Raw genomic sequence first — 57,671 nt, 5'->3', positions numbered from 1 at the left:
TACTCCGCCAAGGTTCCGTCACGGTACCAGTCGGCGAGGCCGAACACCCTTTGGCCCACAGACAGACCCGTCGTTCCGTAGCCGAGAGCGGTAACCACTCCGGCCAGCTCGTGGCCAGGGATCGACGGTTTTCGGTCATGGTCGCTGCGATCTGTCCAAGTCGAGGGCCATGCCATTTCAGTGGGGACGAACCCGGATGCCTGAATCCGAACAATAAGGTCATTTATCCCGGCCGTCGGCTCCGGCCGCTCGACAAGTTTCAATCCTGCCAATCCCGCCGTCTGATCGGTTGCCACAATCGCCTTCATGTGCATTCTCTCCATGTTGCGTGCTTCTTTACTGGAACCGTCGCAGTGACGGCCGTGTATCGCTCACGGACGAATTCTTATGATCGTTTTTCCGTTGGTCTTTTCGGTCGGGTTGAGCGCGCTAACTGCGTCCTCGAGGTTAGAGACTTTGCCGATATGCGTGCGTAACCGTCCCTCACGGACACGCTGGATGACTTCGCTCAGTTGCGTGCGATCGGATACGACAACGAAGTCGATCGCCAGTCCGTCTACAGGTCGCGCCTCGGCCGGCCCGGCGATTGTCACCAGCGTTCCTCCGGCTCGGACCACACCAGCGGATCGCTTCCCGATGTCGCCACCGAACACATCGAAAACCAAATCCACTGCACTGACATCTTTCAGGTCGTCGTTCTCAAGATCGATAAATTCGTGCGCGCCGAACTCGAGTGCCGCCCGACGGTGCCCAGCGCGTCCCGTGCCTATGACATAGGCGCCTGCCTCCCGTGCGAGCTGAGTTACGATCGAACCGACTGCACCGGCCGCGCCATGCACCAGAACGCTTTGGCCGGCCTCGATGCGACCGTGGTCGAACAATCCCTGCCACGCGGTCAACCCTGGCATCGCGACGCTCGCGCCGACCGCGAAGTCGACGTCGCCCGGCAGCGGCGCGAGGTTGCGTGCCTCAATCGCCACATACTCGGCCAAGGTACCGCTGCGATATGAGTCCGTAAGTCCGAACACGCGTTGTCCCACCGATAATCCCCTCGTGCCATAGCCGAGAGCGGTGACTACACCTGCCAACTCTTGCCCGGGAATCGATGGTGTCCGGTCACGGCCTTGACGATCGGTCCACGTCGAGGGCCACGTCAGCTCATCCCAAGTGAACCCCGACGCATGGACCTGAACGATGACATCGTTTATCGCTGCCTCCGGCTCAGGCCGGTCGGCGAGCTTCATGCCGGCCGTCCCGGCAGCCGGGTCCGTCACAATGATTGCCTTCATATGATTTACCTCCTCGGTATTTCGCCAAAATGTTGCATCGGTCGAACCGTTCAGCGCCTCTTGTCAGGCACCATGGGAAATTTTCGAAAGCGAAGGACAACCAGCACCTCACCGTGACCCTCGCTTCCCCAAAATGCTCGAACGAGAGCAGTGGCTCAACCGACACCTCATCGAGGCCGTGCGCGCTTTATCGACTCAGGGGCGGATAACCCGTTGTGTATATCCAGTCTGACGCTTGAGCCGGTATGTGACACGACTGGCAGTCCTTCTTATAGTCTGTGGATGTAGTTTTCTTCGGATCGGTTGCATCAAACCAGGACCAACCCCATCCGTCGCCCCAAAGCTTGTTTTCCGGAAAGCGTCCGACGTCATCTTTAACCATTACGAACCAGCCAGAAAGGGTGCCGGCACTACTTACCGTTCCGGTCGTCATTGGCTTCGTGTTCGTCTTGTACACTTCTTTCACGAGAACAGTGCCATCCGGGAAATGTCCGTCCTTGCGGTACGCGGCGATGGTCCCTGGAGATGCGTAGACCACGTGCAATTGCTTTGATCCCGCGCCATTGTCTGCGGCGACAGCCCAGCTCCCCAGCATCTGATAAGTTGTCCGGTAATCGGCGGGCACCTGCATATTTCCCTTGCCGTCGACAACAGTCGCGGTCGTCCCTTTGTAGGGCAAGCGCGTATCCGTCTGCCCGTATGCAGCAACGGCAATCGTCACGGACAATCCTGTCAGGGCGACGCCCAAGATACCGGCAATTCTCATGGCACTGCTCCTCGTGTGTAGGTGAACACATATAGTTTCCCGCCGGAAGACATAGAGGTGCAACGGCGCTTGAGTATGCAAGCAATATGCGTGAGTATGCCCCCGAGTTCACACTCACGTCGCATCGGGTCACGCGACGCCCTTGAGAAGTCAGATCACAGCCGAAGAATCAACGGACCCGATTACGACGCGCGGCGAACTCTTCAACGACAGCAGTGATGGTCTGAAAGTGAAACGTAGATCCCGCCTGCCAAGGTCTCGATCGGCGTCTATCGATGTCGAACCGAGCGTCGACGCAGCGTCCGTCTTTACGTCCCGCCGCCTGCGCCCGCTGACTTCGCGCTCGCGATACATCAATCATTCAAGGCTGGGAACGCCCTTGTCCCCAACGACTCGCGCGACCATGCCAAACATGCTCATGTATCAGTCATGTATACCGATGGATGCAGCGGTTCCGATTCCGCTTCATTTAAAATGACAGGAACTCGTCATCCACGTCGGAGCGCTAGCGTGTTCCCGCTGGTCATCGAGAGAAACGAAAAAACACAGATATATTTTTCGATCAGTTAATTCGCGGCAGCCTTAGGCGCGCCTGTGCACTCCGTCGACATATTTCGCCCCTTAGTTTTCACTCGGATATTTCCGTCGCGCTGACTTTGAGTGACGCAAGGACGGCCCGACAGGCCCGGCACGAACCGCCTCGTTAAGATAGAACTCCGGTACGGTCGCACACACGTCGTAGCGCCGGAAGCAACCTTTGCCGATCGAATTATCTCGGCGGATTACCTAGGAGTGTACGGTGCGCGTGTTGTTTTTGTTCTGGTTTGTGGCTAGCGCTTCCTACGTCGCAATGCGAGGCAGGGTACGCTTCGCGTTCTGGCGCCAATTATCCGATCATTCAACTTTTTTAGCGCCGATTAATGCCATCTTCTACATATTCTCGACGCTGAAACGAGGCGCGTATATCGACGCCCCTAGCTTTCCCGAACTTGCGCCCCTTAAAGCAAACTGGGAGACTATCCGCGATGAAGCCATGGCAGTCGACGCAGCACAGAAAATCGCGGCTGCAGCAAACTACGGCGATATAGGATTTAACTCATTCTTCAAAACCGGATGGCGCCGGTTCTATTTGAAGTGGTACGACAATCCTCATCCGTCTGCACTGGCGCTTTGTCCAGTGACGACACGTTTGCTACAGGAGATTCCGACCGTAAGAGCAGCGATGTTTGCCCAGTTACCACCTGGCGCGAGCCTCGTTAGACATCGCGATCCATACGCCGGATCCATTCGTTACCATCTCGGACTCGTCACCGCCTCCAGTCCCAGTTGCTATATCGAGGTTGATGGAGAGAAATATTACTGGCGCGATGGTGAGGAGGTCATGTTCGACGAAACCTATATCCATTACGCAAAAAACGAAACCGAAATTTCGCGCATCGTTCTCTTCTGCGATATTGAACGTCCGATGCGTTATCGCTGGGCTGCTGCATTTAACCGCGCTTTCTCGAACGCGGTGCTCCGCGCCGCCGCGTCTCCAAACGAAACCGGCGACCGTATCGGCTATCTGAATCGTGTGTTCAAATATATCTACGCAATCCGTCGATTGGGAAAGCGGATCAAGGTTTGGCATCGACCCACCTACTACGCAATCAAGTGGTTCCTGTTCGGATCGATCTTTGCGGGCATTATCTACGCACTTTAATCCTGAGTCCGCCACGCGTGCCGAAGCAGATTTCCGGCACATTCGCAGCGAGCCGACGTTCGACCCCGGGCAGCTTCGTCTGCAGACGCCTCAGCGCCAGGCCATTGCGATGTGTGGTGTGACGAAGCTTTGCCTCGCGTTGCGGATGCATGCGCAGCCGGTCAGCCTCCATCTCGACCAGGTGCGCGCCCGCCTGGCATCGAGCTGGCGCTGCTGGCGGCGTGTCGCCTTGAGCGAATCCTTGCGCTCGACATCCAGCAGCTTGCTTGTACCATCAAGCAGTCCCTGAAGTTCAACTGCGATTGCGTTGAACATACGGGCCGAAATGCCGGCTCCCGGCAGAATGCCGTCTTGTGCGACTTCGCCTTACCACCTTGGGCCGCAATCCGCGCGTACAGCTCGCGCTTCATCGTGCCGTACAACGTGGCCATCGCGTCGAGCGTCTGTAAGTCGCGCGCCGGCAGGTAAAGACTTGTCTGCGTCGTCGAGTGCATCAGACCGCCAGCACCCGCAGATTCTTGCGGCTACGTGATCCGTACAGAGGGGACGAAAAAACGGTCAGGATCTCGACGAGGTCTTCGGTGAGCTGCTGCTCGCGGCTGGCATCCGGCGCGCTCTCGAGAGCCACGACGTCGACGCGAAAGAATTCGCGTATGCGAAATAGCAGCTCGCTGCCAAAGCGCAGCAGCCGGTCCTTCGTGACCAGCCCGAGACGGGCGACGCGTCCCCGAAGGATTTCCTGCAGTAATCGCTGCAGTCCTTTCTTGCGATAATTTAATCCGCTTCCAAGGTCTGAAATGACTTCGACTCCGGCGGAACCGCTCTCAACGCAATGCTTCTGCAGCCGCGAAGCCTGCGTCTTCAGCTGTTCAGCCTGGTCGTGCGAGGAAACACGGGCGTCGCAGATTGTCTTTGCGGTTGAAGCAGGCACAGTGCCGGCCGCGGCCCGCACGGCATCGCGTTGGTAACGCCGATGCCCGCCGATAATCCGGCAAGCCGGCATCAATCGTCCCTGCCGATGCCAGCGTCGTAGTGTGCCTACCGCTACGCCCAGTTCAGCCGCAGTCTCGCCAATCGATAACATTCGCATGAGAAATCCCCCTTTGATCTCTCGTAAAGCGAACGTTTTCAAACGGGCGATGATCAGATTTGTACGCATTGGGCGCGTACTGCTGAAAACCCGTTCGGGATGGAAAGACATCGATCAAGAATCGCATGCTTCACACGCTCGAGCCCGAGGGATAGGTCGGCGGCATTGTGAACGCCGGTATCCGCCGCCTGCAACGGGACATCGACCGACAACGCCGCGAACAATCCCGGCAAACATCACCCGGACGGCCGCGGGAAGAAGGGCTGCCTAACGGGTTGCGCTCGCTCTGGCAGCTGCAAAGCGAACGACGATCTGCAGAGATGCATCGTTACGAGGCGGTCCTGCGCAGCCAGGCGCATGGACTTGACACGAATTTCCTGCTCAGCAAGGCCCTGACATGGCGCGACGAAGGCGTCTGTCAAAAATCCTTGCAAAGACGCTTCGGACGCTGCATCAGCGTCCGCGCGTCTGGACACTTCATGAGCGAGTCGCGGCGGCGCCGCATAACCCTCTTCGCGCAGACCGCCGGTTTAGAGGACGCCCCGTCGACCGCGAGTGCTTACGAAGGCGCACACCACTTTCACAGTTTCCCGTAGCTATGCAGACCCGAAAGAAACATATTTACGCCAATGAAGGCGAATGTCGTGACTACTAACCCCGTCAATGCCCACCATGCCGCGGGCCTGCCCCGAAGGCCCTTTAGCAGCCGCATATGCAACCATGCAGCGTAGTTCAGCCATACTATTAGCGCCCAGGTCTCCTTGGGGTCCCAACTCCAGTACCCGCCCCACGCTTCCGCCGCCCATAGCGCACCGAGAATCGTCGCGATGGTAAAAAATGTGAATCCGACAGAAATTGACTTGTACATCACATCGTCTAGTACTTCGAGCGCCGGGAGGCGATCACCCAAGATGCCCTTGTCTTTCATCAGGTAGGCGACGGCAACCATCGCGGATAGAGCGAAAGTGCCGTATCCGATGAAGTTCGCCGGCACGTGTATTTTCATCCACCAGCTCTGTAGCGCCGGGACAAGCGGCTGAATCTGTTGGGCATCTCGCGATATTGAATACCACATCATAAAGACGACCGCGGCGCTAATTACCAACAATACGAAAGCTCCGAGCGCATGCGTGTTGTAGTGCCTCTCGTAATAGAGATAGAAGAGCGCCGTGATAAGGTTGAACAGTACGAATACCTCATACAGGTTCGAAACGGGAATATGCCCAATGTCTGGTCCGATCAGATAGGACTCGTACCAGCGCACCATCATTCCGACAAAACCCATCAGAACAGCGCTCCATGTGAGCTTCGATGCGATTGCGCCCGCCGATGTCGAGCGAGCAAACATCGCGATCCAGTAGAACAGGGTTGCGAGGACAAATAGCGCGCTCATCCACAAAATTGCGGATTGACTCGATAGAAGGTACTTCAGGAAAAACGCGTGATCAGCTCGACCCAGAGCATCGCCATACAGGTTAATCGCGAACAGGGATAATCCAGCGATACCGACCATTAGCATGCGCGCCGGCTTCCAACGCCATCCCAGCGTGGTAAGGGCAGGAATCGCACATACAAGCACCAGTCTGTCGTAAAAATTCATGTGTGAGTGGTACTTGGCCAGCGCGAACGCTGCCCCACAGACCAAAGTCACTGCGAACAGCACGTCAAGAAGCAACGTCTTGGGCGGGATTCTCGGTTGCCAGACCGTAACGCGTGAAGAGGGCGCGATTACGACCTTCTCGTCACGCAATGATGGGCGATGCGGAGCATCTGATGTCACGTCCATTTTCGACCTCGATCCTGGAAATATGCCTCGTAGGCCTTGCGCCCTGATGTGGTGTGTATCGGAGACAGGCTTTCGGGCAGGCGACGTCCCGGGCGGCTGAGTGCCTCTTCGATTCGGCTCGACGCCGCCGGAGAACGGAAATGCGAACACGCAATTTGTTGCAGAACTAGCGATTCGCGCGCGGAAACCGGCGGTAAGTTACCCTCTTCTCGCGTACCCATTACACCAGCCAGCCCCTTCGACGGTCTTACCGGTGAACAGTGGGCAGGCAGCAGTCTTTGAAGATGCACTGCCTTGGTAGAATTGACAGTTCGCACAGTTCTGGCCGGCGGCGTACCTCGGGAACTTGGCTTTGTCCACCTTGGTCGCATCCACTCGATAGCCGAGTGCGACTGCGCTCGGGTCAGTCTCGGACAGTTCCTCCGCTGCATGAGCGACGAGCGGAAAGAAAGCGCTCGACACCAACCCTACAGCGCTTCGTACGATGAACTCACGGCGACACGACTTCATTTCAACCTCCTCGTTGGCTTGTTCGGCGATGTTGGCTATTCGGGAGACTTTCTTGGATGAGAATCTGGAACAGCCAAGACAATCTACTGCCCGTCGAGACGTATCCGTATCCACCGCCCGACAGGCAGCATGTCACGCTAGCGATTGATGGTATGGCGACGCGCCTTAAGCCGCAATGTCGCGTGGGTATCGAGCATATATACTGCCGCATAGGATTCCGGTCGTACTATCCACGCACGCCCTGAAACGAACGAAGAATGAGGCCGTATTTCTTCTTAGGCTACGAGTTCCATTTGCTTAACGAAAGACATAGGCAGCGTGGGACTGCTTATCCGACAATCAACAGCACGAAAGATTCTGGCAAAGACATGCTTACGATCTTTCAACGGCGTTCGCCGAATGAAACGGGACGACAACTTCACCACCTACGGGAGAAGCTTGTCGCAGAAGGAGTCGTCGATTGAAAAAATTGTGTTTGATGCGAGCGGAGACACTTCAGGATCTTCCTGCAACATACGAGCGATTGGGTCGCGTTTTCTCCGGTCAGCGCCGCAGCACAAAGTCAGACCGGACTTGTCAATCCGCCATCTGTTACCGCGTAACGAACCATCGCGAGGTCGTCTAAGTCGGTGATAAGCTCAATTTGACGACAACCCCTGTCGTCGGACTGGAAAGGAATTTGCCCGCCTATCGGCGGGCTCTTTTTTTGCAACGAGCCAATCAAAGAAGGACCGAAACGCTGGCAATAGAAGCAGAACCGAAAACGCGGAACTTCTCAAAAGTCGGCGTACTGGCGCTTGAGAAATGAGCATAGCGCATGCTCAGTGCAAAAAGCGATTGCGCGGAACTCAGATGCGTTCAGGTCGATCAGCGGATCGCAAACAGGCTTTACGGTTGATGAAAAGATCACCGTGGAATTGAGAGACTGGCGGGCGTAAATCCGCGCGAAATGGATTCTTCGGATCCGATGTGCACATCGTCACCGCGACATTGCTGCAGCGGCGCACCTGTTATGGCTTGACGCCGTGGTGTTGCGGAATGGACGGTCGTCCGTCCCGCGCCTCGCACAGTAAAGAACTCCTGGCCTGAATCCGGGGAGAACGACGAAGCTAAGGCACATTCAGTTTAGCGAGAATGTGGAACGACAAGAGGAAGGATCAGCGGTATCCCAAGCGCCATTACTTTAAGCAAAAGATCCACCACCAGCACACTGAACACCAGCGGAGACGATTCATATGCCATCGGCAGCGCCTGCGCAACAACTATCGAACTGACCGCACACAGGAAAAGAAATATAGCCCTGGCAAACCGGATCTTGCATATCGTCCCGAGGGCCAACACGACCCAAATTAGTCGCCCCGCTGCCGAAGCGAAACGCTCCGACGATGATTGTACGAGTATCAACTCGATTGGCAACTCCAGTATTGACCATACTGCAACAGAGAGCGCAAGCGCGCGCTGCGCGGTTCGTAGGATTACGGGCAACAAACTAGCGATGAACCCTAGCTCTTCGTTGCGGAAAGACTTGATTCGACTAGCTACGTTTTCTAGACGTTTCTCTATGCTGCTCGAACGAGTGGCCGACATGTTTGCTCCGGTGTTCTATGACCTGGGACGCCCGCGCCGGGCTTCCTAACTGGCTTATATAGCGGTGCCGAAGAACAGCGACCAGCTGTGCCGCAACTAGCGCAAAAGAAGACGCGTTGTCATTTTGATCAATGCCCCGCGATCACCATCGTGAGCTCGGTATGCGTACGCACGACGCAAGGATCATTCGATGACTGTTTGCCGGCGCGCGCGTCTCGCTCACCCATGGTCGAAAAACTGAATCGCCGATCTTGATCGGCATACCACTCAGCGCGCAGAATGACCGACCGTGTGCAAGACCGATCCTCCAGACCTGTTCGCCAAAATACCCCGTGGTCGAGTCGCTCCAGCAAATACTAAGCGTGACGGATGAAAGCCGTTCTATTATCGAAATCCTAGCGGGCGACCGTTCTTTCTTCGGAGTTTCCTTCGCCTCCTCGCAGAGCATGGTTTTCGTTCGACGAAATTTCTTCTTTTTAACAAGCGCTACTTTTGCAGCCGGTTGTGGCGCTAAAAGGCACAGCAACGCTCTCTCAATAATGTCTTCGCGGGCTTCTAGAGTCATTTGACACCTTCTTCGTTGGTCGACATCACAATTAGTGAACTTTCTCGATCCCGATCACACAAGCGCTGTGCCTCTTCGGAGAGGCGAGCTTGACTGTGGTCTCCATGCCCGGTGTGCGGCCCTAATAGAGCAACCCATGGTTGATTACCGCTCTGACGGCACTGGGAGGGAATGTTAGCGATGGAGACGGTACGCTACAATATTCACTGCGTATCGCCACCGCATCCGTCGGTATATTCGCTGCGCAATTCCGCCCTTAACCTTTCCTATCTCTTGCCTCGAAAGGATCCAGTGAACTTCCCGTATGTTGTGTCCGCATTGTGACGGCAGGCATCGCTTCTTCCTCGTGACAATTCTGAGGTTATTGCGCACAGCAAATGCAATGCAATACCTTGGTATAAAACAGCGATACCAAATATCTGCATGGCATACTTATGGAAGGCGGCTCGCACGACGTACACTCGCAGCATAAACTCCTGCGATTGTATTGCCAAAAAAGGGTAAATTTTGGATAAGGCATCAGAGTCACTTTCCCCTGAAACCAAACGCCTGCCTGTACGGGTGTGGGACCAGTCAGTGAGAATCTTTCACTGGTCGATTGTCTGTCTCGTCATCGCGGCGTATGTGACATCCCGGTACAACTGGATCACGTGGCACGTTCGTCTGGGGCAATTAACCCTTACCCTACTGATCTTCCGGATTCTGTTGGGTTTTTGGGGTAGCGACACGGCGCGTTTTAGGCGGTTTCTCGTACGCCCCTCGGGCGCGCTGGTCTACGTGCGTCGCTTCTTTTCCAACGCTGGCTCGACGTACGTCGGACACACGCCCGGCGGCGGATGGATGGTTATTGCGCTCATCCTAGTACTGTCTATGCAGGTATTGACCGGACTATATGCCTATAACGACGTGGCCCGGGTAGGACCGCTTTTCGGTATCTTCTCCGGCGATACCTCAAATATGTTCGTATCTTTGCATGGGTTACTGTTCAAGATTTTGATGACGTTTGTCACTATCCACATAGCAGTTATTGCCCTGTATCGGATCGTGAAGCGACAAGATCTGGTTCGACCGATGGCAACCGGGATACAGTATCTACCAGCCGGTCTTCGTAAGCCAACGATGATCTCCGCAAGTCGAGCACTGTCGCTATTTCTTTGCTCCGTCGTCATTGCGGCGCTGATCTCCCAGCTTTGACGCGCAATGGCACACGTCAGGCGCTGAGTATGAACCCGCCCCACTTCTCATGATGCGGATCGGACATGAATCTTGTCCACCGCTTCTCGCGTCGCCTCGTCAAGCAAGAGCGGTTCAAGGGCGAAGCCGGAAGCCCGCCATGCTTCGAGTCCTCCGGCGAGAGGAAACACTTGGCTGTACCCTTCCGTCTTCATTTGCTCCGCGACTAATGCCGCACTCACTTCGTTTGGACAGTCGCAGTAAACGACAAATTTCCTGCTCCTGTCCAATCCGTCAAGCTGCGCTACCGATGCACATTGGTCAAGCACAATCGCGCCTGGGATCCGCACAGGGTCGCTCTGTCGCCTCAGCCCCCGTCGCGCATCTATGATGCAAGGCGGAGGCTCTTGTGTCAGCAGCGCATCAAGCTGCACAGCGTCGACCCGAGGCATGCGCAAACGCCTGAGCAGGGTCGCTCGGTGTCGCCATCGGATACCTACGTAAATAACCAGAGAAATCGCGGCAATAATCGCGGTCCCAAAACCCAACCAGTCGAGGACGTTAAGAATCGGTTCTACGGTATCAGCAAACACCGAGCCGAGAGCTACCCCGACGGTCGCCCATAGTGCAGCCCCGACGGCATCGTAAAAGAGAAAATCGATGAGAGATACGCCCATCGCACCGGCCAACGGGACCGCGAGCGTAGAGAGGCCCGGAAAAAATTTGGTTACGACAAGCACACGAACGCCGAACTTTCCAAAAAGCTCGCCGCTCTTGCTCACACAACTGTCCCGCGATATCGACATGCTGCATAGGAATCCCAGTACGCGGCTCCCATAACGTCGCCCCAGCCAAAACCACAACAAGTCACCCACGAGAGCAGAACTCGTTGCAACGACCACCACATTAAACAGGGATAGCCTAATCGACCAAACGTTCTCATGGCCGCCTACCAACGAGGTGATTACGCCGGTTAGTAAAAGCGCCGGCATCGCCGGCACTGGCAAACCAAGCGACTCAAGCAGTACATTCAGAAAAACCAGCGGCAAACCGTACTCAGCGATCAGTTCTCGAAGCATCAATTCGACTCACGGAAGAAGACACATCACCCGCCAGCACCGCTTCGGCTCAAACGCCTGATGCTGCCCCTTACCTCTTACGGGCAGTCTGCCTGTAGAAGTCCGTCATATATTGCACCCATTTGCCGTCACCGGCGCTGCAATCAAGTCCCCTCCCTACGTCTGCGTCGTTCTCTGACGGTCACGACACCAGGTCGGAATGCTCGGCTGAATCAGCCGACCATCGCGCGAAGGTGGCGCCGGCTGTGCGAATCATACCGCCTAGGTCCAAAAGACCGGCCGGCTCTTCGCCCGTCGCGGTCCGTGACCGCGTCCAGCACGACGTCTTCGACGTGAAACAGTTCGCAGATACGCTACAGCAATTCGCTGCAGACGCGGAACGTTGCTCTTTCGTAATCAGCACCGGCGGTGCGATGCGGCTACGGAGAGAGCCCTCCCGCAGCAGGCGCCGCGCGCTCGCCACTTGATAATAGTCGCATGAGATATCGCCGTACGTTCCAAACTTTCGGGAAGACTCTCGCAGCTTGAATGGGATTCCCACATCGTTACAGCGTAACGATGTGATTCGACTAACTTGACTTGCATTACGCTCTACAATTCAGACTAGGACGAAACGTTTTATGGGCGCATTCCGCAAAGACGTCCAAGTCCAAGTAGAACATACCGAAGTATATCGGCACATACGTATGCGCCGACGCAACAAACTCAGAACTTGCTAATATCAACAGTGACCTTGCCCGGTGGGAAACTGATAGGCAGGGGCAGGAAGCGCCGAAGCTCATGTCGCAACGTCAAACTGTCAACAGACACGGCCCAGTGTGATGCATGGATGGTAAATGACCATACTGAGAAGTTCAGCGCAGTGCAATACGCGTGCCCCGACCGTCGAATAGATGATTCGCGGCACCCAGAATTAAGGCCCCCTCCGACTCAATTCAAAAGATTGCGTCATAGAAAGACCTATACGATAGGGCGACTGACCAAATACGGGCGTAGCGAGCCATTCCTCTTGAACGATATCCATACCGCGGCGCATAGCGATTATCAAGAGTTCCGCCAAAGAAGCAACGGAGGTCCGAACCAATCGAATTCGGCTCGCAAAAGAACGCTCGTCGGCAATGTTATCTTTATGCGGGCCCGGATCCGGGTTCCTAAACAGTTGAACTTGCGCAAAATCATGCCACGTCGACGAGAATTCAATGAGTTCGACGTCATCGACGCAGCCATCAGCTATTTTGGCGCAGACGACTTCCTGGACGCGTCGATGCGCAAGAATGCGCTCCGTGCGGACGTAAGTTGCGGAAGCCTCTACAACTCGTTCGGTGACAAGCGGTCATTGTTCCGCAGCGCACTCGTTCAGAGCGTCGAGCGAAGTTTCAGGCGCGCAATAGAAGCGGACCCGCCCCAGCTCTCCCCGTTCCGCAAAATCGAGCGCTTCTTCGTTCATCCGGCGAGGAGTGACGCGAGGCTGCTAATTAGGGCCGGTTTCGAAGCAGAAAACCTCGATACGGACTGTTCTGCGATCGTCTCGGAAACAATTGAGGCGATTGAGAAGTATCTGACAGAGTGCGTGTATGCGGGCCAACTGCAGGGAGAAATTATCCGCACTCAACCCTCGACGGAGCTCGGGAGCCTCCTCCTCACAACATTGCTCAGCATGAGCATCCTCTTCCGGTTAAGGCCGGAGCGCAGGCCCCTTGAAGAGGTCGTTCGTCCGACGCTTCACCAACTGAGGACCCCCAAGATCAGCTAGCCCGGCAGACCTAAACAGTTTAACTGCATGCAACACTCCAAGTGGGCAAGCGGCAGAATCAGGCCTCCCGTCACACACAGAAACCGAATTTGAGTACTAAAACAGGCATGATCGGTAATGGGCATCGCACGCAGCTACTGGCAATGGTCCAGGCTTCTCAACAACTTTCACGTGATACCAACGAAACGGAAGTCGTCGCGACTTTCCTGAAAAACGCCATATCGATGGCGAAGGCAAACCGGGTTCGGCTCATCAGGAACGACGGGGGGAATATGTTCGTCGAATGTGAGGCACGGCGCTCGCACAATGACGAAATCATCGTCAGCCATGGTAGGCGACCCGTCGAGTCGGAGGGACTGTTCAGGAACGTCTTCGATACGGTTTCGCTGACCTATATGCCGGTTTTCTTGGGGACTACCTCCTCTGAGCGGGCGCAAGTCTGGGTGGACCCACAACCCGACACCATTGATAGCCCCATGTTGTGTGTGCCCCTGCTCAATAGTGACGAGAGCAAGGAGATGCTCTGTCTCGACACACACCGCGATACCCTACCGTTCGATTGGTCCCTCATTTCCCACCTGAACATACTCTCAGCGCAAGCTGCGGTGAAACGAGAAAATTTGCGGCTTCGTGCACGCATCGCTCTCGAGAATAGAACGATTGAAGAGGTCGAAGTTGCGCTGTGTGCAAACAAAAAAGAGCTTGCCCACATGCAACGGATGAGTCAAACGGGCAGCTGGAGGTGGCGCGCGGGTACGGACCTGTTAGAAGCGTCCTCAGAATTTTTCCGGATATATGAAATTCCGCGTGAACGACGTATCCCGAGTGCAAAACTAGTAAACCTGACCCACCCTGACGACCTCCCACTTGTGCGAATCGCACTCGTGAAAGCCATTGCCGCTCGGCGCGTCTTCAAACTCGAATTCAGGATTGTGGTCGGCTTCGGGGAAATCAAATACGTGCAAGTGGAAGGTCACCCGCAGACTGACGACACAGAAGATCTGCAATACATCGGGGTAACCGTTGATGTCACGGAACGACGTAATGCGGAGAATGCGTTACAAGCGGCGCGCGCGGAACTCGCGCGTGCCCATCGCCTCTCCACGATGGGCGAGATGGCAGCATCAATTGTCCACGAGGTTTACCAGCCACTCACGGGAATCATTACGAACGCGGAGGCTTGTCTTAGGTGGCTGTCGAAATCACCCGCAGAAACAGCTCGGGCACGCGATTCCGCTCGACGAGTGGCTCGAGACGCCCGTCGGGCTGCTGACGTGTTCAGAGGGTTACGGGCTGTGGCGTCCAATTCGGGTATTACTAAGGTTCCTGTGGACCTCGACGATGCCATCAGGGAAGTCGCGTTTCTACTGCAGGGCGAGCTCGACCGCGCGAATATCCGATTACGCCTGCAAACCGCTGTAGCCAAACCGGTACTCGGTGATCGCACACAGATTCAACAGGTTCTGGAAAACCTGATACGTAATTCTATGGACGCTTTGCTACCCGTGGTCGGGACGCAAAAGTCTCTGATCGTGAACTCCACCTCGCATGATTCCGCGTTTGCGATGGTGACCGTCCAGGACAATGGGTGTGGGTTCGGCGAACACTCCGCAGAGGAGCTTTTCGACGCACTCTTTACAACTAAACCCAATGGTATGGGCATGGGACTGAAAGTGTGCCGTTCCATCGTAGAGGCGCACGGAGGACTACTTCAAGCCGAACGGTGCCAACAGGAAACCGTATTCCGGTTTACGTTGCCGTATTTAGACAGCACATCCGTGGATGATGTTCGGTCTTAATCCGAAACCAATAAACGAATATGTCTTTTTCAGAATCGGAGAATCATGATATGGAATCGTCTCCTTTAGTCTATGTTATCGATGACGATATCTCGGTCAGAGAATCTGTCGCGGATCTGTTGGCGACCGTGGGCCTGGAGGTAAGGCTCTTTAGCTCAGCCACGGAAATGATTGAGGTGTTGGCGAAGAACGCAGACAAGGCGGCCGCGTTGCCGAGCTGCCTCATCCTCGATATTCGGATGCCAGGGGTCGGCGGACTTGAGGCACAAGAGCGCCTCGCCAAGCTCCAGGTTTACATACCAATCGTCTTTATGACCGCGCACGGTGATATTGCGATGACTGTGAAGGCGATGAAGTCGGGCGCCCACAACTTTCTGAGCAAGCCTTTTCGTGACCAGGACATGCTTGACGCGGTCCGTTCTGCGATGATTCATGACCGCGCACGGCGCGAAAGCGAACGCGGCCGTCGAGAGTTGCGTGAACGATACGAGTCCTTGACTGCCCATGAGCGAAAGCTCCTGTCCATGGTCACAGGCGGTATGATGAACAAACAGATCGCGGCAAAGCTGAATCTGAGCGAGATAACCATAAAAGTGCATCGCGGGCAGCTCATGCGTAAGATGAAAGCGAACACGCTCGTTGAACTCGTCAAAATGGAAACACGCCTGCCAAAGTCGGATCGGTAAGTCATCTCTCGAGTCATAAATCGCCTCCCGCATCGACGCGTCTGTATCAATAATGGCGTTAACTACAATCTTATTTGCCGTCCTCGTTGGCTTTTAACCGGATAAACTAAATGACCCGTATCGCAATCCCCACGTGCGACGAAACGCCCCTCGCCTCGAAGCCGATGCTTGATGCGTTCAACAGACAATTTGGATTTACTCCGAACCAGTTCAGTATCATGTCTCTCAGCCCAGAAGCTTTAACTGGTTGGACGGGCCTACAGGGAGCACTCGCGAAGACATTAGATTCGAAGACAAGAGACGCGATCGCACTGGTTGTGTCGCAAGTAAATTCCTGCCGATACTGTCTATCTGCATACACCTTCTTGGCAGCTAATGCTGCTAATCTCAGCCTGGAGGAAATCTCGCTCAATCGGATGGGCACATCCAGTGATTCGAAGAGGGACGCTGCGGTCCACTTTGCGAAAAAAATACTGGAAACGCGCGGTAATGTAGCCGAATCAGATCTCGACATCATGCGACAAGCCGGGTTCACGGACGCCAACCTTGTCGAGATCATTGCGCTTAGCGTGCAATTCCTATTTACCAATTTCATAAACAACGTATTCGACACACCTATCGACTTCCCAGTCGTTATTTTGGACCCGAAATCGGCATAGTTAATTATCGTGACCTGAGCGCCGCGGTGTTCTCGGCTGACTCGCACATTTTTCACCGGTTTGTTATCGATGTCCGTGGATATACCGAGGTATCTCGTGATCAACCTGGAAGATGATTGACGAAGCCGCCGGGTTTTTGTTGAATCGCTGCATTGGGTCACATAGCGAGCGTGAGGAGTGTGATGTACGATCCGGCCGAGATGATGGAAATATTTGCTATCTGCGTAGCATTAGCGGGGATCGCTTACCTTCGTCAAATATTACTTACGTCGAGAGAGCGCACATCGGTACCGAGGGCGACGCTGGAATATTCAATTTACGGCGATCTAATTCTACCAACCAACTTCCATGAGTGGGTTCATATCCGTTTGACCAATGAACCAGTTCGTAACCTTGTCGAGCACTGCATAGTAATTCGCTATTCGGACGCCTACGTCGACCCCGTCGCCTATAAACATTTCCTCTGCAACAACGCACTTCCGCAAGGCATCATAGCCTTCAAGAAAACCGACGACAGTCGCACCATTATGAGCTCTGGGCTCGCGGATCGAAGCTGCAGACTGTGTTCTGACTCCTCCGCCATGGAATCTGCCAATGTGGCAGTCAAGGACAGTCTGCAATTCGGTGAGGATCCAGGATGGGGGTTTTTTCGCCTGAACCAGACCGAGCTCGCCGATTCGTCGCACAAACTTTCAATATAGGCCTGCGAAATCGACGAGGGAGACAGATCTGCGCCCGGGTGTGTGCTAGCACTCCAGCGGGCGCAAGAAACGTGTCGCTAGTTATCGTAGGAGGACGCTGAACGCTCGGCGCCGATTAAGTCTCCATGAACAGCTACACTCTAAAACTCCGGGAAATCAGGCTGAATGTCAAATACATTGGCTAGAAGGTTGGTCAAAAATACCTGCGCGCATAGCGCGATGATTTCCACAATCTGCGCATCAGAATACCCTGCAGCGCGTATGTCGTTCAGGTCCTCCGTCCTCACTTTTCCCCGCGATACTGAAACTTTCCGCGCGAACCTTATCGCTGATTCTGCATCGCGGTTCAGCGATCGGCCGACGCGGTTCAAGGCTATCTCTTGCGGGACGAGTTTAGCGAAATAGTGTGCGACGTACGAATGAGCACAAACACAATAGTCGCAGCCATTAACTTCAGACACAGCTATCGCGATCCTTTCGCGCGTACGCACATCCAATGTTCGTGAGAGCGCTGCCTGCATCTCCATCAACCCGGTCAGCGAGTGTGGACTGATGGACAGGATCCGATAAAGATCCGGGACGAATCCAAAACGCCTGCTAATGAAGTGAAATAGAGGTTGCAGACTGGACGCAGCGGTTTCTTGATGACCAGGAATATCGATACGGGACACGTTGTTCCTCCGATTGCGCCGACCAAGTGCAGCACCGGGTCCATCATAGGATTGCCTCAATACTCTGATAAGCCAGTGATTCTGAAAAGTGCAATTTCAAAACGTGAGAACTCCTCGGCGCTCTAGAAGCGCTAACCGGCAGCCCTCCCCTGGAGACGGTCCCCGCGCACGACCTAACAACATTTACGGTTAAGCGTTATATTTACCGAGCGTTGGCGAGGTGGAGAGGTGGAGAGGTGGTTGAGGGCGTGAGGTCGGAGTAGGAAAGGCGCCACCGGCAGCGGTCGAAATACCATGCTCTTGGCAGGACCACGGTTATGCCCTGCGCCCCAAACCTGTACCGACAGGTTTATGCTCATCAAGGCCAGCAGTCACGAGTCTTGTGGAGCAGACGAGATCACGGCATTAAGGAGTGCACTGGTAACCGATGTAACTGTCACACGGTTCATGCGTATGTTGCGCATCACGGCAATCCCACGCGTAGTTGCGACAACAAGCTTTGCCGCGTCGTCCGCCGACATGGACAATTCCATACCGTCTCGCTCTACGCTAAGGGCCTCGCATAACAAGTTCTCGAGCTTGACAAAGAACTCCGCCAACGAATCTCGTAACCTGTGTGACGGATCCCCTGATTCAGTGGTCAACCGGGTCGCGATGATGGCAACACACCGGGAAGTGTTACCACGAGGAACGATCAATTTAAAAAACGACTGCAGGCAAGCGCGCCTATCAGGTTTCGTAAGAGCACGCCGAACCTGCTCGTAAAACTTGCCAGCCAGGTAGTTGAATGCCCTAAGGAAGAACTCTTCTTTGCTTCCGTAAGCGTCGTAGAGTGCGCCACGTTGCACCCCCGTCGCCTCAGCCAACTCGACCATAGTGGCTTCCTTGTACCCTCGGCGCTCCAATACCTCCATTGCAACGTTGAAAACCGCTTGCTCATCAAATCGTCTCTTTCCAGCCATCTGAAATCCTTACCACAAAACTTCGATTTATCATACCGAGTAAGTTGGCCGGCTGGCTGTTCGCGCGCTGGCCATTGTCCATCGACGTGCAGGTCTGACTGCACTGACCGTGTCACCACGAACCCGCTTCGCCTGAGCACTGGCGACCTCATTCGCGACGCACATCAAGACTCGCCTACCTTACTACCGGCGGGTCTTCGAATCGTCGCGGTGTCGAACATTTAACGTCATGAACGATGTCGAAATCTGAGCACGCGCCACCCGCTCTGTTAGCGGCCTACCCAAAACGCAGGCGCCCGACCGCGCCCGCCACAGCACTTGAAGCATGATGCAAGTGGACAAAGATCAGCGACCCGACCTGCATCAGTCAACCGTCTCCGGTCCAGACGAATCGTTTGATATCCTTTGGCGTCGAACTTCTATACCGATGCATGTTTGTTTCGGGCACTAGCGCCGCGTACCATCTTTACATCGGTGCTGCCGCACTCATCCGTCACAGAACATCTGCGGTTGATAGATATCCATATCACCCACCTGTGCGATCGAGGGCCCTACAGCACGAATTCGCGCTCGAACTCCACCGCCATCTCACGTTATTCGCCGCCTAACCCCGAAGTTCCCGGAGACTAGACATGGAAGCATCGGCTACAACGGCCAAAGTCGCCGCATGGAAGAGCATCGTGCGATCGCTCGCTCAATCAGGTTCACAATCGCTGGAAAGACTTCTATCGACAGACCTGACGACACCAACGGGAACCTCAGTATCGGACGACATGCATTTGCGCCACGCGACAGTCAACATCCTCGAGCGGGCATCCCAATGCACCGTGATAGTATCTTGGCACGACCCAACACGATGCAGTTACAGTTTCCAGCTCTGGCGTCGTTTTGACGCGACCAGACCGGGAATTTGTTCTCTCAGCGGCATCGTAATCAACACCGGGGATAGCATATACAAACCTATCTCGAAGCCACGACCAATCAATGCGTCCGCAATGATGCTTGCGACCGAAGTCGAAAGCCGTCTCGCCCATGAATCTCTTGAAGATTGCTGAAAGATACACATCGAAGGCAAGCTCAGCCCTCTTCTCGTTATGGGCGTATCGCTGCAGAAGAACGCCTCGCTCTCGTTACGCAGTAACAAAAGGATTGACCTAAACCTTTGATGGCAATATAAACCTCGATTATTTTCGAGACCGGGTCGATCCTGACGATTGCGAATGGATCCGGGCGTTATGGAATCGGCCTTGATCTGTTTTTCGACTCATGATTTTGAAACGGTCACTATCCATCAAATTTCAAATTTCACAGTAGTGTCGCCGAGCATGCTGTTCGCAGAATATGGGAACAAAACGCAACTGTTTGCTGCAGCACTCAGCTGGTATATTGACAATCGTTTTGATTTGATGCTGAGACAATTGCGCAAAGCTTATTGTCCTATCGCCGTGAATCTGTGCTTCTTCCGGGTGATCAGCGAGCGATCGTTCGTCTTCGGAGGTAGCAGCGCGAGGCTGGTCTTCATCACCGCCATAAGCCTTGCTATCCGAAACTCGGCGTTCGAGCACATCAGCTCAAGTGCCATGCAGAAACTCGAGACTTTTTTTTGCGAATGCGTGACCGAGGGCCAAGGGACGATCAACAACATGACGCGGGAGCCCGCCGAACACGTCGCCAAGCTACTGATCGGATCTGTAGCTGCTCTTCCTGTACCATCGGGCGTCGATGGAAGACATGTGCCCGTAGATCGATTCGTCAAGTCTGTTGAGCTCTTGCTGCGAACGAGTCGGTGCTAACGATTCTTCGACTCAGTACTGGTGCTATCGTTAAGCTCTCCGTCATCAGCAACAGTGGGCCGCCCATGCGTACAGCAGGATGCCTGCTGCAGGACGATCGAGCCTTGTCTGCGATCCGACGTGCAGACGGCACGTGATCATCATCCTTTCACAGACGGGCGCCCGAGCATAAGCGACTTCTTCCTGCGACACCTCCGACCGCAGCCCTTCTTCGGATATTTGAAATGACCGAACGCATCGCCTCTTTGATTAGACTTGCACCTGCAAGCACAGATTTCTCACGCTTTAGTTCGTCCGATCTCGGTTCGCTGAAAGCGCTCCAGGTAACATTAGAGGCGAAGCGCAGGACGCCCTTAGCGAGTCAGGCCTGTAATCGGCGGGGCGGATGGGGTCGCCGCACGCGTCCCTGCTGCCGCCCAACGCCCGGACGCTCACGAAAGAGCGTCTGCACAGAACGGGTCACCGATTCAAAACGAGGAGCGCCGAACGGGCAATACCTTCTAGAAGAGCACGGTTGGGGCGAACGCGGGCCAGTACGCGGATCCCAAGTAAAGCGCCTAATAAGAGGCGTGCCAGGTCAGCCGCAGGGAGCCCAGTCGACACTTCACCTTGCTCCTGCCCACCTGCTATCGCTCGCCTGAAAAACGCTTCTATCTCAACGAAAACATCTGACACGACTCCTTTGAGTTCTGTGTCTTCGTCGCTGAGCTCGAGGGCTGAATTCACCAGTAGACAGCCTTTTCGGCTCTTGTCTTTTATGGAATAGTTGACGATATCTTTGAAAAATTCATCTATCGCATGTACGGTAGACTGACGTTCGCGAATGACGCGACCTTCGATACCTGTCTCAATGTAGCGTGCGAGCGCCATCTTGAAAAGGGCGCGCTTATCGCCGAACGCGTTGTAGAGACTGGCGCCCGTAATCCCCATCGCGGACGCCAATTCACGAACCGACGTAGACTGGTAACCATGGAGCCAAAAATGGTCCACTGCCGCGTCAAGCGCGGCTGCCTCATCGAATTCTCTGGGGCGCGCCATTCAAACTATCCTCTAGTGTTTTCTGCAGAAGGCAATGCGGTTTGCGATATTGCCCCATTATAAGTGCCTCTGCAGTGAGCCGGTCACCGAGCTAGCCAATCAACCGCACTGCCGCATGGGTAAAGCTGCGATAGTCTGACACAATTTGTCGGACTTCCATTCGTCCACGGTCCGTCCCATGGGTTAGCTATGCCCCACAGGTAGCAAGGGTTACGATGTCGTGTAATACTCCATTGCCAGAGAAGAGCCCATCCCCGGCGTCGGCAACCGTCCGCGTACCGTCAACTGTAATTCAAAGGAAGAAATGATGTTCGCCCGTTCCCATTCGCCCCAACGAACGCTTGCAGGCAGAACAGAGCCCGAACACGAGTCGATCGTATACGTCGTCGACGATGACGAGCCGACGAGGCAGTCTTTGAGCGCCCTTTTCCGTTCCGTGGGTCTGCGCGCGGAGACGTTCGGGTCAGCGGCTGAATTCCTGTTATTTTCCAGGCCGGAGTTACCTAGTTGTCTCATCCTCGACGTGAGGCTGCCCCACGAGAGCGGGCTGGAGCTTCAACAGCAGCTTGTAAAAATGGGACTATCAACTTCCATCATTTTCATCAGCGGGCACGGCGATATTCCGATGACTGTTCAAGCCATGAAGGCTGGCGCATTGGACTTCCTGGCTAAACCGTTTCGAGACCAGGATATTCTGGACGCCGTCGCATCAGCATTGCGCCACGACGCCGAGCGTCTGTCAAACGAACGCTCGATGGCAGACTTGCGCTATCGTTACGATTCAATGAACGCCAAAGAACGGGCGGTGATGGGCTATGTTGTCGCTGGGCTCATGAACAAACAGATCGCCGCCGAAATGAATCTAAGTGAAATCACAATAAAAACACACCGCGCTCATGCCATGAAAAAAATGGCGAGCCGCACGCTGGCGGAGTTCGTCCGCATAGGGGAGATTCTCGGTATCGAGCCGGACCGTCAGTTTCTATCGAAACGCGACTGATTGCTAAGGCCCGTGATTTCTGATACGCAGGTATGCTCCCTTTCATCGCGGCAATACTTTAAGTTGCCAGGATATCTTACGAATCGCGAAGTGGCATGTCGGGCAGGCGTTTTCTGCTGTTCTCCGTTGCCCGAGGATTGACGTTGCGCGAAACCCCGATTTCGGTCACCGACGTTGACGGATCCCTTAAACTGGCCACCGCGAGCCTGTGTCTCGCTAACGCCGGGACGTTCGCGTCAGTGCAGGTTTTGCTTTCATGCGGAGTACTTGAACAAAGCGAATGCGCCGCATCCGGCTTCAAGACGCCGCCCCTGAGGGGATCAACATGCCGTTGATGCTAAATCAGCAAGTTCACACAATCCCGGCATATTCATCGCCGCGTTCCGGAGCTACTCGGCTTGGAAGGCACGATCTCGAATCGTGCAAGTTGTTATCTTGAGAAGCCGGTTGATGCGCGGACGTTTGAAAACGTATTGAATCAAGTACCAAATCCAAGCTGGGCGGAAGCCCACCCTCCAGCTTCGGGCAGCCATACTTCGAACCGCGTTCCGTGAGGAGTCGACGGTTCGACGGCAAGGCGCCCTGCATGCGCCTCCACTATCGACCGGCATATCGGCAGGCCCATGCCCATGCCATGCGACTTCGTTGTGACAAATGGCGCAAAGATGTAATCAGCGGAACCCTCCTCGATGCCCACTCCAGTGTCCTCGATTACGAGTCTCACGAGCCCCTCGACGGTCGAACTCCCCAGCAGCAGGCGACGTTCGCGATCGGTGATCTCCTGCATTGCCTCAATCGCATTGACTACCAGATTGAGGACTACCTGCTGTATCTGGATCTTATCGCCCCACACGAGACTCGTACCGGGGACGGTATTCGTCTCGACTCGAATAGCGTGCTTTTCAAGCTGAGTCCTTGTGACCAACAACACTTCGACGACTGCATCGTGCATGTCGAACGCTGAAAAGGAAGGAGCAGATCGTTTGACCAGTGCTCGCAGGCTGCGCACCACGTCATGCGCGCGAGTACTGTCGGATTGAATCCTCTGCAACGCCTCCTCGACTTCGGAGAAGTCAGGCTCGTCGAGTCTCATGAATCTCAAAGCCGCGCCGGCACTCGTTGCTATTGATACTAGCGGTTGACTAACTTCGTGTGTAACAGACGCGACTAGCTGCCCCATCGTCGTAAGGCTTGCCACCCGCGCGAGTTCCTCCCTCGAATCCCGGAGCTCCTGTTCCGCAGCTTCGCGCAGCGCGTTGCTCTCCTGAGTCTCTGCGTAGAGTCGTGCGTTTTCGAGCGAGATTGCGGCTTGCGACGCAAACACTTCAAGCAGTGTCGTCTTTTCCTCGCTGAATGCGCCCGAGATGAGATTGTTCTCAACATACAGTATTCCGACGAGCTCAGACTGTTTCAGCAAGGGCAAGCACAGCACCGACCGCAGCCCTCGTTGGCTAACATAAGGATCCTCTGCAAAATCACCACAACGGGACGCGTCACCGAGCAGCACTCTCCGTCGAGTCCTTGCGACGCACATGAATATTCCGAGAGGGAGTTCAACGTCCTGGAGCTGACGCGATTCGATGACATGCACGATACCGTGCAAAGACGTTCGCGCTTCGGCTTCTATCCGGAATTCCCCTTTCCGGTGAAGCGCTACCGCGCACCTCTCCGCTCCAGCGTGCGCGAGCACATTTCCGATAAGGACTTCGAGGAGTCTGGAGAGTACGATTTCGCTAGAAAGCGCATGAGATGCCGTGATTATCGCTCTGGTATCCCGGTGCTCCCTCCACGTATCGTTCGCGGGTTTCTTCCGCTCAGGATGGGTAGTCCGCGTTAGGCGAGACTCGATCTCTTGCGCCTTCCCTTCCGCGCCCCAATGGAGGTAGGCATAGCGGGCATCTCTCAGCAATGTCTCGGCGACAACCGAAAGTTCCTGAGCTGAGTAAAAACTCGCCGCAGCTTCGAGTGCGACTGCCTCATTGTGAACGAACTCTTGCTTGCGGCTAAGCTCGATCGCCTTTTCATATAACGATTGCGCATCACTTGTCCGACCCTGTACCCTCGCCAGCTCCGCTGCCACCAATGCCGCGCGATCGGCAAAATTATCAGGACATGACTGCGCCAGCAACTCCAGGTAATCATTGTGCTCTTCCAGCGCGCGGAGGTGCGCTTCACGCACCCGTTCTTCCGTCGCCCTTGAGAACGCAGCCGCTCGACAGAGCGCGCCGTAATAAGAGACGTCTGCGGCCTCGACGTGTGCGAGGGTGGCGCTGAGCAATCCTTTCGCTTTTTGTTCAGCTTGCAGGGCGCCCTCCCAATCACGAAAAAGGACGCAATTCTGAAGGCGATGTACCCAGAATGCGAATGCGCCGGTGCTCGCGAACGCAGCGCCATCAATAAGATTCTCACTCCAGTCCGACTCTAGGCCGCTGGCCTCGAACGTCTGAATGTAGTTCATATGGTATGCAACCCAAGGAATATAGATCCGCACGTCAATCAACCGACCGGTTGATCGTCCCACTCAGTTCCGGCGCGCGATAACGCACAGACGTGCTCGAGAAGTCGCTAACTGAACCCTGACCCGCCCCGAACACCGTCGCGCTACCCCAAGCTGTGAGCCACGCCTTTAGCGCGCCAGTTGATGAGAGTATTTCGCGGTGCCAGATCACGATGCACGACGCGTCGCCCCAACCAGAAGGAGTCTCTCTCGCCGCTCCACTTTCGGTACAGTTCAATCTGACCTGTCCGAAGCAGAGTCGTATCGAGCATGGCAGATTCGTTCATGTTGGCTTGGCAGATATCAATTGCGGTCTCGTCTACCGCATCTTTCCTCTAGACGAGCAGCCATTTTATTCGATGCGTTCTAAAATGGTAGAAGCTTTTCTCTGTCACCATTTTTTTAGAAACCAAACGATTGCGTGAGAATCACCCGCGTCACTTTCTTACATTAGCATTACGCCAGGAGCACCGCGCCGACCGTCACGTCGCCGATACCTGACATCGCGTCTCCGACGCCATCGAACCAGCTTAATTGGAAGACCTTCTCCCGCTTCAATGAGGCGGTACCTACACGTCAACAAGCGCACGTTCGATATATTTTCGATACACCAACGTATGTTTGTAGGTAGCCGCACATGGTCATATGATCCCGTTGAGGAGAACAGCACCAGTAGACTCGGTGCTCAATCGCGTTTTCTCGATATGTGATCAATCGTCGAAAGCGCGGAGGCTTAACAGACGCTGCTTCGTTGCGTTAGGAGATGAACATGTTGGAAATGTCAAATCTGAACCGTCTTCAAAAGCTTGAAGAACATGCATGCGCAGGAATGGCGGCGTTCTGGGCGTTTGATAAAGCCGCCTTTGAGGAAGGCGCCCTGTCCGTTCAGACGAAGCAATTGATTGCGGTTGCTGTCGCACTAACCACACAGTGTCCGTATTGTATTGAGCTTCACACAACTGCCGCGCGGGACGCCGGTGCAACTAGCGCCCAGTTGGCTGAAACCGCGGTGGTGGCAGCCGCAATTCGCGCAGGCGGCGCGATCACCCACGCCACTCACCTGATGCGGGAGTAACGGGCGTTTCTCACCGGCACGCACTTTTTACGCCAGAAGATTCTGTTGTTGACCCGTATCCCGCAGCTATGCGTTACCTCCTTGCACACGAGAATCGCTAGGCTGCGTCATTCTCTGGATACGACGATCGCTCGTCATTGCTCGGATTCGTCCCTGCGGGTCCATCTGGACATCAAACGATACTTACGTATGTTTGTTAATCGTGAAGCGGGGGGATATCATTTTTCTATCTGATGCTCACTGAGCACTCCGACGTATAACAGGCACGGATCGATTTGGGCATCAGGATGACGTTCAGTTTGCTGGGTCGTCTCGCCAAGGGTCGATTTATCAACGCACGCCCGGCTTACAACAGAACCATAAGGCGTTGGCTCCTTCGGCCAAATTTTCAAACCAAATCTAATGGAGCGGAAGATATGCTTAAGAATGTACACGTCGCCGAGAAGTATGACACTTCGGTCTGGCCACTCGGGTTCCTTCGTTGGGCGTTGGTGGTCATATTCCTCTGGTTCGGTTGCATGAAGTTCACTAGTTACGAGGCTCACGGGATCTCTTCGTTTATCGTACATAGTCCGATCATGGGTTGGCTTAACACCCTATTCGGCGTCCAAGGTGCAAGCGATGTCATCGGCTTCCTCGAACTGTCGACGGCTGCCGCCCTGATCCTTGGCGCATTTGTCCCGATCTTTTCGGCCCTTGGCGCTGCGATGTCATGCGCGACTTATATCGTCACCTTGACGTTTATGTTTAGCACCCCTGGCGTAACCGCCGCCCCCTTGGGCGGCTTCCCGTGGCTATCAGGCGATGTCGGGCAATTCCTGCTTAAGGACCTTGTTCTTCTCGCGGCGTCTGCCTGCCTTCTGATGAAATCAATTCAATTGGCACCGAGCGGCGCTCCTGACGCGGCAGCAATGTCTCGATAGCTTAATAGACCAATGGCATCCCTTATGCCAGTTAGTCTGAAACAAATCTGGTGTCTATGCCAAGGAATGGCGTAGACACCAGACGCGCATGGGCGGGCGCCGCACCTCCAGAACGAACGCTGCTGCGAGTTCAGGATCGAAACCGGACGCGCGACCGCCTACGGGCGGCGAAATCGCCGCCGCGCGGAAGCCTTGGGGCGTTACGCATCAGGTGGATGAGGCAATATCGAACCCCGCACCACACGTGCGGTTGCGCTGAACTGCGTCGGCCAACCGGTGCCGACAAACAGTTCCATACCTGAGCAAAAGCCAATGTCTGAGATGACAGTGCGGAACTGACTCCCTTTCTCGACACCTTCAACGCGTCATCGAGGCAGATTACAGCACAAAAGTGTGTGTTGCCATGACGCGCACTTAAGAACCCATCAGGATTTTCAACCCCAGCTATAAGATAGCCCTGCGCGATATGTTCAATGCACACTCATTCGCGTGAGCATCGCGTGAATTTCCGACACGACCGCCGCACCCTCTCCGACCGCGGTCGAGACTCGTTTGATAGACGAGGAGCGCACGTCACCTATCGCGAAAACACCAGGCACATTGGTCTGAAATGTGAGACAACCAGTAGGATCGGACGACGCTGCAGCCTTCGTTAAAACAAATCCTCTATCGTCAACTTCTACTTCGCATTCGCGAAGCCACTTGGTATTTGGATCGGCACCGGTGAACAGAAAGAGATGCCTCGTCGCAATGGACGCATTACGCCCCTCCGCCTTCACCGCCAGGCTGCAGAGTCCGTCTTCATCGGTGGACGCTGATTCGATCGTCATGCGTGTGTGGATCGTCACATTGCGTAGCGCCATTACGCGATCGATCAGATATCGAGACATACTTTCTTCAAGCCCTTGGCGCCTCACGAGTACGTGGACATGGCTAGCATAGTTCGAGAGGTACACGATTGCCTGCCCGGCTGAATTTCCGCCTCCGACAAGTACAACTTCTGCCCCCTGACAAAGCTTCGCCTCGACCGATGAGGCCCAATAATAGACGCCTTTCGCGGTCTCCAAATCCAGACCACGGATGTCTGGACGACGATACGAGGCCCCGCTGGCAATCACGACTGAGTGTGCACGGACCAAACGGCCGCCGGTGAGATGCACTGCAAGCGGCGACGCCGCGCACTCCAGCTTCAAGATTTCTGATGGAATCGAAATCTCCGCACCGAACTTTACTGCCTGCATAAATGCCCGGTAGGCCAATGCCTGCCCCGAAATTCCAGCGGGAAAGCCCAGATAGTTCTCGATACGTGCGCTGGCCGCAGCCTGTCCGCCAGCGCCATGTGAGTCGAATACCATGACGGACAGGCCTTCTGATGCCGCATATACTGCGGCAGCCAATCCGGCTGGCCCCGCCCCGACTATCGCGACATCGAAAATCTTCGTCGGAGTCAACTCTGGCAAAAGCCCCAGCCTTTCAGCCAAGGTAGCCTCGTCAGGACAACGCAGTATGGTTCCGTCTGGGAGCACCACAATTGGCGTTGATTCCCGCCAATCCGGAAGCTTTGAAAGGACGCTGACGGTTTCCGCATCACTCTCGGTGTCGACCACCCGGTATGGATGATTTACCCGCCGAAAAAAACCCTCGAGCGCCAAGGTCTTGGTGTCTGTCGCCGGTCCGATGAGTACCGGGCCGCTGCCCTCCTGGACCAGCTCTGCGCGACGCAGTATGAGGGCGCGCATGATGATCTCCCCAAGCTGTGCTTCTTCAATCAACAGCATGCGCACCTGCGCAGGTGAGATCAGAATCGCGCAGACATCGTTGACCGCGTATCCATCTACAAGATGTGGCTTTCCCGTCAGCTGCGCTGTCTCCCCAACGAATTGTCCTTCGCCTAGCTCAGCCAAAAATTGTGATTGCCCCAGCCCATCTCGCCTGGTAAGCAAGACATTGCCACGCAATATAATTCCCATCCCGAGTCCCGGTTCGCCAGCGCGGAACATGGTGTCGCCCCCGTTCCAAGACTCCACCGTACCAAACCTACGTACCCGTTCGACGTCTGAATTGCTGAGTCGGGGAAACATCTGTGGGCGACGTTGCTTGAGTGCAGCCCCTCTTGCCCCGTGCCCTTCCTCGTGCGCGCGACTGCGGTTAAGGTAATAGCCATAATTTGCAGAGCGTCCCTCAGGCGCATTCCGCGATGTGACCGGTACATGATCCGTCGGTGCATTTGAGATGTAGCGACCATAATTTGCGGAAACACCGTGCTCGAGGACAGGGGGCTCCGAGGCGGTATCAGAAAAGTCGTTCGTCCCGCCAGGCGACTGTTCATTCGTAGCATTTTTCGAAGCCTTGGATTCCAGGTCGAACGGGGATTCCTCGTCTGCATTCATAGAGCCTCTGGTTGATGGACTTTCGCCCTTGAGACCGGGCCCGTAACGGAGAGCTAGTGGAAGTTGTCCCGGACCCACACCCCAAAAAGAGCCACTGTGACTCTCAATGCTGTGCCACGCAACGACGTGTCACAGCGTTGATCATCTCTTGAGCCGATCATTCTGCCTGACAGTGAAACCGCCGCGGTCGTCATGATCCGGATCGCTACAGTCTTGCGCATGCCGAAGATTCCGGCAAGGCCGTTGAGGTATCGGGTTCATATCCTCAGGTATGAGCCAACAATACGCTTGCTCTTTGTACACTGATCGGATACGCCACTCCGCCGAACAACGTCGACAGGTTCCAGATTGGGATCGGTCAGTTTTCCTGACAGCGCACCTTCTGTGCAACCTTCAGCATCCGATCGGGCCAGAAGTGAGCTCCTAAGCCATCTGGTGGCAATCCCACTTAATGGCCATATGTATGGCCAATGCTTCACGGCTATCAGCCAGACCGCTACTCATCGTGCGATTTGGTCTTTTTGGGATATCAGAACATGCACGAGAGTACTACGAATCTAACGACACTCATCGCCTCTATGTCTCCGGTCCTCAATCAGGAGCGCGTCGCGTTTGTAAGTCTTGCTTTGGGTGAAAGAGCTCCTGAAGGCATCCCGGGCAGCGCGATTATCGGGACTTTTCGGGAGCAAGAAGGACTAACTGTTTTTGTGGAACTGGGCGTAGCGGAGCGATTCAATTTAGAGATTACGTTTCGCGCAGCATGGATAACTTTGCTGCTTCGCTCGGACCTGACTTCCGCTGGGCTAACGGCTCTGTTTTCCGGTGCCCTAGGCGCTGTCGGGATCAGCTGCAATGTAGTCGCCGCAACCTATCACGATCACATCTTTGTTCCGCTCGAGGCAGCCGATGATGCGATGTGTGTCCTTGAGCAACTCCAGCGCGATGCCGCGAACCAGTCCGGTGCGACACTGCAATAAACCGTGACGCGCTGCTTGGGGCGGCCGTCCAGCAACTACAGACCACGTCAGGTGCAGCAGCGAAGTGCGTCGATATGCTTCACGCGCGAATCTTGCTAAGCAGGACCAGTCGCAACCGGGTCATCCATAGAGCAATCACCCGAAGCATAGGAGGAAACACCACGTCGAAACCTAATCAGGTGCCCCCACTGCGGAAGTACTGTTGCCCCCTCAACTTATAACCAACGGAACCACCATGACCAATGCCGTCATCGAATGTATCCTGAGCCGTAGCGCCGCCAAGTACTACGATCCCGCCGCCACCCTGAGCGACGATCAGATTCGCGAACTGGTGCGTATCGGCACCTCGGCGCCCACGTCCTTTCACTTGCAGAACTGGCGCTTCATCGCCGTCCGCACACCCGAAGCCAAGGTAAAGCTCAGTCCGATTGCCTGGAATCAGCCCGCGATCACCGATGCTGCCGTTACCTTCATCGTCTGCGGCCAACTGGCCGATTCCAGCGTGATACCCGATCGCCTGGCTCCTCTGGTGGAAGCCGGCGTCATGCCACCAGAGATGGTGCCGGAATGGGAAATCCCGGCGCGCGGCCTGTACATGGAATACCCGCAGCGCCAGCGAGACGAGGCCGTGCGCAGTGGCACCTTTGGGGCGGCAGCGATGATCTATGCGGCCCGCTCGCTAGGACTGGGTTCTACGCCGATGATCGGCTTCGATGCCGAAGCCGTGCACCGCGAGTTTGGTCTGGCCGACGATGAAGTGCCGGTCATGTTGTTGACCGTAGGTGCAGAGCGTCCCGGAAACTGGGCACAGAAGCCACGCCGTCCCGTGGCCCATGTGCTGCATCTCGTATAAGTTGAACAAGTCCCCGAAGGAATACCAAGATGCCGAGAACTACTGCTCTAACGCCGGAACAAGTGCCGGCCGATTCGAAAGCGACGCTCGATGCGTTCACAAAGAACATCGGGTTCACCCCGACGATGATGGCGACTTTCGCGCAGAGCCCCATCGCGTTCAACGCCTGGGCGACCCTGCTCGGCTCCTTGAGCAAGACCCTCGACGTTAAGACGCGCGACAGCATCGGCCTGGCTGTCTCTGAGGTGAATGCCTGCAACTACTGCCTGACAGTTCACAGTTTCACGGCCCAGCATATGGCGAAGCGCATCCATTGGGACGCATGGGCGACATGAGCGATATCGCTAACGCAATTCTCTTTCTTGATTCCGCACCATTTGTCACAGGCGAAATCCTGCACGTCGACGGCGGCCTGAGCGCCGGTCATTAGCCGTTTGCCGGGCACAGCAAGCCGGTCGACATCTACGCGCTTGCACCAGCAGGCGATGGGGCGAAAGAAAGCCTTCGGGCAAGCGGCGCGCCTACGAGAACTTCCGGATCAGCTGTTGCAAACGATCACACGCATTCGGAACTTGCCGTTCAATCGCAGTGGCTACGCCGAGGAGGAGTCCCGATCGCTGTGTGTCCTCGGAGCAATACCATCGTGATAAAGGCCCCGGCGCAAGCCCGTAGGCATATGCTTCCCGGACGATCCTCTTATCGTCCACGCCATCTGCGAGCCTGAGCACCACTGCAAGTCCGGATGGATAGACCTCCAACCCCTTGGCTTCCAGAGCCGCCAGAACCACGTTGCTTCGGCTCGCATAGATTCGCTTCATCCGGCGCAAATGGCGCATATAGTGTCCATCTCGCATGAATTCCGCGGTCGCAAATTGCACGGCCGGACCGGGAGCGGTGGCAAGACAGGCCACGACTTCTTCAAACCGCGACACGAGGGAAGCAGGCGCAACGATGAACCCGAGCCGAAGTGTCGGGCTGATGGTCTTACTGAAAGACCCTATATGAATCACCCGGCCCGCTCGATCCAGCGATGCAAGGGCTGGCGCCGCGCGCCGTCTCAGCTGAAGTTCACCCAGGTAATCGTCTTCAATGATCCAGGCATCGGCATTCCTTGCCCATTCCAGGAGTCGAACGCGTCGGGCAAGCGACAATGTCGGGCCTAAAGGCGCCTGCTGTCCGGGGGTTACGAGAGCGATCGCAGCGTCGGGTGCGTGCCGTTCGCCGTAGGCGACGTCGAGCCCCCCTTCGTCTACCGGAACGGGAACCGTCTCGAGCCGCGAAAGCTCCAATGCCATGCGACTGGGGAGAAATCCCGGGTTCTCGACCCATGCCTTTCGACCTTCCGGTTGTATCACTCGGAGTGCAACACCAAGCGCCCCTGTAAACCCTCCCGAGATGAAGATTTGCGAGGGCAAACATTCGATCCCACGCGACAAAGCCAGATGGGCCGCGATTTCTCGCCGCAGTTCATGTTCGCCGCGTGGGTCCGGATAGGACGCGAGCGCTTCGACCTCCTCACGTGCCGCACGAGCTCTGAGCCGAGCAAACAAGCTACGAGGGAAACAGTCCGACGCTGGTACCCCATTTTGAAAGATGGCAGACCCGGGCAGGAAGTGTTGATATAAGGCAGATGGTTGATTCGTCTCGATGGAACGCGCGGGTTCCGCGGAAGGACGCGCCATGCCCGTATGGTCGGAGACTCTGGTCCCGCCGGCGCGAGATGAAACGACCAACTGCGCATCGGTCAGCCGCTCATACGCTGTCCGGACAGTGCCGCGTGCCACTCCGAGCTGCGTAGCCAAGTCCACCCACGACGGCAGCCTGGCACCAGGAACGAGTATTCCATTTTCGATCGCACCAATGATGCCCAGTCGGATCTGCTCTGACAGCGAGGTCTTGGACGCACGGTCAAGCGTCAGATTCAGAATAGTCATCGCCCATGGTCCAATAAAAATTTACGTTCTTGGTTCTTTTCGGTGGACTTGTAACAGTTCATGATTCTAGTGTTAAGGAGCTGATCATGAAAGTTCATCGCATTCTTTCGTCTCTTGTCGTCGCCATGAGTTTGGGCTTTGCCGGTGCCGCCGCGGCTCACGACGTCAGCGAAACGGTCAAGCCGAATTTCTCAAGGGCGCTACCGAATATTCCCGGGAAATCTCTAACGGCCGTGGAAGTCGTCTACGCGCCCGGTGGCGCCTCACAGCCTCACACGCATGCCAAATCGGCATTCATTTACGCATACGTCGTTTCGGGCAGCGTGGTCAGCAAAGTGAACAACGAGCCTCAGCACGTCTACAAGGCAGGTGAGAGCTTCTTCGAGGAACCCGGTTCACTACACGCGGTGAGCCGCAATGCGAGCAAGACAAAGCCGGCGAAGTTACTCGCAGTCTTCGTTGTCGATTCGGATGATAAGCAACTGACGACCAACGTCAAGTAGGAGAGTGAAATGAGACTGGACTACATCAAAACATCGCCAGGCGGTGTGAACGCGTTCGGCGGCGTTTATGGCTATATTTTGGAGTCGGGGCTTGAAGACGTTCTCGTCGATCTCGTCTACCTGCGTGTGAGTCAGATCAATGGCTGCGCCTACTGCCTGGACATACATACCCGTGACCTGATCAAAAAGAATGTTACACCAGCGAAGCTAGCCCTCGTGCAAGCCTGGCGTGAGGCCGAACCTATGTTCACTGGCCGTGAACGAGCCGCGCTTGCGTGGGCGGAGTCAGTGACCCTTGTAGCCGATACCCATGTACCGGATGATGACTTTACTGCCGTCGCCGCAGTGTTCAGCAACAAAGAGCTCGCTGACCTCACAATGGCCATTAGTTTGATGAACGCCTATAACCGCCTCGCCATCAGCTTTCGTCGCACGCCTGACTCCGTGTTGTCAGCGAAAGGCTGACGCCGTCGCTATCGAATATCGAGCGGAAATTCCGAGAAACGCTTCTAATCGACGGGGCGTTTCTCCATTACGCTCCAAGGCCGCCTCACCATCACGGTTTTTTTGCATCTTCAGAGAGGATCAAGGGCGATAAAGAGGTACGGATGGCACCGGATCATCGCGTAAAGTATCTGAACGAGTCAATCGGCACCGGTTAAAAAGGCCGTTTTGACGGGAGCGAGAAGCTCATCCAGCCGACAGCGCAATACAGACGTATATATCGGTCGTGCACTACCCTACCGCGCAGTCAGACCGAACACCGAACGCAGAGAGTACGAGCATTGATTATCTTCACCGGTAGCAAATCTATACGCGGGTATCTGAAACAGAGACTTTGATTTCGTTGCGCTGGTGACGTATTCAAAGTTAAATCGAACCTAAGACAGCAGGTTCGTTGCGAAGCTGATTTGCGCGATCGTCGACCGAGAGATTGCGGAAAAAACAACGAGGCTGAGTTGGCCTGCCGTTGATCGAAATTCGTCTTGACGTAAATGAATACGCTTGGTCGATGGAGGAGTCGACATGTGCCGATTGCACCGACTAATGCATTCCGGGAATGCGTTCTCGCTCTGCAGCAGGCCGTCAACAGGATTCCGCGGACGGCGATCTCGACAGTGGGTCGCCAAACGATCATTGGCAAAAACCGGGAAACCATCCATGGCACTTTCAAATTCAGAACGACAAAGACAGTATCGGGAGAGGCGGCTTGGCGTTGGAGGAAAACATGAACGTATCAGTTGCCTCGTATCTATTGCTACGAAGCGAAGTCTAGAACGTCTCGCATTTCATTTCGATCGTACGATTACTGGCACGATTGAGATGCTGATTAACGAGAGGACAAATGAGGTGCTTAGTCAGCTTGACGAAGATGGACAGCACCGCTTCTTTTCACAAGGATTTGTGTCAGAGGATGCATAGAGAAACAATCGGGCGCGATGAAGCAGATTTCGTGAACCTACAACGTCTGTCGTTAAAAAACAAAGCAAGTAGATTCCCCGCAAGGCAGCGAAATGTGGTCGCCCCAATGAGATTCATCGCGCACTCTTCATTGCCGCTGGCAGGATGACCGATAAAGACTGCGATCGCGCCCAAATCGCGTCGTCGAATCAAGGCGACAGTCCGATCGGAGCGACCAGCCTAAGAAGCTGACCACGGACGACGCGACGCTTGTTGCGAGGCTCCACGAGCCCGGTGGGCTATAGCATCTAGTCAAAACTTGCAATGCCATCATTTTAAGCGCGCCGTTTCTTTCTGGGCGAGCAGCTTGCCAGGTTCAAGGCGAGACGCAAAACCCTGCGATGCGTTCGCCGCCGGCACGAAATGGAAGAACCAGATTGTCGCTGGCTATCAAAGCCCGCTGGCAGGATGTTAGAGCGTTTCAATTTCCGAGGTCCTATGTCACAAGTCGACTGGCTGAGCCATCTCCTGCAAATGATCACCATCGCCGGCCAGCTGGAAGTACGCTGCGCCTATGGCGCGCCCTGGCAGGTGGCCTGGGCCAAGTCCGCCGCCCACGAAATTCCGTACCACGTCGTGCTAAAGGGCCGGGCCATTATCGAGGATCCGGAGGCAGGAACCACCAGGGAACTGGTGGGCGGAGACATCGTGCTGTTGACTCGCGGGTCAGCGCACGTGCTTCACGATGGCAGCGGGCATGCACCAGGCCCTACCTACAATCGCCAAAGTTCTGCAGGATGGACGCTCAGCCAGAACGATGGTGATGGCGAGCATCTGGACATGTTATGCGGCCGATTTTTCATCGGACCGCCCCACGACCGGCTGATTCGAGATTACCTCCCGACAAATCTGGTGGTACGGGCGGCGGCCGGACCCGTTGAACAGGGGCTCACGTCTGCGTCGAACCACCTGGCCAGTCTCGTAGCGCTGATGCGCGAGGAATCCGCCAGCGACAAACCGGGCGGGCTCGCCATCCTCAACGCCCTTTCTTCAGCGCTGTTCACGCTCACGCTGCGCGCGGCGAGTGAATCCGAGCAGGCCCCCGTAGGCCTACTCGCGCTTGCTGGCCATCCACGACTGGCGCCCGCCATTTCCGCCATTTTCAGCGACCCAGCGCGGCCCTGGAACATACCTGATCTGGCCGACTTGTGCGGCATGTCACGCGCCACCTTCATGCGGCAGTTTCAGGACAAGCTCGGACGCTCGGCCAACGAAATGCTCACTGACATCCGCATGAGCCGGGCTGCCAATGAGCTCAAGAAGCCGGCGATGACCACCGAAGCCGTGGCTGACTCAGTCGGGTACCGATCCGTGGCGGCATTTCGGCGCGCATTCACCGACAAGATGGGCATGACGCCGGGGCAATGGCGCAGTCAGGCGCTCGACGGCCGGTAACGCGCGTCTCCTTCGATCTGGCACGGATGAGGCGCTAGCAAGGCTGTCGCCGCGATTCGTCCGCACAGCGCCCTCGCAAAGACGCATTCGTCTGCAAGTAAGGGCATTCGAATGAGACGACTGCATCGTGCCGAGACGCCCCACCATCAAGGAACGGATTGCGTCGTTGATTTGATCCTTTCTGGCATTTAATTGAGCAAATGCAGTCTCGAAATTGGTATCAGACAGGCTTACAGTGGAGGCTCCTAACCACTTGATGAAAGTGTCGCACAATGAGCCGTTTCCCTGTTTCAGTCATCGAGTCCGCCACCGGCGCGGCCGTTGATAGCTGTGCACGGGTCAACAACGTTGCCGGCGCTCGAGTCCCGAAAACGCTCACCGGTTACCTTCGTCCGGTCTCAATAGACCAGCTCAGTAACACCGAAGGCGTACAGCTTTGAATGACAACAGCTCTGCATGAAAGAAAACAATCTTGTAGCCGAACCTTTCGCTTAAACCATAGGAACCAGCATGACCAACGCAACCATTAAGACCAATGCCGTCATCGAATGTATTCTGAGCCGTAGCGCCGCCAAGTACTACGATCCCGCCGCCACCCTGAGCGACGATCAGATTCGCGAACTGGGTGCGTATCGGCACCTCGGCGCCCACGTCCTTTCACTTGCAGAACTGGCGCTTCATCGCCGTCCGCACACCCGAAGCCAAGGTAAAGCTCAGTCCGATTGCCTGGAATCAGCCCGCGATCACCGATGCTGCCGTTACCTTCATCGTCTGCGGCCAACTGGCCGATTCCAGCGTGATACCCGATCGCCTGGCTCCTCTGGTGGAAGCCGGCGTCATGCCACCAGAGATGGTGCCGGAATGGGAAATCCCGGCGCGCGGCCTGTACATGGAATACCCGCAGCGCCAGCGAGACGAGGCCGTGCGCAGTGGCACCTTTGGGGCGGCAGCGATGATCTATGCGGCCCGCTCGCTAGGACTGGGTTCTACGCCGATGATCGGCTTCGATGCCGAAGCCGTGCACCGCGAGTTTGGTCTGGCCGACGATGAAGTGCCGGTCATGTTGTTGACCGTAGGTGCAGAGCGTCCCGGAAACTGGGCACAGAAGCCACGTCGTCCCGTGGCCGATGTTTTGGACCTGGTATAAATAAGTCGCCGCAGCAGTGACCGTGGCGACCGATTAAACGCCGCCAGGTGAGAGGCGTGCACAGGCACTTCCCACTTGAAGGCCTCAGCTTCGACCCTGCCTTGGGCACGAAGTAAGCCGACGGACAGTTCCCACAAGGGCTTCCCTCAATTAGTGAAACGAGTTATCTAAGGAGTACTGAAATGCCGAGAACTATTGCACTATCGCCGGAACAGGTGCCAGCCGAGTCGAAACCGACTCTCGATGCCTTCACGAAAAACATCGGATTCACTCCGACCATGATGTCATCCTTCGCACAAAGCCCGATCGCGTTCAACTCGTGGGCGACGCTGCTTGGTTCCTTGAGCAAAGCGCTCGACGTGAAGACGCGCGACAGTATCGGTCTGGCCGTCTCCGAGGTGAATGGGTGCAACTACTGTCTGTCGGTTCACAGCTTTACGGCCAAACATATGGCCCAACTGCCGCCGGAAGAAATCGTTCTCGCCCGGAAGGGCCATGCGAGCGATCCGAAGCGGGACGCCGCCGTGCAGTTCGCGCGCAAAGTCATCGAGACACGGGGCCAGGTCACCGATGCCGATCTGAAAGCCGTCCGTGATGCCGGATACACGGATGCGAACGTGATGGAGATAGTCGCGCTCGTCGCCATGTACTCCCTGACGAACTTCTTCAACAACGTATTCGACCCGGAGAAAGACTTTCCCGCCGTTACGCCGGCTGGCTCAATTTGAACCCTATTCGGTTGCATGAGCCGTCTCGCGGAACCCCTGGAGGTTTCGTGTGAGGCGCGCATAACGACGGAGCCCGGGCACCCAGAGGAAAGAGCCGCGGGAAGGTGTCCGGGCTTTCCGTACAGACGGCCGAGTGCAGGAGAAAAAAGTGACACTCAATCATTCAATTTTCACACGCTGGCCGGCGAAGCACCCAGATAGGCTCCAGCTCTTTTCCCTGCCGACACCCAACGGCGTGAAGGTGGGGATTATGCTGGAGGAGACGGGTCTCGCCTATGAGCCCCACCGCATCGACATCATCGCAAACGAGAACCAAGATTCGGCTTTCCTCGCGCTCAACCCTAATGGCAAGATTCCAGCGATCTTCGATCCCAACGGGCCGAACGGCCGGCCACTCGCATTGTTCGAATCGGGAGCAATCCTCGTTTATCTCGCCGACAAGACCGGACAGTTCCTCTCGACCGATCCAAACACGCGCTACGAAACGATCCAGTGGCTGATGTGGCAGATGGGTGGTGTGGGGCCGATGTTCGGCCAAGTGGGCTTCTTCAACAAATTCGCCGGTAAGGCGTATGAGGACAAGCGACCGCGCGACCGCTACGCAACGGAGTCAGCGCGTCTGCTCGGCGTTCTTGACGAACGGCTGGCGACTCGCCAATGGGTAATGGACTACGGCTATAGCATTGCGGACATCTCACTGCTCGGCTGGGTGCGCAACCTGATCGGCTTCTATGAGGCACGGGAACTCGTCGGGTTCGACCGGTTCAAGAATGTCCAGCGCTGGCTCGATCGTGGTCTCTCGCGGCCAGCGGTACAGCGCGGGCTCCTAGTGACTTCCGCCTAGCGAAAGGCTGAGGGGAGAAGGCGCTTGCGGGGCGACGCGGTGCAGCGGCTATTGAACACCGCGAATGATGGCCAGTGTATTAATACATGCCGGGTTTCATCATCCTTGGCATGTCTTATTTGAGGAGCGTTCTATGCAATCAGTCCAGATCCGAGCCATCGAGAGCACCGATTTTGATATCTGGCTTCCGCTGTGGAAAGGCTATTAGCGATTTTACGAAGTGGCTATCCCAAAGCCCGTTACCCTCCAGACTTGGGCACGCTTCTTAGATCCAGCAGAACCGATGTACGCGGCGCTTGCCATCGCAGGAGAACAAGCGTTAGGGCTGGTGCACTTGATCTACCCACCGATCGACCTGGACGACCGGCAATTATTGCTATCTGCAGGACCTGTTTGTTGCCGACAATGCGCGTGGCGGCGGCATCGGCCGGGCGCTGATCGAGCATGTTTTCGGGCTTGCCGCGCCGGAGTGCGACAGGCATCACTGGCTGCGGTGGCAACATCGTGCCCCTCAGCTCGGACCACCGTTACCGTTACCCCTCGACCCAAATCTGCATGTGCAGCTTTATGCACCATTAAGTTAGCGGTGACTTCGCGATACCCGCGTCATAAGCCCGGTCACCGTGCACCACCGTTAGCACCGAAGACTTCAGGCTAAGTTAATACCAATCGATCTTTCGACTGCACATCTTGCGGTACCGCGAATAAAATCGCCTCCGGTAACTTATGGAGATTCGCTTAGCGGTGACTTTTCTATACGCACGTATAGTCGTGTCAACACTCCGGGACGTCTCGTACATGGGTAAACTCGTTCCTTAGCAGTCAGCCGTAAAAAAGCTACGTTTTTCGTCGATGTGCGGTCCCGATTCATCCTGTCCGGTTCCGCGTAAGGTCAATCTATAACCCAATCGAACGCAAGTGAAAAATCCGAAAGGACTTCTCCGACATCCAATTACTCGAGTCTTCTCCGGCTTAACGTCTCGTTCACTTATTGGGGCCACCTCGTTGATGGCGCTCTTATTCGCCGCACCGGGGCTCGCTCGTGCGGATCAGTTTGGAATACAGCTCGCGGGCGGCATCGCAAACAGTCATGACGTGCACGAGAGTAAAGTAGATATCGGAGGTATCTGGGACCCACAGTTGTCATGGTGGGAGATCGGTGGCTGGCACTTTACCGCAGTGTTTGAAGGGCATGTCGCTTACTGGCACTCGAGCACAGCCGATGTGCATGACAACATTTTTGAATTTGGCGCGACGCCCGTCTTCCGTTTTATCAAAAGTAGTGGAGCGATTCGCCCTTTCGTTGAGGCTGGGGTCGGCGTCCGACTGCTTTCGCATCCTTCAATATCCAGCCACTACACGATGTCCAGCGCTTTTCACTTCGCCGACATGGCCGGCGTGGGAGCCAGCTTTGGCGACCGCCAACAATATGTGGCCGGCTTTCGCTTCCAGCATCTATCTAACGCAAGCATCAAGGAACCGAATCCTGGTATTGACTTCGAGCAGCTATACGTTCAATACAATTTCTGACGACTTCCAGTTGAAGTTCGGTTGCTTCAAGGCGTATGGATGCGAGACTGGCGCATGGAGATATGATAAATACCGATGAACCCAAGATCCGCTCTTCGTTTGAACCCGGCTGGTTGCGACAGTCTTCTGGAGCGCACTGCTCGACGAAGTGAACAAACGCACCCGAAGGACTAAAACCTTGGCAACGCGCGCTGTATCCTCCGTATCTCAACTTGACCTGAACCGCCTGATGACTCTCCTCGATGTTCAGGTGATCGGATTTTCAGAGTGCCTTGTCAGCCCCGGTTTCAAAGTCATCATCGACGGTCATACCACGCCGGGCCTTCATTACATTGTCTCCGGCACAGGTAAACTTCACGTAAGAAACAGACCATCCGTAGAGTTGCAGCCCCACACGCTGATTATCGCTCCGCCCAGGTGCCCGTTGGAACTCGAGTGCCCGCTCTAAATGGCTCGCCCGGGCTCGCTACCAGCATCTTCGCGCGCCGGGAGGACGCAGAACTAGTCAACTCGATATATCGATTCAATGCGGACGAGTCCGAGCCGAAGACGATAATGATCTGTGGCGTTTTTCAGGCACGCTATGGCTTGTCAGCTAACCTATTCGATGCGCTTTCCACTCCGAGGGCGATAGAGGCCGCGACGACGAGATGAGCTATTTTCATATTTTCCTCCAAGGAAATCTCCTTCGCGTGATATCGGCTGTTCGATGGAATTAGTGTAGAGCGATGCACTCCTGAAGTTGAGTGTCACCAGAACAATTCATTGTTGACGGTTTGCGCACCCATGAACCATTCTGATATGAGCTGATGCGTTGATCACCAGAATCCCACGCCGACGCGTCCCGATGAACGATCTGTCACACTGTTAGGACCTCACTCATTCACTGTTACTGCGTAACGATGAATGGCCATCCAGTCACGATTATAGAAAATTGCTCGTCTTAACAATCGCAAGTAACACTGCCTGCCGCGATACGCCGCCGAGGCGACACACGCGACCTCTAATTTCATCGAGGTTGTTAAAACAGACAAAACACCGCATTCTTGGAACGCTCGAATCTGCGCTCCATCCCTGCTTGCGCTAGCTTGATTAAGCCGCACATCCCGGCCCAATTACGCCACCCTAATACACGACGGTGAAGATTTCTTCGACCGTGCGTTCGTCTGCTGGCTAGTACGCTCGCATCAATTGCAGCTGGGTACATCCCGAGCAACCGAATGTCTCCGATATAGTATCCGGATGGAATCGACAAACTACATGCGCGTTTGGCGCAACCGCTCCAAACCGAAATAGGACGAGTGAATTTCCCGAAACAAACGCCGCAAGATAAGACAGGCGACATAGACCAACGACGCGGGATATCGGCCCCTTGAAAAGGGGCCGCGATGTACTCGGAGTGCACATGTGAATTGCTTTTTTTACTTTCAGGGACGCGTTGTTCAACGAAGACCAACATAACGCGACGGCTCTCATTATCTTCGATGCGGCGCAAAGCCACCTGCCGGCGCTCGCGGCGATCACACGGCGCACATGTCATTTCCGCGCTGATCTGCCAGTGATGATGATCGGCCGCTCGTGGAATTGCCGGGCCGTAATTGAAGCACTGGATGCCGGGGTCGATGAAATCGCCATCGCGACCGCTGGCGTGGATGAGATTATGGCGCGGGCACAGCGCCTCATCGTGCGCCGTCACCGCTCGCAGGCAATAGACCGGCTGACGGTGGCTGGATACACGATCGACCGGACAGCCCGCACCGTGAGGTTCCGCGACCGCTGTGTCTGGTTGACCGCGCGGGAACTGAGCCTCGCGTGGCTCCTAGTCATGAGCCCAAGAAATTTAATGAGCCGCGAGCAGCTTGCGGCCGCCGTCTGGGGCAAGGGCGCGGAACTGGCGGGCAGGGTCGCTCGAGCAGCACATTTACAAGCTTCACTCGAAGCTCGCGCTCGACGATCAAAGTGGACCGCAGCTGCAAACCGTCTATGGCCTTGGTTATCTCTTCATGCCGAAGTCACATATTGTCAATGAATATTCTGACTCAAGTCCTTCAATAGCCGCCTGATCGATACGGGCGGGGCACACTCCCGATCGACACGGCTTCCTGATAAGCTCGGCGCCGAGCGAAAGGTATGTTAAGACTTCCGCCCGCCCACGTCGGGTACGTCGCCCAGAGTCGTGTCGTCACGATATCGGAGGTCGACTCGAATCCACCAATCGCGTCGGATGTTGACTGCCGTTTCCCGGCGGATTGACGGTAAGCGTCCTCGGCGGGGCTGTGACTTACTGCGTCACGAACTCGCGATATCTCATGGAGCACAGATGAGCGGCCATGCCGGTGCACAAATCGACGGACCCGCAAGACGTTCCTCCCAGCGGCGACGGATACAGTCCGTCACTGAAGCGAGAACATGCAAGCTATTGCGACAAAACCTCGGCGCCGATAGACGGCTGCCCTTCATCGGCCCGCAGTTCAACCTGCATGCGAGGTTACATGTGCATAGCCCGCAGTAGCATCAGGCGCTAGTGGCTTGTCACCCGAGTGCTCCAACCACCCCCCACCGAGAGCTCGATACAGGTCAACGATGCTCGTCCATCGCGCGAGTCGAGTAACTACCAACTGTTGCTCTGACGAGTAAAGATCGTTCTGGGCGGTCAGCACCGACAGATAACTATCCGCGCCGTTTCGATATCGTGCGTACGCTAGATCAAAGCGGCGCTGCTGTGCGTCCTGGTTGCGTCGAAGGGCCGCGATCTCGTTGTCGTAGGTCCCACGCGCAGCAAGGCCATCTGCGACCTCACGGAATGCTGACTGGATCGTTTTCTCATAGTTCGCAATCTGTATCTGTTTGAGAGCTTTTGCTCGATCCAGATTCGCGATATTCGCGCCCCCCTCGAAAATCGGCAAGGCCATCTGCGGAGCGAAGCTCCAAGCCGCTGATCCGGCCTTGAAAAGGTCCCCCAATGTCGGACTCGCTGTACCGAAAGCTCCGGTGAGAGAAATTCTGGGGAAGAACGCGGCCCGCGCCGCTCCAATGTTCGCGTTAGCTGCAATCAGTCGCTCTTCGGCCGCCATGATGTCCGGACGACGTGAAAGCAAATCCGACGGCAATCCCGCGGGAATATCTGTGAGCAGATCCTGGGCGTCGAGTGACAACCCGCGCGGCAGATCGTCCGGCAACGGTTCACCAATTAGAAGCACGAGCGCGTTCTCGGCTTGGGACCGAGCACGGGCTTGCGCTTCGAGATTCGCCCGTGCATGGTCTACAACGCTTTGCGCTTCCCTCAGGTTAAGTTCAGAGCCAGCCCCGGAGTCGAACTGAAGCTTCGTTAACTCGTAGGAGGCTTGCGCCGTCGATAGCGTATTTTTCGTGACAGTCAGAAGGTCATCGTATGCAAGCAACGTCAGGTACTCGTCGGCAACCTGGGCCACAAGTGCAATCTGGACTGATTTTCTCGCCTGTGCCGTTGCGAGATATTGCGAAAGAGCTTCACCGCTCAAACTTCGAATGCGTCCCCATAAATCGATCTCCCAAGACGTATTTAAGCCAACGGTATAGTCCCGGGAAACGGTTTGTCCAGAAACTGCCAGATCTTTTGGCGTCCGTTGTACGCTCGCCCCGGCCGAGGCATCAATTGCAGGCAGCGAAGCAGCCCTTGTTATGCGGTACCGATCGCGATCGGCGTCAACGTTGAGAACAGCCACGCGCAAATCCCGATTATTGCTGAGCGCGATTTCGACAAGTTTTTGCAGTCTCGGATCGGCAAAGAATTCACGCCATCCAATATCGGCCGCAGCCCGCTCGTTCGCACTTCGGCCCCCGCCGTCACGATCGGACCGCGTCGCATACGCCCCGCCCGTGGAATATAGGCTCGAGGTTGGCGCTGCAGGACGTTGATAGGCGGGAATCATTGTGCAGCCTGCCGCCATAAGCGTTCCCGCTACGATGGTTAGAACAAAGGGTCTCATTGAGGTTCTCGTTGATTTCGTCGTCGGTATGGGTGGGCGCCTACTGCTCATGCTCCTCCACGGTGCTCATGGCCTCATCGACACCACCACCCTTACGACCGAACATCGTTCGTACCTTCACGTAGAACATCGGTATCAGGAAAACCGCCAGGAAGGTCGCCGTCAGCATCCCGCCGATCACTCCTGTCCCGATCGCATGCTGACTAGCGGACCCTGCTCCATTACTGACGGCAAGCGGAAAGACTCCAAACATGAACGCGAGGGATGTCATGATGATAGGGCGCAGCCGCAGGCGCGCCGCCTCAAGCGCCGCATCAATCGGAGCCATCCCTTGCTTATCCTGCAGTTCACGCGCGAATTCGACAATGAGGATCGCATTTTTTGCTGACAGCCCGACGGTCGTCAAAAGACCGACCTGGAAGAACACGTCATTCTCAAGACCTCGGAATGTCGTGGCCAGCAGCGCGCCGATCACGCCGACCGGCACGACCATAATCACGGAGAACGGAATCGACCAGCTCTCGTATAGCGCCGCGAGACAAAGGAACACAACGAGAATCGACGTGCCGTAGATGATCGGAGCTTTCGAGCCAGACTGAACTTCCTGGAACGACAACCCAGTCCACGAATGACCAATGCCTGCAGGCAATTTCTTCGCGAGCGCCTCCATTTCCGCCGTAGCCTGTCCGGTGCTCTTTCCAGGCGCGGCCTGACCCAAAATCTCAACAGACGACACACCGTTGTAGCGTTCGAGCTTCGGTGAGCCGTACGCCCACCGGCTGTCAGCAAAAGTGCTGAACGGCACCATCGTCCCGGCGTCGTTGCGTACATACCATCGACTCAGGTCTTCTGGCGTCCTTCTAAATGGCGCGTCAGCCTGCACATAGACCCGCTTTATCCGACCGTCAGCGTCGAGGAAGTTGTTCACATATTGAGATGCCCACGCGATAGACAAGGATTGGTCGATCGCGGACGGCGACACGCCAAGCGCTTGCGCTTTCTCCCTATCGATATCGACCTCGTATGTGGACGTGTCGTTTAGGCCGTTAGGGCGTACTAGCGAAAGTACTGGATCTTCGGAAGCCATCCGTAGCAGTTCATTTCGAGCATCCATCAGAGCCTCATGTCCAACGCCAGCGTTGTCTGTCAACTCAAAGTCGAAACCAGACGCCGTACCCAATTCACGGATTGCAGGCGGGTTAAAGGGAATGACTTTTGCATCCTTGTATTTCGCGTAGTGTGCAGCCACACGCCGAATCAACATGTGAACGCTTTGATCTGCGTGCCGCCGCTGTTCGAAGTCCTTCAGTTTCACAAATGCAAGACCCGCGTTTTGTGCCCGGCCGGCAAAGCTGAATCCATTCATCGTAAACACCGAGTCTACGACGTCCTTCTCGCTCGTCAACAAGTAGTCGTTGATGTCTGAAAGCGTGCGTCCAGTTATTTCCTTCGTCGAACCAGGCGGCGTCTGCACGATGACAAACATGTACCCTTGGTCCTCGTCTGGAAGGAAGGACTTCGGCAACTGTATGAAAAGTGCTGCAACACCAGCGATAACGGCGAGGTAGATCAGTATCCACCGCCCGGAGCGTCGGATGACGTGATGCACACCGCCCTGGTACTTGACTCGACTAAGATCGAACATCCGGTTGAACCAGCCGAAGAATCCTCCCTTTTCGGTCTTATGACCGCGCGGAATCGGCTTTAGGATCGTCGCGCAGAGCGCCGGGGTCAAAATCAGTGCGACGAGCACCGACAAGACCATTGCCGAGACGATAGTCACAGAAAACTCTCTATAAATCGCGCCGACAGATCCACCAGAGAGCGCGACCGGAACAAACACAGCCGACAGGACCAGCGCGACACCAATCAGCGCGCCTGTAATCTGTCCCATCGCCTTGCGAGTTGCCTCTCGTGGTGAGAGTCCCTCTTCCATCATCACGCGTTCTACGTTCTCAACGACCACGATCGCATCGTCGACGAGCAGGCCGATCGCGAGCACAAGTCCAAACATCGACAGAACGTTGATCGAAAAACCGAGCACGTTCGCGATGCCAAGCGTGCCAAGCAAAACAACTGGTACGGCAATTGTCGGGATCAACGTCGCACGCAGGTTCTGCATAAACAGGTACATCACCAGGAAAACAAGCACTATCCCTTCGATCAGTGTCTTAACAACTTCCTCGATAGATTTATGCACGAACGGTGAGCTGTCGTACGGATAATGGACCGCCAGCCCGTGCGGAAACGATGCCGACAGTTCCTTCACCTTCGCTTGAATTGCGCTGACCGTCTGCAGGGCATTAGCGCCCGGCGCAAGCTGGATTCCGAAGCCGGCAGCAGGCTGCCCCTTAAACTTTGTATCGAAACTGTACGTCTCGGCGCCCAGCTCGATTCTAGCCACGTCTTTCAGACGTACGTGGGAGCCGTCCTGATTAACCCTCAACTGGATGTTACCGAATTGCTCTGGCGTTCGGAGAAGAGTGGCTGCGGTAATGGTGGCCTGCATTACAGTGTTCGTTACCGCTGGCGTGCCCCCAATCTGCCCGGCAGCAACCTGCACGTTTTGATTCGATATCGCATGCGTAACGTCTAGTGGCGTGAGCGAATAGTTAGTCAGCTTGGACGGATCAAGCCAGATCCGCATCGCATACTGTGAGCCAAGCAAACGTGTCTGTCCCACACCGTTGATACGGCTAATGGGATCAAGAACATGCGACGCGACATAATCCGTCAAGTCGACGTAAGACATGCTCCCATCATCGGATGTAAAAGCGATCCATAACAGGTAGCTGCTAGTTGATTTCGTGACCTGCAAGCCCAGCTGCTGGACGGCTTGGGGTAGAAGCGGTGTCGCAAGGGATAACTTGTTCTGCACCTGGACCTGTGCGGTGTCCGGGTTTGTGCCCGGGGCGAACGTAATCGTAATCGTTGAGCCGCCCGAGTCATCGCTGTTCGACGACATGTACAGCAGATGATCGAGACCGCTCATTTGCTGCTCGACGACCTGAGTCACCGTACTTTCGACGGTTTTTGCGGAAGCACCGGGATAGTTTGCCGTGATCTGGATCGCAGGCGGTGCGATTTGTGGATACTGAGCAACTGGAAGCGCGATGATGGACGCTGCACCCGCAAGCATCAGGATAATCGCAATCACCCACGCGAAAATCGGGCGATCGATAAAGAACTTGGACAATTGACGCTACTCCTACTCAAACGCCAGAGGCTGCAGATTGTGAGGCGGGCGCACCCGGTGAAGGGCTGCGCCGGGAGACAGGTTCAACGGAAGAGCCCATTACTGTCGCCGCATTTGTCGCCGGAACAGCCTTCACCGTCATGCCGGGACGCACTTTTCCTGCGCCTTGGACGATCACTCGATCTCCCGGCTGCAAGCCACTGTCGACGACCCAGTCACTACCGTACGTGCCAGCGGTGACCAGTGAGCGCGCAACCACCTTGTTATCGGCGCCAACTACCAGTGCAGTCGCCCGCCCCTTCTGGTCGTGCGTGACACCAACCTGCGGTACAAGAAACGCATGTTCATCGATGCCTTTCTCTACGCGCGCCTGGACGAACATGCCAGGCAGCAGGACGCGATCGGGATTCGGAAACACCGCCCGCAACGTTACAGAACCTGTAGATTGGTCTACGGTCACGTCAGAGAATTGCAAAGTGCCCTTGTGCGAATACTCACGACCGTCTTCAAGAATCAAGGTGACTTTGGCCGCATTTGGACCGGATGTCTTTAGATGCCCTTCCTGAATCTCGCGACGAAGCTTGAGTCCGTCGAGGCTTGCTTGTGCGACATCGACGTATACGCGATCCAGCTCCTGAATGGTATCCATCAAAGTTGCCTGACTCGCCTGAACGTATGCGCCCGGCGTAACCTGCGATACGCCAGTGCGACCTGTCACGGGTGCGATTACGTCGGTGTAGCGAAGATTGATTTGTGTCGACTCCACTTCGGCCTTTCCTGCAGCGACATCAGCGGCAGCTGCTCTCTCTGCGAAGACGGCATTCTCGTACTCCTGTTCGCTAACCGCACTCGCCGCGACCAGCACCTTATCTCGCTTTGCCAAGGCGCTCGCGGTAATAAGATTTGCTTCGGCCTTGGCAAGAGCGGCCTTTGCGGCATCTACCTTGGCGATGTACGGAGCTGGGTCGATCTTGTAAAGGCGTTGACCTGCTCTTACTTCACTTCCCTCAACAAAGTCGCGGCTAAGTACAATCCCGTCTGCTCGTGCACGCACCTGTGCGACCAGATACGAGCTAGTGCGTCCCGGCAGCTCAGAGAAGATGGGTACTGTTTGTGGATTCACCGTCACAAAGCCAATTTCAGGTATTTGAGGGCTTGGAACGGATTCCTTCTTTCCGCACGCTGCTAATCCAATAGCGGAAGCCGCAATCACAGTTATTAAGTGAAAAGGTTGTCTAGTACGCATATGCTACATCTCGTCAGAACGGTCGTATCATTGGTCGCCACATAAGAACGGCTAACCCCGCTCAAATCGGTCGTTGTTATGGGAGCAAAGCTGGTAATGGCGCGAACGGAGAGACAAATCGCGCGATGTGGTTCTCGGGAAAGGATTTCAGAAGCAGCGAACGAAACGCGTTTTTCTATGCGCGACCCGAAGACCGGCGCCGAACAACGGACTCGGTGTCCGTTCGCGTACCAAGCCGCCATTGTGATTGGTGAGCCTTTTTGGGATCGCTGGGAGCGCTAGTAATGCGTCGAGAAGATGCCAAAATGCCACCACACTCCTCACCGGAAATTTCTTAAGAAACCTACCTAGGCAGATACTGGTTCAAACTACCCATTTGAAACAACAACCAGCCGACGGATGCTTCATATCGACAAATAGCCGACTTGACTGTGGTCTTCGGCATCGCGTCGCCTCAAGCACTTTGACATTCAGACGTCGTATCCGCCGTGCAAACCATCCGTGGTAGAAATCGAACTTTGCTACCGTCCAGTCCGCTCTGTGTTGCGCACAGACCGGAACACCCGAGATGAAAATTCAAGCGATGCGGTGAGTTTCGCCCGCGCGATCGCAATGTCGCCCGCTGTCGGGTCTTGCCCCGCCAGATACACGAACTCGGTACTATGGATCCCGATAACAGAAAAAACATGGCGCAGATACGGCGTAAGAAAATCAGGTTGACTCGCTCTTTCGCCAACGCATGGAGTGCTAGAGCGAACAAGAACCAGTGTCGGGCGATCTTTGAGCAGCCCAATCTTCCCCCGAGTCCCTCGTTTGAACGTGCGTCCATCACGCACAACGTGATCGATCCATAACTTCAGTGCTGAAGGCACCGCGAAGTTATGCATCGGCGTGGAAATCAGCACGTAAGCACTCTGCTCCAGTTCAACGATCAATTGTTCGGAATCCGGGAAAGCATCCGACGTATGCGCCCATGACTCAAATAGACCCTGCGCGTACGCCGCTGAAAGGGCGCGCAACCCATCGGAAGCCATGTTGCGCGTCACGAAACGGACTTCCGGGCGTCCAAACTGGAACTGTTCGATAACGTCGCGTGCCAACTGGCCACCCAGTGAGCGCTCACCGTGCGGGCTGCATTCCAACAGAAGAAAGGTGCTCATCAGTCAACCGCCTCAACAAAATGCAATCCTGTTGCCAGCAACCCTTGTCGGAAGTAAAAGCGCTGAGCAAACGCGTTCGACAAACCTGTGTCGAGCACAAGCCGATCACAGCGCAGTCGTTTCGCCTCTTCACGTACCGCTTCAATCAGTCGTCGCCCAAGGCCTTGGCTGCGTACGCCGGCGCTTACCACCAGATCATCGATATAGACGAAGCGACCGTACAGCAAGTTTTCCTGGAACCGATAACCCGCCAGCGCAACGATCTCTTCGCCCTGCCATGCAGCGAGCAGCCGGTAGCCCTGTTCTGACTGCCTTCGGAACTGTGCGACAAAGGCTTCCGGCCCGATTAGATTCGGTCGCAACTCCAGCATGACGGCATAGCAGGCGATACAATCTTGATCGTTGTCGATATGACGTAAGGAGGTTAATGTCATGGCGATATCCGAGTTACCGAGTCGCCAGTTTAGAAGGAGGGTGACCTACTCAATAGGCACAAGAAATATTCAACGGACTGGGACATCGAGATGGACTTACCTGACTTCAAGTCGCTGACAGATCACGAGTCGCCGATCTATTTGCAGTTGTATTCGCGTTTTCGAAATGCAATCGCCACCGGCAAACTGGCTCCTGGCGACCGCGTGCCTTCGATTCGAAGTCTCGCGAGTGAGCTGAATCTCGCACGCGGTACTGTCGAGGCGGCATATCAGATGCTGAGCAGCGAAGGCTACCTGATAGGGCGCGGACCGGCAGGCACGGTCGTGTCTCCGCAGCTTGATGGGCGCGTCGGCGCTATGACACCGGTTGGGTCGAGCGTTCTTCCCCGATCAAGTCAGGTCAAACTAGCCGGCTCTAAGCCTTTGCAGTTGGGATTGCCCGCACTGGACGCTTTTCCCCGGAAAACCTGGGTTCGGCTCGCTGGGCGAAATTTGCGCGCGATAAACGTCGCGGACATGGTCAACGCGGATCCCAACGGATATGAACCGCTGCGGCGGGCGATCGCCGCTTATCTGGCCGTTTCACGCGGTATCGCCTGCACGCCCGATCAGGTTTTCGTAACTGCAGGATACCGCGGAGCGCTGGAACTGATTCGACGCACCTTGTTCCGGCACGGTGATAGCGGCTGGTTCGAGGATCCAGGGTATCTGCACGCTCGGCGGTTCCTGGAAGATGCCGGCATGCAATTGGTTCCGTTGCCGGTAGATGACGATGGCCTAAACGTGGAAGCCGGCCTGCGTCACGCGGCTGACGCCCGGTTCGCAGTGGTTACGCCGACACATCAAAGCCCCTCCGGCGTCGCCCTGTCACTACCGCGAAGATTGGCGTTATTGGATTGGGCGCAAGCTCAGCGCGCATGGATCATCGAAGACGATTACGACAGCGAATTCAGATACGACGGCCGTCCTCTGCCTCCGCTGAAGAGCCTCGACCATGGAGGACGCGTGCTATACGCTGGAACATTCAGCAAGGTGCTATACCCAGGATTGCGACTGGCCTATCTGGTGGTTCCAGAACCGGAAATCGGCAAGTTCCGGAACTCGGTGGCGCAACTAGGAAGCAGCCCGGTCCTTTTTCAGGCCACCGTAGCCGATTTCATGGAGCAGGGCCATTTTGCTCGCCACATCAAGAAAATGCGCTCACTTTATGCGGCAAGACGTGATTATCTGGTGCAGGCTCTGGCTCAGGTGTTCGGTGATGTGTTGCTAGTTCCCGAACGCGCGGGGGGAATCCATGTGGTTGCATATCTAAAACCAAAGTACAACGATAAGGCATTCGCAGCCGCGGCCAATGCCAAAGGTTTAGCAGTAATGGCCTTGAGCGAATGGCACATACGCCATCGATCGCCGGTTGGCCTGCTGATGGGGTTCGCCAATATCGCCACTTCCGAACAGGCTCTAAAGCAAGTCCGACGGTTGAGAGATGCTGTCGACCACTGATATGCGCACGACCTGAACATATCTGCGTTTCACGCCGCGCATATTTCCAGGCCGCAGTGACCGGCTTAATTTTGTTACCGCGTAACAGCTAGATGGCGCTCGCGTATCGCGCCCTAGCGCTCTCGCGGGAAGCGTCGCCGAATGCCGTCATGTTCGTTACACAGTAACGAAATGCCATGAGTTGAATTCACTGAGTTGAAGCTTATCTTCACTGCCGACGACACAGCCATTACAGTCCCGATTAGCGCGCCGGGTCGGGCCGCATCGAGAATCGGTGAAGTTGGATACTGCCACTGCAGCCTCCAGAGGTTATGAAGAAGCCTTGAAAAGCATTCTAATCACTCGCCAGAAGCTCATGTAAGATCGTTGGTGAGAAGAGCACCTGCACCACCAAAAAGCATTCCGCCTACGAAGAGGAAAGCAACATGAAACAGTCTCCCGAAATCGGCGATAGGATCACCGACAAATCGGCACCGCCTGATGAGCGAACTTTACGCAACTGGATGGGGGCGGAGGCATTCAAGCATTGGGCCGGCCTGCAGGACTGGATCGACGCGTCCTACCCCGGTGTTTTCGCGCCAGACTGGCTCTATGGCGGCAAGAAACGCGGTTGGTCACTGCGCTACAAGAAGACCAAGGCCTTTTGCACCTTGCTGCCTGAATACAGGATGTTGTCCGTTCTTGTGGTCTTGGGGCGAGCGGAGCGGGAAAAGTTTGACGAGCGTCGTTATTCCTGGAGCCCGAAGTTGGTGAAGCTCTACGACGAAGCCCATCCATACCCCGACGGGAAATGGTTGACTGTTGCCGTCTCGTCGGCAGATGATCGACATGAGCTGACAGAGCTTGTGAGTATGAAGCGCCCTCCTCTAACGCGCGGTTGAATTCGCGCAGGCCCTAAGCCGTCGGGCGCTGAGCGGCCAACTTCACGCGCTCGCGGTCACGTCGCGCGCGATTTTCGTCGACAGCTTTTCCAAAAGCTGGGTGCCGCTGGCGACAATCGCGGGCAATCGGCAAATCGTCGAAAGCGGCTGCTTAGCTCTAGAAGTAGCTTAACCCGAGCGCGCCTTTGACCTCCGACAGCGTTTCCGCGGCCACCCCTCGCGCACGCATCGTACCGCAGCGCAAGATCGCGAGCACCTCACCCCTGTCTTTCTCAAGCTCGCGACGGCGCGCCCGAATGGGTTCGATAAGTGACTGCAGTCGCTCGTTTAGGACCCGCTTGACCGCACTATCGCCCAAGCCACCACGACGATAACGCGATTTGAGCTCGTCAACCTTCTGTACGTCGGGCTCAAATGCATCGAGGAACGCGAACACGACGTTACCATCTACCCGACCAGGGTCGTTGACCCGCAGGTGGTTCGGATCGGTATACATGTCGTTGACCGCCTTCGTAATCTCGTCTTCAGTGGCCCCCAGAGTAATCGCGTTCCCTAGCGATTTGCTCATCTTGGCTTTGCCATCGACGCCGGGCGATCGAGTAACCTGCGAGAGCACGGCTTCGCACTGCACCAGTACAGACCGGCCAACACTGTTATTAAAGCGGCGCACCAATTCGTTGGTCTGCTCGATCATAGGTAGCTGGTCATCGCCCACCGGTACGCGCGTTGCCTTGAACGCTGTGATATCCGCTGCCTGACTCACCGGATACGTCAGGAAGCCGGCCGGAATGTCTCTCTCGAAACCCCGTAGGCGAATTTCCTCCTTGATTGTAGGGTTACGCTCAAGACGCGCGACGGTTACGAGGTTGAGCAGATACTGAGACAGCTCCGCCAATTCTGGTACCTGTGACTGGATGAGCATGGTGGACTTCGTCGGGTCGATTCCGACGGCAAGATAATCGAGTGCCACTTCAATCACATTCTCGGTTACTTTCTGATGTCGGCCGACGTTGTCGGTCAACGCCTGTGTATCTGCGAGAAGCAGGAACTGCCGTGCTTGGTGCTGCAACTGAACCCTTGCGCGCAACGACCCGATATAGTGGCCGAGATGAAGCGGGCCGGTGGTCCGGTCCCCGGTCAGGATGGTAGGACGGTTTGTATACGTCATAGACTACAGCCCTATTGTTTAATGGCACCAGCCAGTAGCACAGAAACTCAAACGCCACCAGGCCTGGCGGCATCACGCGGAGCGACCAAAGCCGCTGGAGGCCCCCATGATGCGGATGATCTCGCTCATGACGATTTTCCTCAATAGATGAGAGGGGGACGCGTCCGGTTGGAAACTCAGCCCGCAGTGACGGTGACGATCATCGCGCCCTTTAACCTTTCCAACAGGTCGAGGTGAAGCGGGCGACTGCCGTACCATCTCGCGAAGCCGGTTTTCGCACGGTGACCGACGACGATCAGGTCGGCGCTCAATAGTTCGAGCATCTGTGATATTGCATCTGCAGCGTGGCCAAATACGAGGTGGCCGCGTGCAAAAATGCCATTCATACCTAGCTCGTCGATTGCGTCTTTCAAGGCAGACCGCGCGTTCGCTTCCAACTGCAATACCAGGACTTCGCTCAACATGCCCCCAGTCATGGCTCCCGTGCCGATGCAATCGACAACTGTAACGACGTCGACAACGGCCGAAAGCGCTAAAGAAAGGGAGGCACATCGAAGCAAAGCGGACTTTGCTTCGGTTGTTCCATCATAGAACAGTAGTATTCTGGAAGCATTCGGCATTGCAAATTAGGCGTAGCAGTCAATGAAGCGTGAATCTGGTCAGTCGATACGATTGAGTCAATACGAGGCTTACGCGCAGGGTGATCCGCGGGGAGTAACAAATTTCAGAAAAACTACAGAATTTTCATAGGAAAGGTGGGAAACCGGTCATCGGAATTGCCGGAATATGGAACAACAGGCATTCGCGAATGGGGAATATGCCATCGCCGGATGGGAACGTGAGCCGGTCCTGCTCAAGTCACCCATCCCGAATGCATCCCGCTAGAAATCCGAGCATTGACAGAATCTTCAGCGCACGCCCTCCGATCCGCTCTGCGCGCGCGATTCGACGATCTGCATACCTTTGATGAGTCGACCGTTGTGGAAGTAAAAGCGTTGCGCGCGCGGCATCTTGTCCATGCCTTCTTTTCCTTGATGGGTCGCCTATGGTATCCATTTGCTGAGACCGACTGTAGGGCCATGAAATGATTATTGAGCTAGGCCATCTTCGATGTTCGACCGGCCCGACGCTTTACAAACACCAGCGCGTGGACCTGACGCATCGCTCGCGATTTCCGTTCTTCCCAACCAATCTCGGACCTCGGCCGCCTATCTCTGAACGCACCTGTACAGAAGGGCGACGCGGTTTAGATAGGCGTGTGAGTCGCGCAAGGAGTAGTTGAGTCAACGCTCGCGGCACGCGCGACTGTCACGAGATTGAGCAGATACTGAGACAGTTCCGCCGATCTGGTACCCGTGACAGCATAAGAATGGTGGCTGGACGGCGAGTGTCGGATGAGGCATTGGGAGCGGTGATCACGACAGGCAACCCGAACGCGACCGAGTGCTGCCCATCGCGGCCTTGGCAAGGAGTTGGCGCGTATAGAACGGGCATAACGTCCGCGGGCAACTTCCGAAACGGAGTCTCCCAAAACCATGCGTCGGCATAATCAACTCGGAACGGCGCCTAACTTAGACATAGACCTTTACTCATAGATCAGAAATATAGGCGACAGACGGATGCCTGAAAAACGAGCGCACGAGCTCTGGGTTTTGCTGGACCTGTGCAAGTTGATCGTGAACTTTCGGACCGAGCTTTTCGCCCTTGCGCAAGGGATTTCGCGCGACGCCTGTGCGCTTCACGTGGCTCCATACCAACTCATCCGGGTTGAGGTCCGGTGCATAGCCGGGCAGAAAGTGCAGGGTCAGTTTGCCGTTAGTACTGGCAACGTAGTCCTTCACGACGGCCTTTTTGTGTGCGGGCAGTCCGTCGACAATCAGATGAACCGGCCTCTTCCGATTGAACATCAACTTCTTGAGCAGCGCGACGAACAATTCACCGCTGAGTCCCCCTTCGTACGTCGCAAACCAGAACCCGCCCTTCGAGTTGATGGCGGACGCCGCCCTCATACTCTGCCGTCGACCGGGGCGCTCTACGACCGGTGTTTCGCCGCGTGGCGCCCAGGTCTTGCCATGTACCGAGTCGGCACGAAAGCCCGATTCGTCCCGGAAGAAGATGTCCGCCTTCTGCTCACGAGCACGTCTGGCGATGGATGGATACCCGCCGCTCGCCGGTGTGATAGCGCATCAGCATCGAAAGCAGCTTGTCGCTGTCAAGCCGGTCCGTCTTCGCGCGACGGGTACGCCGGTTCACCTCGATACTGGCCGAATCCATCACGAGATTGGCGATGCCCTGCTCGGTCAGCCAGCGGTGCAGCCAGAAGCCGTCGCGGCCGGCCTCGTAACAGCTGTAGACAGGAGTATCTGCGCTGAGGTGGCAGCGCACCCTGGCTTTCGCGATGGCGGTGAGGAGCGCGTTGGTATCGCCTGCGGCGACCGTACAGCGGCTGGGTGCACGCTGGCCATCACCCAGTGAGAGCTTCCAGCTTTTCTCGCCCAATTCAAAGGCCATGTACAGCCGGCCACCTACTGTCGTATTCTGCCCACGGAGGGTTGTGTCAGGCGCATCCATTTGCGTGCTCCTTCGGAGAAACGAGTCTGGAAATCCCGTTTTACTCCAGCGGGCTTACTTCCACAGCCCTCCCGCATAGCATCTGAGTCAACACGCCGGCCAACATGATTGTCGCGGTCCAACTCACTTCAATTCTGTACCGCGCGTTCACGCAGGATAGCGAAACGCCCAGAGGTCCTCGCTCCTGCGCGGCAATCACGACGAAACGACTGGATGGGCCGGCACGCTGAACTGAACGACAGCGCCGCGGGGCAGGTTCGCACTCGCCCACAACCGGCCGCCGTGCGCGTCAATGATCGAACGGCAGATCGACAGCCCCATCCCCAAGCCGGTGGACTTTGTGGTGTAGAAGGGGGCGAAAATGTGCTCGGCGCTTTGCGGAGCAAAGCCCGGCCCCGAATCGCGCACTGTCACGAGCACGCAGCCAGAGTCAGTTTTGCCTGTGCTGACGAGCAATTGTCGCGCGCCATCGCTGACGCCACTCATCGCCTCGAGCGCGTTCATGATCAGGTTAAGGAGCACCTGTTGCAGTTCGACACGGTCTCCTTCCATGAATGGCAAGCCGTCCGCGAGTTGCGTCTGTACCGAGGCACCGCTCTTCGAAGCTTCGCCATGCGTGAGCTCGATCACCTCGCGGATCGCCTCGTTGATGTCCACCGGCTCCTTCCGCGGCGGCGCCTT

At 55.8% G+C, this 57,671-nt stretch carries 49 protein-coding genes and 5 pseudogenes (1 of these 54 running past the window's edge); 28 read left to right on the top strand and 26 right to left on the bottom strand.

From position 1 onward, the window contains the following. From J8I87_RS31965 to J8I87_RS31955, 3 genes are all read right to left on the bottom strand, one after another. Positions 1–308 carry the 5' portion of an NADP-dependent oxidoreductase gene (locus J8I87_RS31965; RefSeq protein WP_209936168.1) on the bottom strand. 610 nt of this gene lie to the left of the window's left edge, so the window shows 308 of its 918 coding nt (coding positions 1–308); it begins with the start codon at positions 306–308; its stop codon lies beyond the left edge, outside the window. A gap of 63 nt (positions 309–371) precedes the next feature. After that, entirely contained in the window at positions 372–1,289 is a 918-nt protein-coding gene (locus tag J8I87_RS31960; RefSeq protein WP_209936167.1) for an NADP-dependent oxidoreductase, read from the bottom strand. Between the two features lie 187 nt (positions 1,290–1,476). Next, positions 1,477–2,055 carry a cytochrome P460 family protein gene (locus J8I87_RS31955; protein WP_209936166.1) on the bottom strand — a complete coding sequence of 193 codons (579 nt, stop codon included), beginning with the start codon at positions 2,053–2,055 and terminating at the stop codon, positions 1,477–1,479. 799 nt (positions 2,056–2,854) lie between these two features. Here J8I87_RS31955 and J8I87_RS31950 point away from each other — a divergent pair. Further along, a complete protein-coding gene (locus J8I87_RS31950) occupies positions 2,855–3,757 on the top strand; it encodes an aspartyl/asparaginyl beta-hydroxylase domain-containing protein (RefSeq protein ID WP_209936165.1) in 903 nt (300 codons plus the stop codon). Between the two features lie 90 nt (positions 3,758–3,847). Here J8I87_RS31950 and J8I87_RS31945 read toward each other — a convergent pair whose 3' ends face one another. After that, positions 3,848–4,072: a hypothetical protein gene (locus J8I87_RS31945; protein WP_209936163.1), complete on the bottom strand. Its 225-nt coding sequence runs from the start codon at positions 4,070–4,072 to the stop codon at positions 3,848–3,850. Between the two features lie 178 nt (positions 4,073–4,250). Next, positions 4,251–4,916 (bottom strand): IS607 family transposase, encoded by a 666-nt coding sequence (locus J8I87_RS31940; RefSeq protein WP_245254315.1) that lies wholly within the window; start codon positions 4,914–4,916, stop codon positions 4,251–4,253. A gap of 98 nt (positions 4,917–5,014) precedes the next feature. On the opposite strand from J8I87_RS31940, the gene J8I87_RS31935 reads away from it, so the two are divergent. Continuing rightward, entirely contained in the window at positions 5,015–5,443 is a 429-nt protein-coding gene (locus J8I87_RS31935; RefSeq protein WP_209936162.1) for a hypothetical protein, read from the top strand. On the opposite strand, the gene ccsB is transcribed toward J8I87_RS31935, so the two are convergent. From ccsB to J8I87_RS31915, 4 genes are all read right to left on the bottom strand, one after another. Further along, on the bottom strand, positions 5,428–6,633 hold the full coding sequence (gene ccsB / locus J8I87_RS31930; RefSeq protein ID WP_209936161.1) for a c-type cytochrome biogenesis protein CcsB: 1,206 nt from the start codon (positions 6,631–6,633) through the stop codon (positions 5,428–5,430). The two genes, J8I87_RS31935 and ccsB, sit on opposite strands and share 16 nt — an antisense overlap. A gap of 198 nt (positions 6,634–6,831) precedes the next feature. Then, complete coding sequence (locus J8I87_RS31925) at positions 6,832–7,143, bottom strand: high-potential iron-sulfur protein (protein ID WP_209936160.1); 312 nt, start codon at positions 7,141–7,143, stop codon at positions 6,832–6,834. Between the two features lie 1,125 nt (positions 7,144–8,268). Beyond that, on the bottom strand, positions 8,269–8,730 hold the full coding sequence (locus tag J8I87_RS31920; protein WP_209936159.1) for a hypothetical protein: 462 nt from the start codon (positions 8,728–8,730) through the stop codon (positions 8,269–8,271). 142 nt (positions 8,731–8,872) lie between these two features. Then, on the bottom strand, positions 8,873–9,178 hold the full coding sequence (locus J8I87_RS31915) for a DUF3331 domain-containing protein (protein WP_245254317.1): 306 nt from the start codon (positions 9,176–9,178) through the stop codon (positions 8,873–8,875). Between the two features lie 678 nt (positions 9,179–9,856). Here J8I87_RS31915 and J8I87_RS31910 point away from each other — a divergent pair. Next, on the top strand, positions 9,857–10,489 hold the full coding sequence (locus J8I87_RS31910) for a cytochrome b/b6 domain-containing protein (RefSeq protein ID WP_313067121.1): 633 nt from the start codon (positions 9,857–9,859) through the stop codon (positions 10,487–10,489). Positions 10,490–10,536: 47 nt separating this feature from the next. Here J8I87_RS31910 and J8I87_RS31905 read toward each other — a convergent pair whose 3' ends face one another. Next, positions 10,537–11,547 carry a VTT domain-containing protein gene (locus J8I87_RS31905; RefSeq protein WP_209936155.1) on the bottom strand — a complete coding sequence of 337 codons (1,011 nt, stop codon included), beginning with the start codon at positions 11,545–11,547 and terminating at the stop codon, positions 10,537–10,539. Positions 11,548–12,556: 1,009 nt separating this feature from the next. Here J8I87_RS31905 and J8I87_RS31900 point away from each other — a divergent pair. The 5 genes from J8I87_RS31900 to J8I87_RS31880 all read left to right on the top strand — a co-directional run bounded on the left by J8I87_RS31900 (position 12,557) and on the right by J8I87_RS31880 (position 17,145). After that, complete coding sequence (locus tag J8I87_RS31900; RefSeq protein ID WP_209936154.1) at positions 12,557–13,300, top strand: TetR/AcrR family transcriptional regulator; 744 nt, start codon at positions 12,557–12,559, stop codon at positions 13,298–13,300. A gap of 89 nt (positions 13,301–13,389) precedes the next feature. After that, entirely contained in the window at positions 13,390–15,099 is a 1,710-nt protein-coding gene (locus J8I87_RS31895; RefSeq protein ID WP_209936153.1) for a sensor histidine kinase, read from the top strand. A 50-nt stretch (positions 15,100–15,149) separates the two neighbouring features. Then, on the top strand, positions 15,150–15,785 hold the full coding sequence (locus J8I87_RS31890; RefSeq protein ID WP_209936152.1) for a response regulator transcription factor: 636 nt from the start codon (positions 15,150–15,152) through the stop codon (positions 15,783–15,785). A 110-nt stretch (positions 15,786–15,895) separates the two neighbouring features. After that, on the top strand, positions 15,896–16,444 hold the full coding sequence (locus tag J8I87_RS31885; protein WP_209936151.1) for a carboxymuconolactone decarboxylase family protein: 549 nt from the start codon (positions 15,896–15,898) through the stop codon (positions 16,442–16,444). A 182-nt stretch (positions 16,445–16,626) separates the two neighbouring features. Then, positions 16,627–17,145 carry a hypothetical protein gene (locus J8I87_RS31880; protein WP_209936149.1) on the top strand — a complete coding sequence of 173 codons (519 nt, stop codon included), beginning with the start codon at positions 16,627–16,629 and terminating at the stop codon, positions 17,143–17,145. 140 nt (positions 17,146–17,285) lie between these two features. Here J8I87_RS31880 and J8I87_RS31875 read toward each other — a convergent pair whose 3' ends face one another. Together J8I87_RS31875 and J8I87_RS31870 are read right to left on the bottom strand one after the other, a co-directional pair. Continuing rightward, positions 17,286–17,816 (bottom strand): carboxymuconolactone decarboxylase family protein, encoded by a 531-nt coding sequence (locus J8I87_RS31875; protein WP_313067087.1) that lies wholly within the window; start codon positions 17,814–17,816, stop codon positions 17,286–17,288. 371 nt (positions 17,817–18,187) lie between these two features. Beyond that, positions 18,188–18,778 (bottom strand): TetR/AcrR family transcriptional regulator, encoded by a 591-nt coding sequence (locus J8I87_RS31870; protein ID WP_209936148.1) that lies wholly within the window; start codon positions 18,776–18,778, stop codon positions 18,188–18,190. Positions 18,779–19,410: 632 nt separating this feature from the next. Between J8I87_RS31870 and J8I87_RS31865 the strand changes: the two genes are divergently transcribed. Next, positions 19,411–19,833: a DUF3331 domain-containing protein gene (locus tag J8I87_RS31865; RefSeq protein WP_209936147.1), complete on the top strand. Its 423-nt coding sequence runs from the start codon at positions 19,411–19,413 to the stop codon at positions 19,831–19,833. A gap of 180 nt (positions 19,834–20,013) precedes the next feature. Next, positions 20,014–20,571: a TetR/AcrR family transcriptional regulator gene (locus tag J8I87_RS31860; protein WP_209936146.1), complete on the top strand. Its 558-nt coding sequence runs from the start codon at positions 20,014–20,016 to the stop codon at positions 20,569–20,571. Positions 20,572–21,030: 459 nt separating this feature from the next. On the opposite strand, the gene J8I87_RS31855 is transcribed toward J8I87_RS31860, so the two are convergent. Continuing rightward, the gene (locus tag J8I87_RS31855; RefSeq protein WP_209936145.1) at positions 21,031–21,609 is read right to left on the bottom strand and encodes a TetR/AcrR family transcriptional regulator; all 579 of its coding nucleotides are present in this window, start codon (positions 21,607–21,609) and stop codon (positions 21,031–21,033) included. Positions 21,610–21,916: 307 nt separating this feature from the next. Here J8I87_RS31855 and J8I87_RS31850 point away from each other — a divergent pair, with 307 nt between their 5' ends. After that, the gene (locus tag J8I87_RS31850) at positions 21,917–22,609 is read left to right on the top strand and encodes a response regulator transcription factor (protein ID WP_209936181.1); all 693 of its coding nucleotides are present in this window, start codon (positions 21,917–21,919) and stop codon (positions 22,607–22,609) included. Between the two features lie 478 nt (positions 22,610–23,087). Here the strand turns inward: J8I87_RS31850 and J8I87_RS31845 are convergent, their stop codons facing one another. Then, the gene (locus J8I87_RS31845) at positions 23,088–25,067 is read right to left on the bottom strand and encodes an ATP-binding protein (RefSeq protein ID WP_209936144.1); all 1,980 of its coding nucleotides are present in this window, start codon (positions 25,065–25,067) and stop codon (positions 23,088–23,090) included. Positions 25,068–25,875: 808 nt separating this feature from the next. Between J8I87_RS31845 and J8I87_RS31840 the strand changes: the two genes are divergently transcribed. Continuing rightward, positions 25,876–26,181 (top strand): carboxymuconolactone decarboxylase family protein, encoded by a 306-nt coding sequence (locus tag J8I87_RS31840; protein ID WP_209936142.1) that lies wholly within the window; start codon positions 25,876–25,878, stop codon positions 26,179–26,181. Between the two features lie 416 nt (positions 26,182–26,597). Next, the gene (locus J8I87_RS31835; protein ID WP_209936141.1) at positions 26,598–27,104 is read left to right on the top strand and encodes a YkgB family protein; all 507 of its coding nucleotides are present in this window, start codon (positions 26,598–26,600) and stop codon (positions 27,102–27,104) included. Positions 27,105–27,574: 470 nt separating this feature from the next. On the opposite strand, the gene J8I87_RS31830 is transcribed toward J8I87_RS31835, so the two are convergent. Next, positions 27,575–29,494 carry an FAD-dependent oxidoreductase gene (locus J8I87_RS31830; protein WP_245254313.1) on the bottom strand — a complete coding sequence of 640 codons (1,920 nt, stop codon included), beginning with the start codon at positions 29,492–29,494 and terminating at the stop codon, positions 27,575–27,577. 536 nt (positions 29,495–30,030) lie between these two features. On the opposite strand from J8I87_RS31830, the gene J8I87_RS31825 reads away from it, so the two are divergent. From J8I87_RS31825 to J8I87_RS31810, 4 genes and pseudogenes are all read left to right on the top strand, one after another. Next, the gene (locus J8I87_RS31825) at positions 30,031–30,471 is read left to right on the top strand and encodes an ACT domain-containing protein (protein WP_209936140.1); all 441 of its coding nucleotides are present in this window, start codon (positions 30,031–30,033) and stop codon (positions 30,469–30,471) included. 235 nt (positions 30,472–30,706) lie between these two features. After that, on the top strand, positions 30,707–31,324 hold the full coding sequence (locus J8I87_RS31820) for a nitroreductase family protein (protein ID WP_209936139.1): 618 nt from the start codon (positions 30,707–30,709) through the stop codon (positions 31,322–31,324). A 29-nt stretch (positions 31,325–31,353) separates the two neighbouring features. Next, a pseudogene (locus J8I87_RS31815) lies at positions 31,354–31,629 on the top strand (carboxymuconolactone decarboxylase family protein); the annotation flags it as partial. Next, a pseudogene (locus J8I87_RS31810) lies at positions 31,629–31,754 on the top strand (SDR family oxidoreductase); the annotation flags it as partial. The pseudogenes J8I87_RS31815 and J8I87_RS31810, both read left to right, overlap by 1 nt. Positions 31,755–31,845: 91 nt before the next feature. Here the strand turns inward: J8I87_RS31810 and J8I87_RS31805 are convergent. Then, positions 31,846–33,258, bottom strand: a complete 1,413-nt coding sequence (locus J8I87_RS31805; RefSeq protein WP_209936138.1) for a PLP-dependent aminotransferase family protein — start codon at positions 33,256–33,258, stop codon at positions 31,846–31,848. 86 nt (positions 33,259–33,344) lie between these two features. Between J8I87_RS31805 and J8I87_RS31800 the strand changes: the two genes are divergently transcribed. The 9 genes and pseudogenes from J8I87_RS31800 (at position 33,345) to J8I87_RS31760 (ending at position 42,895) form a co-directional block, all read left to right on the top strand. After that, on the top strand, positions 33,345–33,761 hold the full coding sequence (locus J8I87_RS31800; RefSeq protein ID WP_209936137.1) for a cupin domain-containing protein: 417 nt from the start codon (positions 33,345–33,347) through the stop codon (positions 33,759–33,761). 9 nt (positions 33,762–33,770) lie between these two features. After that, the gene (locus J8I87_RS31795) at positions 33,771–34,226 is read left to right on the top strand and encodes a carboxymuconolactone decarboxylase family protein (RefSeq protein ID WP_209936135.1); all 456 of its coding nucleotides are present in this window, start codon (positions 33,771–33,773) and stop codon (positions 34,224–34,226) included. 1,434 nt (positions 34,227–35,660) lie between these two features. Then, complete coding sequence (locus J8I87_RS31790) at positions 35,661–36,617, top strand: AraC family transcriptional regulator (RefSeq protein ID WP_209936134.1); 957 nt, start codon at positions 35,661–35,663, stop codon at positions 36,615–36,617. Between the two features lie 510 nt (positions 36,618–37,127). Next, positions 37,128–37,764: pseudogene (locus J8I87_RS31785) on the top strand (nitroreductase family protein). Positions 37,765–37,946: 182 nt separating this feature from the next. Beyond that, on the top strand, positions 37,947–38,492 hold the full coding sequence (locus tag J8I87_RS31780) for a carboxymuconolactone decarboxylase family protein (protein ID WP_209936133.1): 546 nt from the start codon (positions 37,947–37,949) through the stop codon (positions 38,490–38,492). Positions 38,493–38,640: 148 nt separating this feature from the next. After that, positions 38,641–39,336: a glutathione S-transferase N-terminal domain-containing protein gene (locus J8I87_RS31775; protein WP_209936132.1), complete on the top strand. Its 696-nt coding sequence runs from the start codon at positions 38,641–38,643 to the stop codon at positions 39,334–39,336. A gap of 133 nt (positions 39,337–39,469) precedes the next feature. Further along, positions 39,470–39,920, top strand: a pseudogene (locus tag J8I87_RS31770) (N-acetyltransferase family protein). Positions 39,921–40,344: 424 nt separating this feature from the next. Then, on the top strand, positions 40,345–40,866 hold the full coding sequence (locus J8I87_RS31765) for an acyloxyacyl hydrolase (protein ID WP_209936179.1): 522 nt from the start codon (positions 40,345–40,347) through the stop codon (positions 40,864–40,866). 1,438 nt (positions 40,867–42,304) lie between these two features. Beyond that, entirely contained in the window at positions 42,305–42,895 is a 591-nt protein-coding gene (locus tag J8I87_RS31760) for a hypothetical protein (protein WP_245254312.1), read from the top strand. Positions 42,896–43,337: 442 nt separating this feature from the next. On the opposite strand, the gene J8I87_RS31755 is transcribed toward J8I87_RS31760, so the two are convergent. The 5 genes from J8I87_RS31755 to J8I87_RS31735 form a co-directional block, all read right to left on the bottom strand. Next, the gene (locus J8I87_RS31755) at positions 43,338–44,834 is read right to left on the bottom strand and encodes an efflux transporter outer membrane subunit (RefSeq protein ID WP_209936131.1); all 1,497 of its coding nucleotides are present in this window, start codon (positions 44,832–44,834) and stop codon (positions 43,338–43,340) included. Between the two features lie 40 nt (positions 44,835–44,874). Then, positions 44,875–48,030: an efflux RND transporter permease subunit gene (locus J8I87_RS31750; protein ID WP_209936129.1), complete on the bottom strand. Its 3,156-nt coding sequence runs from the start codon at positions 48,028–48,030 to the stop codon at positions 44,875–44,877. Positions 48,031–48,046: 16 nt separating this feature from the next. Continuing rightward, positions 48,047–49,276, bottom strand: a complete 1,230-nt coding sequence (locus J8I87_RS31745) for an efflux RND transporter periplasmic adaptor subunit (protein ID WP_209936128.1) — start codon at positions 49,274–49,276, stop codon at positions 48,047–48,049. Between the two features lie 521 nt (positions 49,277–49,797). Continuing rightward, positions 49,798–50,436, bottom strand: a complete 639-nt coding sequence (locus tag J8I87_RS31740) for an FMN-dependent NADH-azoreductase (RefSeq protein WP_209936127.1) — start codon at positions 50,434–50,436, stop codon at positions 49,798–49,800. After that, entirely contained in the window at positions 50,436–50,870 is a 435-nt protein-coding gene (locus J8I87_RS31735) for a GNAT family N-acetyltransferase (protein WP_209936126.1), read from the bottom strand. The genes J8I87_RS31740 and J8I87_RS31735 overlap by 1 nt, the downstream gene beginning before the upstream one ends. A gap of 90 nt (positions 50,871–50,960) precedes the next feature. On the opposite strand from J8I87_RS31735, the gene J8I87_RS31730 reads away from it, so the two are divergent. Both J8I87_RS31730 and J8I87_RS31725 read left to right on the top strand, forming a co-directional pair. Continuing rightward, the gene (locus tag J8I87_RS31730) at positions 50,961–52,370 is read left to right on the top strand and encodes a PLP-dependent aminotransferase family protein (protein WP_209936125.1); all 1,410 of its coding nucleotides are present in this window, start codon (positions 50,961–50,963) and stop codon (positions 52,368–52,370) included. A 425-nt stretch (positions 52,371–52,795) separates the two neighbouring features. After that, a complete protein-coding gene (locus tag J8I87_RS31725; protein ID WP_209936123.1) occupies positions 52,796–53,251 on the top strand; it encodes a DUF3788 domain-containing protein in 456 nt (151 codons plus the stop codon). A 157-nt stretch (positions 53,252–53,408) separates the two neighbouring features. Here J8I87_RS31725 and trpS read toward each other — a convergent pair whose 3' ends face one another. From trpS to J8I87_RS31700, 5 genes and pseudogenes are all read right to left on the bottom strand, one after another. Beyond that, complete coding sequence (gene trpS / locus J8I87_RS31720; RefSeq protein ID WP_209936122.1) at positions 53,409–54,419, bottom strand: tryptophan--tRNA ligase; 1,011 nt, start codon at positions 54,417–54,419, stop codon at positions 53,409–53,411. Positions 54,420–54,595: 176 nt separating this feature from the next. Continuing rightward, on the bottom strand, positions 54,596–55,039 hold the full coding sequence (locus J8I87_RS31715; RefSeq protein WP_245254311.1) for a universal stress protein: 444 nt from the start codon (positions 55,037–55,039) through the stop codon (positions 54,596–54,598). A gap of 969 nt (positions 55,040–56,008) precedes the next feature. Further along, positions 56,009–56,578, bottom strand: a pseudogene (locus J8I87_RS31710) (IS630 family transposase); the annotation flags it as partial. Then, on the bottom strand, positions 56,550–56,990 hold the full coding sequence (locus J8I87_RS31705; RefSeq protein ID WP_245254310.1) for a hypothetical protein: 441 nt from the start codon (positions 56,988–56,990) through the stop codon (positions 56,550–56,552). The pseudogene J8I87_RS31710 and the gene J8I87_RS31705, both read right to left, overlap by 29 nt. A 195-nt stretch (positions 56,991–57,185) precedes the next feature. Next, positions 57,186–57,671: sensor histidine kinase (locus J8I87_RS31700; protein WP_245254309.1), on the bottom strand; the 486-nt coding region annotated here is incomplete at its 5' end.

This window comes from Paraburkholderia sp. LEh10 (genome assembly GCF_017814945.1).
Classification (GTDB): domain Bacteria; phylum Pseudomonadota; class Gammaproteobacteria; order Burkholderiales; family Burkholderiaceae; genus Paraburkholderia.
The sequence above is the reverse complement of the archived record's forward strand: the minus strand, read 5'-3'. Positions and strand labels throughout refer to the sequence as shown.

Coding starts and splice junctions, on each gene's coding strand:
- J8I87_RS31960 (WP_209936167.1), bottom strand. CDS start 1,289: ATGAAGGCAATCATTGTGACGGACCCGGCTGCCGGGACGGCCGGCATG.
- J8I87_RS31955 (WP_209936166.1), bottom strand. CDS start 2,055: ATGAGAATTGCCGGTATCTTGGGCGTCGCCCTGACAGGATTGTCCGTG.
- J8I87_RS31945 (WP_209936163.1), bottom strand. CDS start 4,072: ATGTTCAACGCAATCGCAGTTGAACTTCAGGGACTGCTTGATGGTACA.
- J8I87_RS31940 (WP_245254315.1), bottom strand. CDS start 4,916: ATGCGTACAAATCTGATCATCGCCCGTTTGAAAACGTTCGCTTTACGA.
- ccsB (WP_209936161.1), bottom strand. CDS start 6,633: ATGGACGTGACATCAGATGCTCCGCATCGCCCATCATTGCGTGACGAG.
- J8I87_RS31925 (WP_209936160.1), bottom strand. CDS start 7,143: ATGAAGTCGTGTCGCCGTGAGTTCATCGTACGAAGCGCTGTAGGGTTG.
- J8I87_RS31920 (WP_209936159.1), bottom strand. CDS start 8,730: ATGTCGGCCACTCGTTCGAGCAGCATAGAGAAACGTCTAGAAAACGTA.
- J8I87_RS31915 (WP_245254317.1), bottom strand. CDS start 9,178: ATGCTCTGCGAGGAGGCGAAGGAAACTCCGAAGAAAGAACGGTCGCCC.
- J8I87_RS31905 (WP_209936155.1), bottom strand. CDS start 11,547: ATGCTTCGAGAACTGATCGCTGAGTACGGTTTGCCGCTGGTTTTTCTG.
- J8I87_RS31890 (WP_209936152.1), top strand. CDS start 15,150: ATGGAATCGTCTCCTTTAGTCTATGTTATCGATGACGATATCTCGGTC.
- J8I87_RS31885 (WP_209936151.1), top strand. CDS start 15,896: ATGACCCGTATCGCAATCCCCACGTGCGACGAAACGCCCCTCGCCTCG.
- J8I87_RS31880 (WP_209936149.1), top strand. CDS start 16,627: ATGTACGATCCGGCCGAGATGATGGAAATATTTGCTATCTGCGTAGCA.
- J8I87_RS31870 (WP_209936148.1), bottom strand. CDS start 18,778: ATGGCTGGAAAGAGACGATTTGATGAGCAAGCGGTTTTCAACGTTGCA.
- J8I87_RS31865 (WP_209936147.1), top strand. CDS start 19,411: ATGGAAGCATCGGCTACAACGGCCAAAGTCGCCGCATGGAAGAGCATC.
- J8I87_RS31860 (WP_209936146.1), top strand. CDS start 20,014: ATGGAATCGGCCTTGATCTGTTTTTCGACTCATGATTTTGAAACGGTC.
- J8I87_RS31855 (WP_209936145.1), bottom strand. CDS start 21,609: ATGGCGCGCCCCAGAGAATTCGATGAGGCAGCCGCGCTTGACGCGGCA.
- J8I87_RS31850 (WP_209936181.1), top strand. CDS start 21,917: ATGTTCGCCCGTTCCCATTCGCCCCAACGAACGCTTGCAGGCAGAACA.
- J8I87_RS31845 (WP_209936144.1), bottom strand. CDS start 25,067: ATGAACTACATTCAGACGTTCGAGGCCAGCGGCCTAGAGTCGGACTGG.
- J8I87_RS31840 (WP_209936142.1), top strand. CDS start 25,876: ATGTTGGAAATGTCAAATCTGAACCGTCTTCAAAAGCTTGAAGAACAT.
- J8I87_RS31835 (WP_209936141.1), top strand. CDS start 26,598: ATGCTTAAGAATGTACACGTCGCCGAGAAGTATGACACTTCGGTCTGG.
- J8I87_RS31830 (WP_245254313.1), bottom strand. CDS start 29,494: ATGAATGCAGACGAGGAATCCCCGTTCGACCTGGAATCCAAGGCTTCG.
- J8I87_RS31825 (WP_209936140.1), top strand. CDS start 30,031: ATGCACGAGAGTACTACGAATCTAACGACACTCATCGCCTCTATGTCT.
- J8I87_RS31820 (WP_209936139.1), top strand. CDS start 30,707: ATGACCAATGCCGTCATCGAATGTATCCTGAGCCGTAGCGCCGCCAAG.
- J8I87_RS31805 (WP_209936138.1), bottom strand. CDS start 33,258: ATGACTATTCTGAATCTGACGCTTGACCGTGCGTCCAAGACCTCGCTG.
- J8I87_RS31800 (WP_209936137.1), top strand. CDS start 33,345: ATGAAAGTTCATCGCATTCTTTCGTCTCTTGTCGTCGCCATGAGTTTG.
- J8I87_RS31795 (WP_209936135.1), top strand. CDS start 33,771: ATGAGACTGGACTACATCAAAACATCGCCAGGCGGTGTGAACGCGTTC.
- J8I87_RS31790 (WP_209936134.1), top strand. CDS start 35,661: ATGTCACAAGTCGACTGGCTGAGCCATCTCCTGCAAATGATCACCATC.
- J8I87_RS31780 (WP_209936133.1), top strand. CDS start 37,947: ATGCCGAGAACTATTGCACTATCGCCGGAACAGGTGCCAGCCGAGTCG.
- J8I87_RS31765 (WP_209936179.1), top strand. CDS start 40,345: ATGGCGCTCTTATTCGCCGCACCGGGGCTCGCTCGTGCGGATCAGTTT.
- J8I87_RS31755 (WP_209936131.1), bottom strand. CDS start 44,834: ATGAGACCCTTTGTTCTAACCATCGTAGCGGGAACGCTTATGGCGGCA.
- J8I87_RS31745 (WP_209936128.1), bottom strand. CDS start 49,276: ATGCGTACTAGACAACCTTTTCACTTAATAACTGTGATTGCGGCTTCC.
- J8I87_RS31740 (WP_209936127.1), bottom strand. CDS start 50,436: ATGAGCACCTTTCTTCTGTTGGAATGCAGCCCGCACGGTGAGCGCTCA.
- J8I87_RS31735 (WP_209936126.1), bottom strand. CDS start 50,870: ATGACATTAACCTCCTTACGTCATATCGACAACGATCAAGATTGTATC.
- J8I87_RS31730 (WP_209936125.1), top strand. CDS start 50,961: ATGGACTTACCTGACTTCAAGTCGCTGACAGATCACGAGTCGCCGATC.
- J8I87_RS31725 (WP_209936123.1), top strand. CDS start 52,796: ATGAAACAGTCTCCCGAAATCGGCGATAGGATCACCGACAAATCGGCA.
- trpS (WP_209936122.1), bottom strand. CDS start 54,419: ATGACGTATACAAACCGTCCTACCATCCTGACCGGGGACCGGACCACC.
- J8I87_RS31715 (WP_245254311.1), bottom strand. CDS start 55,039: ATGCCGAATGCTTCCAGAATACTACTGTTCTATGATGGAACAACCGAA.
- J8I87_RS31705 (WP_245254310.1), bottom strand. CDS start 56,990: ATGGATGCGCCTGACACAACCCTCCGTGGGCAGAATACGACAGTAGGT.